Here is a 57,671-nt window from a genome sequence, read left to right as displayed (position 1 = left end):
GCCCGCTCCGCGGGTCCCAGAATTCGATGCCAGAGCCGCCCACGGCAAGCCAGGTGCTGTCCGGACCGGCCATCAGGAATTCCGCCTCACCCCAGGTGGTGAGCTGGTGGAGAACCTCTCCGCTCGTCCGATCCCAGACCAGCAGCGTGCCGAAGTCGGCGGCCGCGATCCAGGAACCGTCCGGGGCGATGACAACCTTCGCGCCAATGCCAAGAAGGTTCTCGTCGCTGCTCAGCCGGCCGTGGGTGCGGTCTGCGAGATTCCAGAAAAGCACGTCACCGGCATCCGTGGCGGCCGCGACCCAGCCGGTCGGTGCCACCGCCAGAGGCGAAAACGACGTGGAGAATTCCGGATCGCGGTGTTGGTAGTCGACAAGGTCCGGGTTCCACAACCGGATGGTTCCGTCGTCCGCGGCCGTTGCCAGCCACGTGCCGCCTGGATCGGTGTGGAGGGTGTGCACCTTCTCGGTGTGGCCGACGAGGTGGGCGCGTCGATCCCATCGGTCGGTCGCCCAGAGAACCACTACCTCGCCCTGCTGGGCGACGGCGGCTAGCCAGGTGCCGTCGGGTGCGGCGAGCAGAAGGTGCACATCGTGTTCGCCGCGGTTGAGGAGAAGGGGGTCTGCCCAGGTGACGGTGTTCCAGACGGCGACCATGCCATCCCGACCCGCGACGGCGAGCCAGCCGCCGTCCGGAGCCACGGCCGCGGCCTTGTGAATCTTGAAGTTCAGCTCGGCGGTTTCGGTCCAGGTGGTGGTATCCCACACGCGCATTCCATCAATCGCACCTTCGGTGGCGAGCCACCGGCCTCCGGGGTCGGCGGCGATCGCCCGGAACTCGCCCGGCATCCGACTCAGCTGGCGGCCTGTCACCGGATCCCAGACGTATATGCCGCCGGTGACCGTCGAGGTCGCCAGCCATCGTCCGTCCGGAGCCACCGTCAGGTTCCTCGACCTGACGTCGGTGGCCAGGGTGCGCAGGTATTCACCGCTTCGGGGATCCCAGAGCCGGACGGTCGCGTCTTCTGACGCCGCCGCCAGCCAGCTGCCGTCCGGTGCTACCACGAGTCTGCGGACGGTGGCTGATCCAGCGTCGAGCACCCGCAGCGGAACACCGGTAAGTGGATCCCAGAGCCGGATGGTGCCGTATCCGACGCTCGCGGCCAGCCATGATCCGTCGGGCGCGACCACCAGTTCGCCGGTGGGGTGGCTGGAGTTTTGCAGCGTGTACCGCAACGCTCCACTCCGTGGGTCGACGATGTTGATATCTGATCCGAGGGCGGCCAGCCAACTGCCGTTCGGAGCGACGCACATCGTGAGCAGGTACTCGTCGGTCGCGATGACACGGATCAGGGCGGGATCAGCCAGGTCGGACAGCGGGATTACCGGCCGCAGGTAGGGCCCGTCGACCGTGCTGAGCAGGTCGTCGCACTCGGCGGAGAACCCGAGGTTCGGCGGGATTCGCGAGGCCAGGACGGCAGCGAGCGACCCGGGCGGGTCGAGCGGCCCGAGCAGGTGGGCGTTCTGCCGCACGACGGCCGCCAGTTGGTCGCGTTCGCCGAGCAGCAGGTCGGCCTCCAGCGCGGCCGGCCCGAGCCGCTCCAGCTTGCCGACCAGCCAATATGGGTCGTTGAGCAGATCGTCGAGCTCGTCTTCCAGGTCGGCGCCCCACAGGTGGGCCGGTAGCCACGTCCACAGGTAGCTCTGGTCGGCCGGGAGCGAGGACCAACCGTCCGGGGCCAGCTCCCGATGCGCGTCGACGATCGCCCGGTCGAGGTCCGCGCGCCGGTCGGCGGTTCGGTGTCGTAGGTAGGCGCGCACCACGTCGTGCAGTTGGGCCTCGTCCGGGTCTCGCCGATAGCCGGCCAGCAACCCCTGCCCATACAGCCGCGCGCAGAACCGCCGGCTTCGGAACGCCGACCACCCACCGGTGTGCGCCCACAATCGGCTCACCACCGAACCCGGAATCGTCACGTCCTCGCCGAACACGGCCAGTTCGAGATAGCGGTCGCGCTCGTCCGCGGCAAGACGGCGCAGGCTCGCGTCGATGGTTCGGGCTACCGCCGTGGTCCGCGACCCGGCGTCCCCGACGTCGAGGACCGTGATGCCGTCCGCGCGCAGCGCGTCCAGCACCTCGCGCATCTCGGAGACCGGGTCGCCGCCGTGCGTGATCCCGTCGCGAACAGCACCGTCGACCAGGGCGAGCAGCACCGGCCAGCGCCCGGTGGCGTCGAGGGCCTCCTCGACCAGCCCGGCCGGTACCCCCGCACCGATCATGAGCCGGGCTTCGGCGGGGGTCATCTGGTCGACCGGGACGGCGGCGGTCGACGACGGCAGGATGTCGCGCTGGCGGGTGGTGAACAGCCGCACCCCGTCGCCGCCGAGGCGGAACGGCTCGACCTGTTCGGTGGTCCAGACGTCGTCGACGATCAGCAGCGCGCGCCGGCCGGCCAGCGCGCGGTCGAGGATCGCCCCGGCCGCCAGGGGATCGGTGACCTCGGGGGCGGACGGGTCGAACAGCCGGGCCGCCGACGTGATCGACGCGGCCAGCTCCGGACCGTGCGCGTCCTCGCCCACTGTCACCCACGCGGTGCCGTCCGGGAAGGCAGCCCGCACCGCCGGGTCGTGCGCCACCATCCGGGCCAGCGTGGTCTTGCCGAAACCGCCCGCGCCGACCAGGCCGGTGGTCACGCCGACCAGGGCGGCGTCGGGCGCCAGCACCGCCTCGATCAGCGCCGCGGTCAGCGCCGGCCGGGCCACCTCGGTGCCGCGCAGCGGCGGCACCGACCAGACCGGTGGGGCGGCGGCCAGTTCGATCAGGGCCTGGAACAGCATCGTTTCCAGCCGGGCGGGGGAGCCGGCCATCCCGAGGGTCAGCCCGCTGTCGGCCGCCCGGGTGTGGAACTCGCGCTGGCGGGGTTCGAGCTCGCCGGCGTCGGTGACCCGGAACGCCAACCGGGGCATCCCCTTCTCCCCGGCGACCCGGAACTCCAGCTCGGTGTAGGACTCGGACGGGTTGTCGCGAACCGAGGAGCCGTAGCGGGAGCCGGCCAGTAGGACGTACACGTCGGCTTTGAGCACGGCGTCGCGGCAGACTTCGGCTGGAAGGGAATCGCGGGCCGTGAAGTACTTCATGTCGGTCACCGCGTGGCCGGCGCGCAGCACGGCCGCCTCGGCGGCCTCCACATAGGAGGCCAGATCCGAGGTGTGTGACAGGAAGACTCGCCAGGGCGGGCTGGGCATGCGCTACAGCATGCCAGCGCCGGTCACAGGTCGAGGATCAGCCGCGCGCAGGAGGCCCGGGAGACGCAGACCATCATCGTGTTGCCGGTGGCTCGTTCGGCCGGGGTGAGCAGGTCGTCTCGGTGGTCGACGGTGCCGGACAGCACCTTGGTCTCGCACGTTCCGCAGAAGCCCATCTCGCACGACGACGGCACGTCGGCCCCGGCCGCCCGCACCGCCGACAGGATCGTCTCGTCGGCGCCGACCGGCACGATGACGCCGGTGCGGGCCAGCTCGACCTCGAAGGAGCCGTCGCCGCCGGCCACAAAAGGCGCAAAACGTTCCATGTGCAGGTCGGCCCGCATTGCGGAGAGCGCGTCCAGCATCGGCGCCGGACCGCACGCGTAGATCTCGGCGTCCGAAGAGGACGCGACGATGGCCGGGAGATCGAGCAGGCCGTCGACAAACGTCACCGGGCCGGACAACTCCGCGGCGAAGGCGGTGTGCCGGGCGCCGTAGAACAACGACCAGGGGATGCCCAGGGCCGAGGCCTGCCGGATCATCGGGAGCAGCGGGGTGATCCCGATGCCGCCCGCCACGAACACGTAGCGGGACGCCGGCACCAGCGGAAACGTCTGCCGGGGCGGGCTGATCGAGACCGTCGCCCCGACGTGCAGGGCCCGATGTGCCTCCATCGATCCGCCGCGCCCGGACGGCTGCGCCAGCACTGCGATCCGATAAGCCGATAAATCAGAAAAATCGGAGCAGAGCGAGTACTGCCGAACCAGGCCCGAGGGAAGGTGCAGGTCGATGTGGGCGCCCGGCTCCCAGGCCGGCAACGACGGACCGGACAGCGTGTAGGAAACGATGTCCGGCGCCTCCCACCGCGCCGCGACGACCCGCACGCTAAGCAACCTGGGTCCGCCGCATCAGGTCCAGGAAACACCGCCGGTAGTTCAGCGTGAACATGTCGGCCGGCACTGAGAACTCCTCGACCTCGTTGTCCCATGGGATCTCGCGGGGGTCGAGGTTCTCGACGATCGGCACGTCCTCGAGGTAGACCATCTCCTCGATCCGCAGGTTCTCCGCCAGCGAGAGCCCGGAATACGACGACGAATTCGCCACCCCCCAGAAGATCTTCACGTGTTCGTAGGAGATCGGCGACGGGAAGCCGGCCACCACCCGCACCCCGAGCTTCTCGTAGTCGTAGGTGATCGATGCCAGCCCGGGCGCGACGCAGTGGTAGCGCATCATGCAGTCGCCGTCGTTGGCCCACTCGCCGCTGCCCGCGTCCAACGGCCGGAACATCCAAACATCAAGACCATCCCGGCGTACGTCGAGAGCCTCCACAACCTCAGGCGTCGGCCCCATCGAAACCTTGTGTACGAACGGGAAGTGCGCCACATCGCGGAAGTTCTCGATGGTCACCCCGACCCCCACCGGCGAGTCGATCGGATCGGCCGCGAGCCACTCCAGGTCGGCGTCCTGCCACTCTTCCGGGTCGTACATCTCGGTGATCGGGTCCTTTAAAACGGTCCACACGTGACCGAACCGCTCGACGGCGGGATAGGTGGCGATCCGCGCTTTCGGCGGGATCTTCGACTGGTCCGGCAGCGATGGCACCCGCACGCACGCGCCGTCGGCACTGCCGAACTCCCAGCCGTGGTACGGGCAGGCGATCGACGCCTCCCGCACCTCGCCGATCGACAGGTCACCGCCGCGGTGCGGGCAGCGCCGCGACTGCACGACCACCCGCCCGGCCGCGTCCCGGTAGACCACGAGCTTGACCCCGAGCAGCGTCGCCGGGACGGGCTTGCCCAGGTCGACCGAGCGGGCGACCGGGAACCAGGAGTGCCGCATGGCCTCTTCGGCCTGTGCGCGCTTGGAAGTCATGGCAGTACCTCTCAGATTCCGACGATGAGGGCGCCGCCGTTGGCGGCGATGGTCTGCCCGGTGACGAAGGACGCGGCGTCCGAGGCGAGGAAGGCCACCACGTCGGCGATCTCCTCGGGCCGGCCGAGCCGCCCGAGCGGCACGGCCGCGACCTCTTCCTCGTACCGGTCGTCCGGGACCATCCGGGTGGCGACCGCACCGGGCGCGACCGCGTTGACCAGCACGCCGTCCGCGACGAACTCCTTGGCCAGCGCTTTCATCAGGCCGAGCTGCCCGGCCTTGGAAACCATGTAGCCGTACGAGTGGCCGTCCGGCACCTGCCCCCACTGCGAGGAGATGAAGATGACCCGGCCCGCTTTGCTCTGCCGAAGCAGGGGAGCGGCGGCGCGGGTGAGCGCGAACGGCGCGGTGACGTTGACCGCGAGGTAGCGGTCGAGCGACTCCGGCGGGGTTTCGGCCAGGGTCCGCCAGTCGTGCATGAGGCCGGCGTTGTGCACCAGGATGTCCAGCCCGCCGAGGGCCGAGGCGAACGCCACCAGGTCGTCGGCGGCCGTCGGTGCGGTGATGTCGGCGATCACGTGCACGGCGCCGGACAGCGACGCGGCGACATCGGCGACCGACGAGTCCAGGTCGACCAGGATGGTTCGGCAGCCCAGCGCGGACAGCGCGGCCGCGTGCGCGGCGCCCATCCCGCGGCCCGCACCGGTGATCAGCGCGACCCGCCCGGTCAGATCGGGGACGCTCATGCGGTCGGGGCCGGGTGCGGCTCGGTGATGTAGAGCATGTTGCCGTCCGGGTCGAAGAACGGCCGGTAGCGGTACCAGGTCCCGTTCGGGTGCTTCCACTCGATCCGCTGGTCGACCCACTCGACCCGGCCGTCCAGCGCGGCCTCGGCCTCGTCCAGGTCGTCCACCTCGAACGCCATCGAGTCGTAGCCGGGCGCGTTGTCCGGGTTGACCGCGGTCCGGCGCGGCGCGTGCTCACCCACCTCGGACTTGAAGATGTACAGCGTCAGGTTCCCGAGGTCGATCGCCGCCCACTCCTCCTCGGCCGCGTACGGCAGGTGGAACGGCAGCCCGAGCAGCCCGTGGTAGAAGTCCACGAGCCGCCCGACGTCCTTGGTGAGGATGTCCATGTTGTCGATCCGCTTGAGCACGAGCGGCATGTCGATCTCCTTGGTGACAGAGCAGGGTCCACCGGGAAAGGCGGTGAGCGTTCCGCCGGCCACGTCGAGGACGACGGTGGCGAGCGTGCGGAAACGGGCCGAGGGCGGCAGGGTCTCGTCCGGGTGGCAGCAGAGCCCACCCCCGCCGAGCAGGTGACTGTCCATGGCCGACCGAACCGCGCCGACGGATGGATCGGATGTGCCGGCCAGGCGCCGGCGCAGCAGGTCGAGCCGGACGACGGTGTCCGGCCCGGTGATCAGCTCGGTGTCGCCGGCCGAGGCGGGCGACGACAGAAAGTGATTGGTGTGGGTGAGCAGCCCACCGGCATCGGGCAGGGCGTAGCCGATCTTCGCTGGATTGAGTTCGACGCTGACCGCCGCCGATTCGCCGTCCCGCGCCGCGACCAGCGTCAGCGACGACGAGGCCGAGACCGGGGCGCCGGCCAGCAGGACGAGGGCCTGGTTGAGGTCGGTGCAGCCGTCCAGCACGGCTCGGGACAGCACGTGTACGGGCGCGCCGATCGAATCGCCGTCGTCGATGTGGTGCAGGATGTTGAACAGCACGCCGAGGCCGGACGAGTTCACGCCGATCTTGCCGACGATGCCGAACTCGGTCAGCGTCGTGGTCAGCGAGCCGTCCGGGTGCGGGATCTCCCAGACGAACCACGAGTCGGCGAGCGCCTCGTACCAGTCCCAGGCCTGCACGGCCACCGGCCGCCCGTCGCCCAGGTGCACCACTGTGGAGCACTCACCGCGTACCCGCCGCTGTTGATGTGCCAGGATCTCGGTGCGTGCGTTGATCGCCGCGATCTCCCCGGCGGACCGGCCGGAGCCGGCGGCGATGCCGGCGACCTCGTCGGCGAGCGCCGGCGAGACCGCGGCTATCGCCGCGAGAGCGAGCCCGCCGAGCGGTTCCAGATCTTCCAAACCGAAGAGCTGCCGGTACGCGTCGACGCACCGGCCGATCTCCGACGCGAAGGTACGGCCGAGTTCCTCGCCCCGTTCATGCGGCGGAAGGACGCTGGATCTGAAGGTGACAGTCATGGGATCAGCTTGGGCCGGACGTGCGCGGCCACCTGGTCGAGGCGGGCGAACCAGACGTCGTCGCGGGCGGTCATCTCCGCCAGCAGCGCCTCCACCTCGGCCAGCCGGTACGGCCGGCCGATCACCTCGGGGTGCATGGTGTAGGTGGTGTGCCGCTGCTCGGCCAGCGCCGACGTGAACTCGGCCGACCAGCATTTTCGCAGCTCGGCGGGGTCGGCCACGTTGCCGCCCCCGTCGATGTTCCAGCCGAACCGCGGCCAGTCGTCAAGCGACCAGTGCACCGGCAGTTCGAGGATGCGGCGCCCGCCCCATTCCTCCAGGTACGGCCGGTCGTCGCCCATGCAGCTCGAGTCGTAGCCGAAGCCCCGGTCGAGCAGCAGGTCGAACGTCTCCGGCGTCAGTTCCCACGAGGTCGACCGGTAGCCGGTGACGTCGGTGGCGCCGGCCTTCGCGAGAGCGTCGAGCCCGCGGTCGATCTCCGCTTCCTGATCGGACGGCGTCGCCTTGTCGCTGCGCAGGTGCAGGTAGCCGTGGTGGGCCACCTCGTGCCCGTGCTCGAGCAGCGCCGGCACCAGCCCGGGGTGCTGCTCGGCGGTGTAACCGGGGACGAAGAACGTGCAGGGGATGCCGTACCGCTCGAACAGGGCGAGGATGCGCGGCGTCCCGCGGACCACCCCGTACCGTCCCTCGGAGAGGATGGTGAGCCGCCGGGCGTAGGAATCCCCCTCGCCGAGCCACCCTGCCTCGGCGTCGACATCGAAGGTGAACGAGACGGCGACCTTCTTACCGTCCGGCCAGTCCCAGCTCATTCCGCGACCTCGGCCAGAACCTTCTCGCGCCAGACGAAGCGCTCGCCGTCCTGGACGATCCGGCGGTACAGGTAGAGCAGCACCGACACCGACAGCACCAGGACCCCGATGATCAGTTCCTTGGTCCCGCCGTACCCGGTGATCTGCGCGGAGAGTGCCCCGACGACCAGCAGGACCGTGTCGAAGAGCGCGAGCACCGCGGCCACCGCGACCCACTGCTTGCCGAGCTTGATCGGACGCTCGGCGTCCGGCTGGTCGCGGCGCAGGTTGAGGAAGCCGGTCAGCGACAGGATGTGGCAGAGGATGTAACCGAGGATGCCGGCCACGATCACCGCCAGCGCCTCGCCGACGAACAGGATCAGGATCACGTTGACCACCAGGTCGAGCGACATCGCCCGGCCCGGCACCTTGAACCGGTTGAGCTCGCCCAGCTGCTTGACGGTGAGGCCCTCCAGGGCGCTGCCGTGCAGCACCCGGCCGCCGTCGGCGGTGGTCATCACCATCAGCAGCATCAGGCCGGCGATCAGGCAGATCGTCATGATCACGTCGCCGCCGGGGAACAGGCTCTGGAACGCGCCGAGGTAGAACGAGACCGGCTCCTCGGCCACCTTGGCCTGGTCGACCATGCCGCCGACGCCGAACGGGACGAGCAGGTAGACGGCGATCACGAAGACGCCGGCCAGCCGCAGCGCGATCCGCGAGTCGCGCACGGTGTCCCGGAACTCCGGCACGAAGCTGGCCACCGCCTCGATCCCGTAGACGCTCCAGGCCAGTACGAACATCCAGGCGATGGCGGTGCGCCAGCCGGGGAAGCCGGAGGCGGCGATGTCCCAGTGCAGGTTGCTCAGCGACCAGCTGTCGGCGAAGAGCGGAGCAAAGGCGAAGACCAAAATCGGGATCAGGACGAGTACGCCGGTGGCGTACATGATCCACATGGCCGGCCGCATGCCGAGCACGTTGAGCAGCCAGCCCAGCACCAGAACGCCGAGCGCGACCATGTGCGGGAAGCCGACCGTGGCCAGCCCGGTGGAGAACGTCCAGGTCTGCCCGGGGAACCACTCGGCCTGCACCAGGGTGCCGATCTGCAGGCCGTAGATGGCCAGCGAGCTGGACCAGGCGAACCAGTAACCGTAGGTGGCGATCGGCCCGACCAGCGTGGAGCGGGTGCGCCAGCCCTGGTTGGCGTACATCGAGATGCCGCCGACCTTGTCCTTGAACATGCCGGCGAGCTCGGAGTAGATGAAGTTCTGGAGGCAGGCGACGACGGCGACGATGCCGAGCAGGAACAGGGCGGTCCACGCGCCGATGTAACCGATCGCGTAGCCCATGCCGACGAACAGCGCGGCCGGGATGGACAGGCTGATGGTGAAGCCGTCCCACCAGCGCAGGGTCTTCTCGTAGGCGTGGTCAGTGGGTATCTCAGGCATGGCGGGACCTCCAGGTCGCTGCACGCTAGATCACTTAGGTTGCAGACACGCATTGCGCAGTTTTTGACGTTCGGGTCCGCGCTTTTCGTTGGATCGAGACGCTAACACCACGCAATGCGCGTCCGGAAGGGGTTCGGCTGCGCAAAGCGCAAGAGGCGAAGGGATTTACCGCGCGGAAACGCGGATCACTAGTCTTTGGCCATGGCCGAGCACACCCTTGACGAGCTGGACCGGGCGATCGTCCACGAGCTGGAGGAGGACGGCCGGCGGGCGCTGCGCGAGATCGCCCGCAACATCGGCTCGTCCGAGGCGACCGTGCGGGCCCGGGTCAAGCGCCTGCAGGACGCCAACATCCTGCGGATCGTCGCCTTCACCGACCCCGAGCAGCTCGGCAACACGCACCTCTCGCTGGTCTTCCTGACCGTCGACCCGGCGCGGCACTCCGCCGTGGTGGCCGCGCTGGTGGAGCTGCCGGAGATCACCTACATCTCCACCGTGCTCGGCCGCTTCGACCTCTGCGTCGAGGTGCTGACCACCGACAACGCCGCCCTGTGGGCCTTCCTCAACGAGAAGGTCGCCCGGATCGAGGGCGTCCGCAGCACCGAGACCACCCCGATCCTCAAGGTGCACAAGCTGCGCTACGCGACCCCGTCCTGATCCGGGAACCGGGTGAGCGCCGTGATCCGGTCGCCGCGGCCGCATCATGCACGGCCGCTTCCTGTTCGATCGGCTCCCGTTCCACCTGGCCCGCACGGCCTAGATCAACGCCTCCCGGGCGGTGGTCAGCGCCCGGCGCAGCTCGGCCGGATCCAGGTCGCGGATCATGCGGGCCTCCAGCTCGCGCACCGGCTCCGCGCACGCCGCCAGCAGTTCGCGGCCGGCCGCGGTGAGGTGCAGGAGCAGCTCGCGGCGGTTGGCCGGGTTGCGCCGGCGTTCGATCAGGCCGCGGGTTTCCAGCGCGCGGACCATGTCGGCCATCGACTGCGCGGTGACGAACGAGCCGCGGGCGAGCTGGGCGGCCGAGATTCCGTCGTGGCGTTCCAGCACGGTCAGCGCGGTGTACTGCAGGGCGGTGATGCCGGTTGGGCGGACCAGTTCCTCGAGGCGGGCGCGGACCGCGAGCTCCACCTGTTTGACGAGGTAGAGCAGGGACGGACCGGCATCGATCATGCCGTGAGGTTAGCCCATTGACAGGAAACCTGATGAACGACACAGTGTGATCATGTCCCGTGCGACGCTGCGCGACCGCCTGGTATCCCGCTTTCTCAAACTGCCCGGCGAGCCGGGGCCGTTCGGGGTCGACCGCGGGGTCCGCATCCCACTGAGCGACGGGGTGGTGCTCGCCGCCCACCACTACCGCCCGGCCGGAAGTCCGGTCGGTACGATCCTGGTCCGTGGCCCGTACGGCCTCGGCTTCCCGTTCGCCGAGCTGTACGCCCGGCCGTACGCGGCTCGCGGCTACCACGTGCTGTTCGTGTCGTGCCGCGGGACCGCGGGGTCGGGCGGCGACTTCGACCCGATGCGCACCGAGAAGGCCGACGGCCGCGAGGTGGTCGCCTGGCTGGTCGCGCAGCCCTGGTTCACCGGCACGTTCGCCACGATCGGGCCGTCCTACCTCGGCTATACCCAGTGGGCGCTGCTCGACGACCCGCCCGCCGAGCTGGCCGCCGCGGTGATCACCGTCGGACCGCACGACTTCGCCCGGCACGCCTGGGGCAACGGGGCGATGAACCTCGACCTCGTCGGGTGGAGCGACATGATGAACCGGCAGCCGCACACCGATGAGCAGCCTGGCCTGCTGCGCGGCCAGCTCGGGCAGATCCTTTCCGGTCCGGCCCGCAAACGCGCGCTGCAGTCGGTCTTCACCGATCTGCCGCTGGCCGACGCGGGGGAGCGGCACTACGCGGGCGGGGCACGCTGGTTCCGCGACCGGGTCACCCGGCCGGACATCGACGGCGACCCGTACTGGGCGCCGATGCGGCACGTGCCCGCCCTGGACGCGGTGCGGATCCCGATCCTGCTGCACTCCGGCTGGCAGGACCTGTTCCTCGCGCAGACCTACGACCAATACCGCCACCTGCGTGAACGTGGCCTCGACGTGGCGTTGACGGTCGGGCCGTGGACGCACCAGGAGGTGATCGGCAAGGCCGCGCCGATCCTCATCCCGGAGGCACTGGACTGGCTGGCCGCGAAACTCAACAAGCAAACCTTGGCCCGGCGTACGCCCGTACGCCTGCAAGTCACCGGGACCAGCGAATGGCGTGAGTTGGCCGCCTGGCCGCCACCCACCACCGACCTCGCTCTTCATCCGGCGCCCGGCGGCGGCCTCGGCGCTTCGGCGAAGGCCGGCGAGGCCGGCTTCACCTTCGACCCGGCCGATCCCACCCCGGCCGTCGGTGGGCCGCTGCTCGACAACGGCGGCGTGGTCGACGACGGCGCGCTGGCCGCCCGCGCCGACGTGCTCGCCTTCACCGGCGAGGCTCTGCCGGCCGCCATCGAGGTGCACGGCACGCCGGTGATCGAGCTCGCGCACCACACCGACAACCCGCACGCCGACCTGTTCGTCCGGGTCAGCGAGGTGGACGCGAACGGCCGCTCGCACAACGTCACCGAAGGCTATCGGCGCCTCGACCCGGCCCGCGACCAGGACGAACCGGTCCGGCTGACGTTGTTGCCGGTGGCCCACCGGTTCGCCGCCGGCTCCCGCATCCGGCTGCTGATCGCGGGCGGTTGCTATCCGCAGTTCACCCGCAACCTGGGCACCGACGAGAACCCCGGCACCGGCACGAAGCTCGTCCCGTCCCGGCACCGGATCACCCTGGGCCCGTCCCGCCTGCTGCTGCCGATCGGGGAGACCGTATGACCCTGGCCCTCGCATTCGTCGGCGACCTGCGGCCCCCGGCACGCCCCGGCGCCGCCGTCATCGAGATCTTCCGGGTGACGGCGGGCTGAGGTCGTCGCTCAGGCCTTCGCCTGCATGGTGGAGCGGGCCGGGTTGGCCTGCTTGGCGGCCTTCGGGTCCTTCTCGTTCTGCTTGGCCCGGACGCCGGCCTCGACCGCGGCGCCCAGGTCCTTGTCGACGTTGCTCCAGTACGCGAAGGCGCGCTGCAGGATCGGCTCGCTCACGCCGTTGAGCAGGTGGCCGACGATGTTGTCGGTCAGCCGGGAGCGGGCCGCGTCGTCGAGCACCTCGCGGACCATCGTGCCGGCCTGACCCCAGTCGTCGTCCTCGGCGTGCGGGGTGGCCGCGGAGCGCACCATGTCGCCGTCGGAATACCAGGTGCCGCCGTCGTCGGTCAGTGACGGGTCGGCCTTCGGGCCGCCGTAGGAGTTGGGCGCGTACACCGGGTCGGTGACATTTTTGACCCGCATCGCGCCGTCCTTCGAGTACGAATTGACCTCGACCTTCGGCGAGTTCACCGGGATCTGCCGGTAGTTGACGCCGAGCCGGGCCCGGTGCGCGTCCGAGTAACTGAACCCGCGGGCCAGCAGCATCTTGTCCGGCGACAGCCCGGTGCCGGGCACCGTGTTGTTCGGCTCGAACGCGGCCTGCTCCATCTCGGTGTGGTAATCGGTGACGTTCCGGTCCAGGACCAGCTTGCCGACCTCACGCAGCGGGTAGTCGGCGTGCGGCCACACCTTGGTCAGGTCGAACGGGTTGAAGCGGTAGGTTTTCGCTTCTTCGAACGGCATGATCTGCACGTGCAGCGTCCAGCTGGGTAGCTCACCGGCGGTGATGTGCTCGAACAGGTCCCGCTGGTGGTAATCGGTGTCGGCCGAGGCCATCTGGTCACCCTCGTCCTGGGTGAAGAACTCGATGCCCTGATCGGTCTTGAAGTGGTACTTCACCCAGAACCGCTCGCCGGCCGCGTTGATCCACATGTAGGTGTGGCTGCCGTACCCGTTCATGTGCCGCCACGTGCGCGGGATGCCCCGGTCGCCCATCAGCCAGGTCACCTGGTGCGCCGACTCGGGCGACAGGGTCCAGAAGTCCCACTGCATGTCGTGGTCGCGCAGGTTGTTGTCGGACCGGCGCTTCTGGGAGCGGATGAAGTGCTGGAACTTCATCGGGTCCTTGATGAAGAAGACCGGGGTGTTGTTGCCGACGATGTCCAGGTTGCCGTCGGCGGTGTACAGCTTCACGGCGAAGCCGCGCGGGTCCCGCCAGGTGTCCGGGCTGCCCCGCTCCCCGGCGACGGTGGAGAAACGTACCAGCGAATCGGTCTTGGTCCCGGTCTGGAAGACGGCGGCCCGGGTGTACGCGCTGACGTCCTGGGTCGCCTGGAAGTAGCCGAACGCGCCGCCGCCCTTGGCGTGCGGCTGCCGCTCGGGGATGCGTTCGCGGTTGAAGTTGGCCATCTGCTCGATCAGGTAGTGGTCCTGAAGGAGAATCGGGCCGTCCGGCCCGACCGTCAGCGAATGCTCGTCGCTGGCGATCGGAATCCCGGCGTCCGTGGTGGTGGGCCTGGTCACTTCGGCTCCTGACGCTCGGTAATGGTTAGCGGTCGTTCACCGGGTACCCGCGTTTCCTGGACTCACTCAAATTCCCGACAGGTGTCTTGCCCTGGGGATCAATGTCCGGTTCGGTAACGGTCATGCCGCCGTGGGCGTATCACGCCTTCATCTCCTACAGCCACGCCCGCGACCTACCTGTAGCCGCCGCCCTGCAACGAGACCTGCGCCGGTTCGCCGTTCCGTGGTTCCGGCATCGCACCGCCCCGCTCACCGACCGGCCCGGCCCGCCGCACCGCCCGCTGCGGATCTTCCGGGACGTCACCGACCTGTCCGCCGCGCCCGAGCTGTGGCCGACGATCGAGGCCGCGCTCGCCTCGGCCCGCTGGTTCGTGCTGATCGCCTCGCCCGGGTCGGCCGCCTCGGTCTGGGTGCGGCGCGAGATCGAGTGGTGGCTGGCCAACCGCGGCCCGGACCGGATGCTGATCGCGGTCACCGGCGGCCAGGTGGTCTGGGGTGACGGCGACTTCGACTGGGCGGCCACCGACGCGCTGCCACGGGAACCGCTGGCCGGCGTGTTCGAGCACGAGCCGCACTGGATCGACCTGCGCACCCTCCGCGAGGAGCTGGGTGACGCGGTGGCCGACTTCGCCGCCCCGATCCGCGGCGTCGCCAAGGACACCATCGTCGGCGACCACCTGCGGCAGCGCACCCGGGCCCGGTGGACGCTGCGCGGTGCGGTCGCCCTGCTCACCGCGGCGGTGCTGGCCACCACCACGGCCGCGGTGATCGCCACCCGGCAGCGGGCGATCGCCGTCGACCAGCGCAACACCGCGGTCGCCAACCAGCTGGTCGGCGAGTCCCAGGCGGTCCAGGACAGCCAGCCCGGCCTGGCCCGGCAGCTGCTCGCCGCCGCCTACCGGTTGAAGGCGACCCCGCAGGTGACCGGGGCTCTCGCGGCTGGGGCGGCGATCCCGCAGGAACTGCGGGTGGCCGCGGATCGGTTCGCCTTCCGGGCCGACGGGCGGGTGCTCGCCACCGTGGGTGCCACGCTGCGCCTGTACGACCCGGCCACCCTCGAACTGCTCGCCGAGAAACCGCTCGACGGCAAGCAGGTGAGCGCCGCCGTCTTCGGCCCGGCGCCCGGTCACCTGCTGGCCGTCGCCGACGGCACCGACGTGCTGCTCCTCGACGTCCGCGACCCGCGCGCCCCGATCGAGGCGGGCCGTCTGGTCGGCGGCGACGAGCTGATGCTGGCCGCCGCCTTCACCCCGGACGGGAAGCGGATCACCACGGCCGACCGCGGCGGCAACATCCAGGAGTGGAACATCGCCGACCCGGCCCTGCCGGTGTCGCTCGGCACCATGCCGTTCCGCAAGCGCTTCGCTCGCTACCAGCTCCAGCACCAGCCGGGCGGCAAGGTCGCCGCGATGGCTCCGATCCTGCTGCGGAAACCCACCCCGCCGATCAACGACGAGCTGGCCGCCAACATCTCGGTCAACCCGACCTTGCTGGTGCTGCTCGATGAGCGTGACCCGAGCCGGGTGCTGCCGTCGGCCGTGAAGGAGACCGACGCGATCTACACCTTCGCCTACGCCCCGGACGGTCGGCACCTGGTCACCGCGGGTCGGGGCGCGGTCCGGCTATGGACCGCGAGCGCCGGCGGCGCGCTGAGCGCGCCGGTGACCCTGCCGGTGGCCGATCCGGCGATCAGGGTGCGCCACATCGCCTACGGCCCGGGCGGCCGGATCGCCGCGGTCGGCGATGACGGCACGGTCTCGTGCTGGGACGTCTCCGGCAGCCAGCCCGTGCTCACCGCCCAGTTCCGGGCGACTCCCGCGGATGGGAAGTACGTCCTGGCCGATGAGCTGCCCAACGACGGGCCCGACGAAGACTGGTCCGCCGCGGAGGTGGAAAGCCCGTGGAATCCGCTCGACCTCGGCTTCAGCCCGGACGGCAGCCGCTTTGCCCTGCTCACGCCCGGCGGTAACGCCGAAGCGGAGACCGTGGCGCCGCCGAACACCCTGCGGATCTACAGCACGCTGGACACCCGGCAGCTCGGTGCCCGGTCGGTGCTGCCCGGCCGGGCGGTGGCCGGCCCGGACGGGACCCGGACCGTCACCGCCGACGAGAAGACCATCCGGCTGTGGGACACCACCGATCCGCTCAATCCGCGCGAACTCGGGTCCGTTGCCGCTCCGGACACCGTTCAGGGCGTCGCGTTCGCTCCCGACGGCCGAAGTCTCGCCGCCTACTTCGAGCAGGAGGTGTGGGCTTTCAGCGTGGATCCGGCCGGCCCGATGCGCGAGGTGGCTCGATGGCAGCTTGTCGACGGTCAGAAGAGCTGCCCGATGCCCGGCTACGAGAAGCTGGGGTGCCTGATCCAAGCCAGCGCGGTCACCTTCCTCGACCGCGGCACCGTCGCGGTCGGCGACCTGACCGGCCAGGTGTCGATCTTCGCGCTGGACCATCCGGACGGGGCTCTCGCCACCGTTCCGGTCACCGTCGGCTCGCTGAGCCACCTCGCACCGCTCGCGGCCGGCAACAGCCGGCTGCTGCTGGTCGCCGGCCAAGGCGGGCTCGTCGAGATCTGGGACTTCACCGATCCCGCCCACGCCGGTGAGCGAGGCCGGCTGCCCGGCGGCGACAGCCCGACCTGGGATGCGGCGGTCAGTCCGGACGGCCGCACGGTGGCCGTGGTCCGGCGGGACGGCACGGCGACCGTCTGGCGGGTCACCGGTGGCGGCACCAACATGCACCGGATCGCCGACCTCACCGACACCGGCTCCCTGACCGCGGTCGCCCTCACCCCGGCCGGCGATCGGGTCGCCGTGCTCGGCCGGGACCGCACCCTCGCCGTCTACCGGCTCGGCGACGACACCGCGACCGTCGAGCTGCTCCTGCCGGTCGATGCGTCCGCCGAGGCGACCGCGTCACTGTCCTTCGCCGGCGGTGTGCTGTCGCTGGCCACCGCTCATGGCACGACCGTCGTCTGGCAGCTGAATCCGGCGGCGAACGCCCGCGCGCTGTGCGTGGGCGCGGGACCGCCGATGACCGCGACGCAGTGGGCCCGGGTCGCCCCGGGCCTGCCGTTCCATCCACCGTGCACCTGACCCTGGGGAGGTCGTCATGCGCAGGACCGCCATCCTGTTCACCTTTGTTGTGCTGCTCGCCGGCTGTGGCAGTTCGGACAAGAAGGAGGAGAGCCGGGACACGCCGATCGGCGCGGCCGTCGCGTCCAGCGCGCCGCCGCTGCCGGTGATCACGACCAGCCCGCCGCCGGCCGACTTCACACCCAAGGTCTCGGACGCCGCGCTGCGGAACACGGCGATCGCCCCCGCCTCGGCGCTCGGCACCGACTGGAAGGGCCCGGCCCAGCTCAGCCAGGGCTTCCCGCGGATCGACAACTTCGTGCAGAACTGCAGCCAGGCGAGCGGGCTCAAGAAACGGCACGAGAGCCTGAAGCCGCGCAACGGCGCGTACGGCTTCTACAACAACGTGAGCCAGGACGTGTCGCTCAGCCAGCTCAGCACCGGGACCGGGGCCGACACGACCGCTCGCGCCACCGCGTTCCTGGCCTTCCTGCGGACGCTGCCGCAGGCCTGCCCGTCCGGGAAGGCACTCGGCAAGTACCCGTACAAACTGGCCGCCAAGGACGGTACGAACGGCGACGAGGAACTGCGGCTGCGGATGACGATCGCCCTCCCCGAGCCGTACGAGCCGCTGGTGATCGACCAGGGCTACGTGCGGCAGGGCGGCCTCGTGGTCACCTTCTACGGCGAATACACCCAGGTCGACGAATACCTGCCGGAGACCTTCAAATTCGCCGAGACCGCCCTGGCCGGCAAGGTCCCCGGCGTCTGAACACCTTTCAGAATCAGGGTCGCAAGAAACAAAACCTGTTTTGGTACGGGCGACACCGCAGACAACCGCAATTCCCCCCGACCGCCGCCACCGCGCGACCGGCGTGCAACACCGGCACGTGCCGCGTCTCTCGCGCAACCAGACACCCACCCCGAGGGCCTTGCTCTGCTTACCAATACGCGCTGAACAGCAGCGCGTATAGGTGAGCAGAGCAAACTGTCGAACGGGCTGGTGTTTGTCCTGGTCGGCGGCCCGGGGCGGGTCGGCGCCTGCCGGCGGGTCGGGTGGGGGTTGAGGTCTTGGGTCGGGACCGCCCGTGGCGGGCGCGCGGAGGGTGAGTTGCACCTACCGGGACTGAGTGGCACGGGAGCGGACCGGCGCGTACGGAAAGGGGATCTGTTCTTTTCCGGGCAGAAGCTGCCAGTTCTCCGGAAGCCGGCCCCTTGCGGGAGAGGGCAGTTTCCTGGGAAACAGGCGCGCGTCGATCGGTACGGCGAATGCGGAACGGCAGACCTCGAGCGCGAAAGGCGACTAGGCGGTGTAGCCGCCGGTGAGGCGCGTCTTCTTGCCGGCGGTGGCGGTCACCTCGTAGGAGTCGGCGGCCATCGACCGGGTGCCGGCCGAATGGTTGTACTGCGTCGCGAACGTGTAACTGCCCGGGGCGAGGGTCGCCCCGGCCTTCAGCGTGAACCGGTAGACGAAGGCGGACCCGGTGGTGCTCACCGACGAGGTGATCAGCTCGTTGGGCACCGACGTCCAGTGCCCGGTGTCGAGCAGGCCGGGGGTCCGGGCGATCCGCACGGTGACGTCGAGCTTCGTGATGGTGCCGGTGGTGTCGACCACGAGGTCGCTCTGTCCCCAGTTGTCGATCGAGTAGCGGTTGAGCGAGCCGGTCGCGGTGAGCAGGCGCGGCTTCTTCGGCGGTGCGGACGACGATGCCGACGCGGACGGTGCTGACGACGAGGGCGCCGGCGAGTAGGGCGCCGGCGAGGTGGGGACGGGCGGCGGCGACGCGGCTGCCTGCGGAGCCGGCGGCGGCACCGTCTGCTGCCCGGCCAGGTTTATCCCGGTCACGCCGGCGACCAGCAGCCCGGCCACGGCGACCGCGGCCGCCACCGGCCGCGCCACGTTCAGGATGCGCCGGGGACCCGGCTCGACCGGCCGAAAGAGGGACATCAGGCGGTTCGGCGCCGAACCGCGTCGTTGGTTGATCCGGTCGAGCATCGCGCCCCGATCGGGGGAGTGCCGGTCGGCCTCGTCATGCAGCACGCTGCGGAGGTCGCGGTCATCGGGCACGTGTTCCACCTCCTGTCGCTACCGGTAGGTCCTGCAGATATTCGCTGAGCTGGGCGGCACCCCGGGAGGTCTGGCTCTTGACCGCCCCCACCGAGATGCCGAGGATGTCGGCCACTTCCCGTTCCGGCACGTCGAACGCGTACCGCAGCACCACGCACTCGCGGCGCCGCTGCGGGAGCTGCCGCAGCGCCGCTCGCACGTCGAGCACCGCGTTGGTGTCGGTCTCGCCGGCCCGGCGCAGCAGGGTCAGGCCGCGCAGCCCGAGCCGCTCCCGGCTCTGCCTCTTGATCCAGTGCCGGGCCAGGTTGGCCAGGATGCCCCGGGCGTAGGCGAGTGGGCTGTCCGCCGCGGACACTCGCGGCCAGTGCCGCCACACCTCGACGAACGCGTCGGCGGCGAGATCGTCGGCGGCGCCGGTCTCGCCGGTCAAAAGATAGGCAAGCCGTGACAAATCCGCGTGATGAAGTTCGAAGAACCGCCGGAACGCGCTTTCCGATTCGCTCACGCGGTGCTTCCCATCTGCTTTCGATCAACCCTCTTTCGGTACGGGGTTCAGCTGCGCAAAGTTCGACCGGGGTGCCGCCTGGCCGGTCAGCTCGTGGGAAACCGGCCGGCCAGGCGGAGTCCATCTATCGGGGGACGACAGGACTCAGCCGTACAGTGGCCGCCGCGCCGGGAAAGGTTGCTCGCTCCTCGCGGAATTTTCCGGCCGGATAGCATTCTCAACGGCCCGCTTCCAATCTAAGGAGAACCACCGTGTCCGCCGCTCCTCTTGTCGTCCCGGCCGGGACCACGGCCTCCGACGCGGTGGCCAAGGCCGGCCTCCCCACGTCCGGCCCCAAGGCCGTCGTGGTGGTGCGCGACGCCGCCGGCCGCCTGCGTGACCTCGACTGGGCGCCGGAGCTGGACACCGACGTCTCGCCGGTGGCGATCGACGAGCCGGACGGCCTCAACGTCCTCCGGCACTCCGCCGCCCACGTGCTGGCCCAGGCCGTGCAGGACGTCTTCCCCGAGGCGAAACTGGGCATCGGCCCGCCGATCGAGAACGGTTTCTACTACGACTTCGACGTCGAGAAGCCGTTCCAGCCGGAAGACCTGACCAAGCTCGAGAAGCGCATGCAGGAGATCGTGAAGGCGGGCCAGACGTTCCGCCGCCGCGAATACAAGTCGCTCGACGAGGCCAAGGTCGAGCTGGCGAGCGAGCCCTTCAAGCTGGAGCTGGTCGACCTCAAGGGCGACGTGGACGCCAACGAGGTGATGGAGGTCGGCCACGGCGAGCTGACCCATTACGACAACATCGACAAGGACGGCAAGCGCGTCTGGGGCGACCTGTGCCGCGGCCCGCACCTCCCGTCGACCCGCTTCATCCCGGCGTTCAAGCTGATGCGCTCGGCCGCCGCCTACTGGCGTGGCAGCGAGAAGAACCCGCAGCTCCAGCGCATCTACGGGACGGCGTGGCCGTCCCGGGACGACCTGAAGGCGTACCTCAACCGGCTGGCCGAGGCCGAGCGCCGCGACCACCGCAAGCTCGGCGCCGAGCTCGACCTGTTCTCCTTCCCGGACGAGATCGGGTCGGGTCTCGTGGTCTTCCACCCGAAGGGTGGAGTGATCAAGCGGGAGATGGAGGACTACGTCCGGGCCCGGCACATCGAAGAGGGCTTCCAGTACGTCGGTTCGCCGCACATCACCAAGGAGGGGCTGTTCCACACCTCCGGGCACCTGCCGTACTACAAGGACACCATGTTCCCCCCGATGCAGCTGGAGGGGGCGGATTACTACCTCAAGGCCATGAACTGCCCGATGCACAACCTGATCTTCAAGGCGCGTGGGCGGTCCTACCGTGAGCTGCCGCTGCGGTTCTTCGAGTTCGGCTCGGTCTACCGCTACGAGAAGTCCGGCGTGGTGCACGGCCTCACCCGGGTGCGCGGCCTGACCCAGGACGACTCGCACTCCTACGTCACCGCCGACCAGGCGGCCGACGAGATCAAGCACCTGCTCAACTTCGTGCGTTCGCTGCTGGACGACTTCGGCCTGGACGACTACTACCTCGAGCTTTCCACCCGAGACCCCAAGAGCGACAAATTCATCGGTACGGACGAGCAGTGGGCGGTCGCGACAAAGGTGCTGGAGGACGCCTGCATCGAGTCCGGCCTGCAGCTGGTGCCCGATCCCGGTGGCGCGGCGTTCTACGGCCCGAAGGTGTCGGTGCAGGTCAAGGACGCGATCGGCCGCACCTGGCAGATGTCGACCATTCAGTACGACTTCAACCAGCCGGCCCGCTTCGGCCTCGAGTACCAGGCTTCCGACGGCACCCGCCAGGAACCGGTGATGATCCACTCGGCGAAGTTCGGCTCGATCGAGCGCTTCTTCGGCGTGCTTGTCGAGCACTACGCGGGCGCGTTCCCGGCCTGGCTGGCGCCCATCCAGGTGGTCGGCATCCCGATCCGCGACGACCACGCTTCGTATTTGGAAGAGTTCGTCGGCAAGCTGCGCAAGGAAGGCATCCGGGCCGAGGTCGACTTCTCCGACGACCGCATGCAGAAGAAGATCCGCACCGCCCAGCAGCAGAAGATCCCGTTCATGGCCATCGCCGGCGACGACGACGTGGCGGCCGGCACGGTCTCCTTCCGCTACCGCGACGGTTCCCAGCGCAACGGCGTCTCGATCGACGAGGCCGTGGCCCACGTGGTCGAGGTGGTCCGCTCCCGTATCAATGTGGGGCCGTCCGCCGCCTGATATATGGACGTCGATGCCCGGCGGTGGCAGGGTGATCAATATGCGCAGATTGATCGCCATCGCTGCCGCCGGCCTCGTCCTGTTCAGCGGAGGCCCAGCGTTCGCCGCTCCGCCGGCTGAGTTCGGCTCCGACTGGGACGACCCGCGCACGGCCGCGCCACCGATCGCGGTGCCGCCCGGAAAATCCTGCTCGACGACCATCGTCGACCACGCGTTCGCCGGCTACGACACGTACGTCAGCGACTTCACCCCGCCGGCCGCCTGCCGCGGCCCCTGGGCCAAGGTGGTCCTGCGCCTGGACGGCAACGTCAAGGGCCGCCAGTACGACCGGCTGGGCTGGCTGACCATCGGCGGGGTCATGATCTTCAAGACCTCGACCCCCGAGCCGTCCCCGGACGGCATAGCGTGGTCGGTGGAGAAGGACGTCACGCAGTACGCCGCGCTGCTGCGCGCACCGCACCCGGTGAACATGTACCTGGGCAACACGGTCGACGACACGTACACCGGCGTGCTGAACGTCAAGGTCTCGCTCACGTTCTATGCCGGCTCCGCGACCGGCCCGGACGACGTGCTCCCGCTGGCCGACCAGGGCCGTGACGGCCCCGACCTGACCGGCACGGTCCGGGTGGCCCCGAACACGTCCAAACTGCTGGCCGAGGTCTACGCGACCGGTTCCGGCGGCGGTTGCGAGGAATTCTGGTACCTGACCGCACCCACCTCGACCGGCTATTCGTGCCCGGCCGATCCCGGCCCGTACCGCGAGGTGCAGGTGCTGCTGGACGGCCGGGTGGCCGGCATCGCCGCGCCGTTCCCGCACGTCTACACCGGCGGCTGGTCGAACCCCTTCCTCTGGTACGTCGTCCCGGCCCCGAGAGCCTTCGACATCCGCCCGATCAGCTACGACCTGACTCCGTACCTGGGCCGGCTGACCGACGGCGCCGCCCACCGGGTGTCGGTGCGGGTGGTCGGCGTGCCGGCCGGGCAGTCGGGCTGGGACACCCCGGTCAACTTCCTCGGCTGGCGTGACCGCGGTGTCGCCCGGGTCACCGGCGGACTTCTCCATGACCACCTCGGGGCTCTCGCCGACGAGGTGACCGCCACGACCGGGCGGGTCGACACCCACGGCGGCCACACCTTCACCGCGACCGGCTATCTGCGCACCTCGCACGGTGTGGTGACGTCGACCGTCACCCAGCGCGTCGGCAACGACAGCACGCACACGTGGGGCGAGGGCGAGAACCCGGACGCGCTGAACGCGACCTGGACCGACGAGGCGACCAGCGTGACCGGCGGCAAGGTCACCCGGCTGGCCCAGCGGTTCACCCTCGACGGGGCGGTCACCATCGACGCGAACGACCGGCTCGCCACCACGATGCGGATGACCGACGCCCGGGGCCCGGTGACCGACACTTTCACCGGCGAGGCGAGCTGGCTGCTGAACGTGCCGCGCGACCAGCGTCACGCGACCGCCACCACGCAGGAGCGCTACCGGATCGCCGGCCGCTACGACCGGACGATCCGCACCGTCAACGGCACGGTGCTCTAGGCGGGCACGGCCGCCGGTTCGCCGGCGGCCGGCCGCCGCTCGACCCGGGAGATGCGCAGCCACACCACGAAGCCCCAGATCACGAACGCGGCGTAGACGGCGTAGAGGATCGCCGACGGGTAGTAACCGAAGTGCAGCAACTCGGGCACCCCGACCAGGTCGACGGCGATCCAGGCCAGCCAGAACTCCACCCAGCCGCGGGCCATCGCGTAGGTCGCCAGCATCGAGCCCACGAAGATCCACGAGTCGGCCAGGTAGTACCACCACGGCACCGGGAAGCCGGCGCCGACGGCGCGGAAGACGAAGAAGCAGACCACCACGGCGACCAGGGCCAGCGGGATGAAAAACGCCCGCTGCCGGGGCGTGGCCCAGTGCGGCGAAACGGCGACCCCATGGGTACGCGCCCGATTGCGCCGCCAGGCCCACCACCCGTACACGCTGGTGATGATGAAGAACACCTGCCGCGACGCCTGCCCGTACAGCGGGGTGCCCTGATCGTTTCCGATCGCCTGACCCATGAAGACGGTGAACAGCAGCACGTTCCCGACGATGCCGACCGGCCAGGCCCACGCGTTGCGGCGCAGCCCGAACAACGCCGACCCCAGCCCGAACGCGTTGCCGACGATCTCCCGGTAGTAGATCGCCTGATCCGCGGTCACCTGCCACTTGGCGTTGTAGAACGAGGTCAGCAGATGATCGATCCAGGTCACGGCCCATCGTATGGCGATCGCCCTGGTGGGGCATAGTGTGACGGTGAACGCGCCGTCCTGCCCCACCGACACCCGGCTCTACGCCAAGGGCCGTCTGGTAGCCGAGGGCTTCCCCGCCGACCAGGCCCCGGGCCTGCTGACCGAGCACCCCGACGCGGTCCTGTGGCTGGACCTCTATCGCCCCGGCCCGGAAGACCTGGCGGTGGTCGCGGAGGAATTCCACCTGCACCCCCTCGCCGTCGAGGACGCCACCCAGGAGCACGAGCGCCCCAAGCTCGATCGCTACCCCGAGCACCTGTTCCTCAACGTCTACGGGGTGGACGTCTCCACCAAGCCGGAAACCCCGCCGTTCGGCAAGACCGAGATCAGCGCCTTCGTCACCGAACGAGCATTGATCACCGTGCGCAAGGGCCCGTCCGACACCCAGAAGTTCGTCGACCGCTGGGACTCGGACGCCGAGCTGGCCGACTCCGGCGGCGTCTCCTTCCTGCTCTACGGCCTGCTCGACGTCGTCGTGGACGGGCACGTCGACGCCGCCCAGCAACTCGACGAGGCGATGGACAAGGTCGAGGACGCCCTGCTGGAGGAGGGCGGCGCGCCCCGGGCGGTGCGGATGCACGGGATGCGGCTGCGTAAGACGGTGGCGGCGCTGCGCCGGGCGGTCACCCCGATGCCGGAGGTGATCGCCGAGGCGATGCGCAAGGACCTCGGCCTGGTCGACGAGAAGTTGCAGCCCTACTTCCGGGACGTCGAGGACCACGCCCGGCACGCCGGCGACCAGATCGAGCACCTGCGCGACCGGATCGAGGGGCTGCTCCAGGCCGACCTGGCCGAGCAGGGCAACGTGCTCAACGACATCACCCGCAAGCTGGCCGCCTGGGCCGCGGTCATCACCGTGCCGACCGCCCTCACCGGCTATTTCGGACAGAACCTGCCCTATCCCGGGTATCAGCAGACCTGGGGTTACATCCAGAGCATGATCCTGCTGGTCGTGGTGGCCGGCGGCCTTTACTGGTACCTGAAGCGGCGAGGCTGGCTGTAACCTGCGCGGGTGTTCACGGTCATCTGGGGTGCGGTGCGAACCCGCACTGCCCAGGTGCTGACCGTCCTGATCCTCACCGCGCTGGCCGCCTCGGTCGCCGCCGCCGCGCCCTGGTTCGCGCTGGTCGCCACCGACCGGTCGGCCGCGGCTGACGTCGCTGCCGCCCCGGCCGAGCAGCGCACGCTCTCCATCCGGCAGCGGGCCGAGACCAACGGCGACCCGGGCACCTCGCTCCGGCAGTTCGCGTCGACCGTGCGCGACCAGCTCCCGCTGCCCGCCGCCGACCCGGTCACCGGCCTGGTCCAGCCGCTCAACGCCACCCACGGCACCGGCATCCCGGCCATCCAGGTGGCCTACCGCGACGACTTCTGCGCCCACCTGCGCCTGGAGGGCCCGTGCCCGGCCGCGCCGTACGAGGCGGCGATCAGCCGCAACGCCGCCCAGCAGCTGGGCGTCTCGGCCGGGCAGACCATCGAGCTGCGCAACACCGTGCTGGCCGAGCCGGTGCGGCTCAAGGTGGTCGCGCTCTACGAGCTGGCCGAGCCGGGCAGTCCGTACTGGAGCAATCCGCTGTTCCGGAAGGACACCGGCCTGGATCCGACGTTCACGCCGCTGGACACCTTCCAGAACCGTCAGCTCTGGCAACCCACCCTGGCGTACGACGTACAGATCCCGGAAAGCCTGCTCCGCGGCGACCACGGTTACCGCCTCGGCCCGGTGCTGCGGGCCGCCGCCGTGCGTCTCGACCAGGCCGACCTGCGACTGGTCAACCTGAGCGGCCCGCTGCTCGACACCATCGGCCGCGATCGGGACGCGATCGAGCGCGGCGTGCTCGTCGCGATGGTGCAGATCCTGATCCTGGCCTGGTTCGCGATCGGCCTGGCCGGCCGGTACACCGGCCGGGACCGCCGGGGCGACGCCGCCCTGCTCAAGCTGCGCGGCAGCACCCGCTGGTCGATGCTGCGCCTGGCTCTCGGCCAGCACCTGGTGCCGCTGGCGCTGGGCGCGCTGGCCGGTCTTCCGCTCGGCTACCTGCTCGCCCGGGTGCTGGCCGGCCCGGTCACCCGGCCCGAAGCGCAACGAACCGCCCTGCTGCTGTCGGTGGCCGCGGCGGCCGCGGTGCTGGCCGGCGGCCTGCTCGTGCTGGCCGTGATCGAGGGTGTGGTGCTCCGCCGACCGGTGGCCGACCTGCTGCGCAACGTCGGCGGCGGCCGGGGTGACTGGCGGTCCGGCCTGGCCGACCTGCTGCTCCTGGCGATCGCGGTCGCCGCCGTCTACCAGGCCCGGTCCGGGGTCGCCGGGGCCGGCCTGGCGCTGGCGGCACCGGCCCTGGTCGCGCTGGCCGTCGCGCTGCTGCTGGCCCGGCTGCTCGGCCGGGCGGCCGACCGGGGCGGCGGTGCGGCCGTGCGCACCGGCCGGCTCCGGCTCGGCCTGACCGCGGTGCAGGTGTCCCGGCAGCCCGGCAGCGATCGGGTGTTCGCGCTGGTGGTGGTGGCCGTCGCGGTCTTCGGCACGGCGCTCGGCGGCTGGTGGGGCGAGCGCACCGCCCGGATCGAGCGCAGTGCCTCGGAGCTGGGCGCCGCCCGGGTGCTCACCGTGCAGGCCCCCAGCCGGACCGCGCTGCTGCGGGCGGTCCGCGCGGCCGACCCGGCCGGGGACCGGGCGATGGCCGTGGTCGTCGACCGGACCAGCACGCTGCCGGTCCTGGCGGTGGACAGCACCCGGCTGGCCGCGGTCGCCCGCTGGCGACCCGAGTACGGCCCGCGCCCGGTGCTGGCCACCGCGCCCGCGCCGGTGTCGGCCCCGATCACCGGGACCGGGCTCAGCCTGCGGCTGCGCTACGACAGCAAGGTCCCGGCCGCGCTGAACCTGGTGCTGCAGAACGAGAGCACCGGCGCGCCGGTCCGGGTCCGCTTCGGCGTGCCCGCGCAAGGGGAGCAGACGCTTGCCGCGCCGGTCGACGGCTGCGCGACCGGCGGCTGCCGCATCCTGCGCTGGGAACTGACCAGTCCGCCGCAGCCCGACGGCCGGATGTCCCCACCCCCGGCCGGTGCCGCCGCGACCGTGCAGGGCCTCACCCAGCAGGGCCCGGACGCCGTCGTGCTGGACGCGACGAACCTCGGCGACATCGCCCGCTGGCGGCCCGGCACCCTCGGCGCGGCCCTCGACGTGACCGCCACCGGCGGCACCCTGCGGCTGAGCGTGGACGCCAACCCGGCCGGCCTGCCGCAGATCGGCGACGCGGTGTACGCGGTGGACACCACCCTGCCGCTGCCGATCGTGAAGGCCGGCCCGCCGCTGCCGGACTGGCAGTTCACCGAGCCGGCCCTGTTCGCGATCGACGGGCCCGGCGTGCCGGTGCGGATCGCCGGCACCGCCCGCGCGCTGCCGGTGGTGGGCCGCACCGGGGTGCTTGTCGACCTGGACGCGAGCCGCCGGATCCTCGGCGACACCGACGCTCCCGGCGACTATCAGGTGTGGCTCTCGGCCGAAGCCGGGGCGGGGACGGTCCGGGCGCTGACCGCGGCCGGCCTGACCGTCACTCAGGATGCCTCGATCGGTGGCCGGGCCGCCGTGCTGGCCGATCAGGCGCCCGCGGTGACCAGCCGGTTCGCCCTGGTGGCCGGGGTGGTCGCGCTGCTGCTCGCGGCGGCCGCGATCGGGGTGGCCGGTGCGGTCGACCGGCGCACCCGGCTCGAACAACTCCGGGCGCTGCGGGTGCAGGGCCTGGCCGGGCGGGTCGCGGTCGCCGTCGCGTACGCCGGAACCGCCGGCCTGATCGGCGCGGGCGTGCTCGCCGGGATCGGCGCGGCCGTGCTGGCCCGGCCCCTCGCCCGGGTGACCGTGCCCGCCTTCACCGACGGCTGGGACGTGCTGCCGCTGCCCAGCGCCCTCGGCGGGGTGACGGTGGCGATCGCGCTGCCGGCCGCGCTGGTCGTGCTCGGCCTGACCGGCCTGCTCGCCGTGCTGCCGCTGATCCGCCGGCTGCGAGCGGAGGACACCGCGTGATCGGCCTCGTCCTCGCCATGCTCTGGACCCGCCGCGGCCAGTCGGTGACGCTCGGGCTGCTCGCCCTGTTCGCGGTGGCCGCCGCGGTCGCCTCGCCGGCCTACCTGATCGCCACCGACCGGGCCGTCGCGGCCGGCCAGATCGCCACCGCCACCCCGGCCGAGCGGGGCGTCGTGATCACCGCGAACCAGGACGACCGCACCGTCGATCCGGGCACCCCCGACTTCAGCAACGTCGGCGCGGCCCTGCTCAACCTGCCCGGGTTCGGTTACACCTACGCCGCCGAGTTCCCGGCCATCGGCATCGAGAAGGACAACCTGCACCCGTCCCGGTTCACCTTCCGGCAGGGCGTCTGCGCGCACCTGCGGATCGTCGCCGGCCGCTGCCTGGCCGGCGAGGGCGAGGTGCTGCTCGGCCAGGCCACCGCGGCCCGGCTGCACCTGACCGCGGGCTCGGCGATCACGCTGACCTACGGCAAGTTCGTCGACGATCCGCGAGACCCGTACTACACCGAGGACGGCGAGCCCAAGCGGCTCGACGTGGCCGGCATCTACGAGGTGCCGGAACCGGGCGACATCTTCTGGGGCACGCACGGCTACTGGACGGCGGTGCCCAATAGGGGGCCGGGCGAGCCGGTCTTCGCCGGCGCGACCACGCTGAAGGCGTTCGACCACGGCCGCACCGAGATGTCGATCGACGGCACCGCCGGCCCCCGCGCACTCGACATCGACCACCTCGACGAGCTGCGGGCCGGGCTGGCCAAGCTCAACGCGTCGGCGGCCCAGCTCGGCCCGACCATCCAGATCGACACGAGCATGCCGTACCTTCTGGACCGGATCGAGGCCGGCCGGTCCGCGGCGCGCGTGCTGATACCGGTCCTCGGCGTACCCCTGGTGTTGCTTGCCTGCTTCAGCATTTTCCTGGCCGTCAGTTACGGCAGCCAGGGCCGGCAGCCGGAGTTGGCCCTGGTGGCGCTGCGCGGCACCCGCTGGTGGACGCGCTGGTGGCTGGCCACCGGGGAAAGCCTGATCGCCATCCTGCTCGGCGCGGTCGCCGGCTGCCTGGCCGGCCAGCTGCTTGTCGACGCGGTGACCGCGGCCCGGTTCGGCGGCATCGGCTCCGGCGCGGACTGGTCGTCGCTGCGCTACGCCCCGATCGCGGCCCTGGCCGCGCTGGCCGCCGCGGTCCTGGCCCAGCGCCGCCAGCTGCTCAGCCCGGTCGCCACGCTGCTGCGCCGCAACCCGGTCGCGGCCAACGGCCCGCGCGCGGTCGCGGTCGAAGCGGTGATCGTGCTGCTGGCCGTGATCAGCGGCGTCCAGCTGGCGCTGAGCGACGGCGAGCTGACCGGCATCGGCCGGCTCGCCCCGGCGTTCATCGTCCTGGCCGTGGCCCTGCTCGCCGCCCGCGCGCTGCTGCCGCTGATCACCGGATACGCCACCCGTGCGCTGCGCGGCGGCCGGCTCGGCGCGGCCCTGGCCGCCTTCCAGCTGTCCCGCCGGCCCGGCGCGCAGCGGCTGTTCGCGCTGCTGGTGGCCACGGTCGCGGTGGCCGGTTACGGCGTCTGCGCGGTCGATGCGGCCACCCGCGGCCGGGAGATGCAGGCCGGCCTGGGCGTCGGCGCCGACCGGGTGCTCACCGTCGAACCGCTGTTCCGCAGCCAGCTCCGGAACGCCGTCGAGCAGATCGACCCGCACGGCGAGTTCGCCATGGCGGTGGCCCGGATGCCCAGCTCCACGGCCGGTGAACCGGCCGCGCTCGCCGTCGACGCGACCCGGCTCGCCGCCGTCGCCACGTGGCCGGGTGGCGCCGCCCCGGCCGCCGAGGTCGGCACGCGGCTGCGCCCGCCCACCGCCGCACCGATCCTGCTGCAGGGCGAGGACCTGAGCCTGACCGCGACAGGCTCCGGCATGCTGCCCGGCCGGCCGCTGGTGGTCGCCCTGTCGGTGACCTCGCTGACCGGACTCGGCGACGCGGTCGTGCAGCTCGGTGAGCTGCACGTCGGCCGGTGGACCTACCAGCAGCGGGCGCCGGTCTGCGCGCAGGGCTGCCGGCTCAACGGCATCCAGCTGAACACCACCGCCACCATCGTCGGGGTGACCGCGAAGATGGTGGTCAGCGCGATCGGCACGGTCGACCCGGCCCTCCTGGACCCGGCCGGCTGGCTGGCCCCGGCGGTGGCGAAGATCGCCGCAGACCCCGATGGTCTGCTGATCGATCTGGACGCTGCCAGCGGCCTGCCGACCGGCGCGTGGATCCGCCCGGCCGACACCCCGTCGCCGCTGCCCGCCGCCTACGCGGGGGAGGCGCCGATCGGCAACACGCTCACCGACATGGACGGCGCCCTGATGCCGGTCGAGCTCACCGACCGCCTCCCGGCCGTGCCCCGGCTCGGGCAGCGTGGTGCGCTCGTCGACCTTGAGTACGCCGACCGGACCGCCGCCACCGCCGCGGTCGCGCTGGAGCCGCAGGTGTGGCTGAACGACCGGGCCCCGGCCGACATCCTCGACCGGCTGGGCGCGGCCGGCCTGACCGTGACCGGCGACAACAGCTCCGCCGCGGTGCGCCGCCAGCTGGACGAACAGGGCCCGGCGCTGGCGCTCTGGTTCTATCTCCTGGCCGGCGCGCTGTCGGTGCTGCTGGGCGCGGGCGCGCTGGTGCTGGCCGCCGCGGTCGACCGGGCCCGCCGGGTGGAGGATCTCGCCGCCCTGCGCACCCAGGGCCTGCGCCGCCGGACCGCCGCCCGGGCGACACTGTGGACCTATCCGGTGCTTGTCGCGTTCGCGTCGCTGGTGGGCGTGCTCACCGGGCTGGCCACCTGGGCGATGACCGGCTGGGCGCTGCCGCTGGCCGGGCTGAATCCGCCCAGCCTGCCGCTGCCCGGCTGGCCCGGTGTCCGGTCCGTGGCCGTAACCACACTGCTGGTGCTTATCCTGCTGACGATCGTCGCCGCCGGTACCGGCGGCGACCTGCACCGCCGGATCGACCGGGGAACGGGGAACTGAAGTGACGACTCTGACGATCGACGGCGCCGACCTGGCCTGGGACGGCGACCGGGCGGTGCTGACCGGGGTCACGGTCACCGCCCGCCCCGGCGAGATCCTGGCGGTGACCGGCACCTCCGGGGCCGGCAAGACGACGCTGCTCAGCGCGATGGCCGGGCTGCTGCGGCCGGCCGCCGGGAAGGTTCTCGTCGAGGACGAGGCTCTGACCGACCGGGACCACGCGGTGAAGCTCGGTGTGGTGCTGATCCCGCAGGACAACGGCCTGGCCGCGATCCTCACCGCCGCCGAGAACATCTCGGTCGCGGTCATCGCGACCGGCGGCACCCCGGCCGAGGCCCGCCGCCGCACCGCCGAGGCGTTGGAGCCGCTCGGGCTCTCCGGGCAGGCCAACCAGCTGATCGAGGAGCTGTCCGGCGGCCAGCAGCAGCGCACCGCGATCGCCCGCGGCCTGGCCCTGCGCGGCGACGTCCTGCTGGCCGACGAGATCACCAGCGAGCTGGACGCCGCCAACCGTCAGCGCGTCATCGAACTGCTGCGGGCCGAGGCCACCCGAGGTGCCGCCGTCGTCTTCGCCACCCACGACCCGGAGGCCGCCGCGGCCTGCGACCGCGAACTGCACCTGGCCGACGGCGAAGCGATCTGGGCCCGCCCCTAGGCGACGTGTTCGGTTCCGCCCGGGACCAGGGTCACCTCGCCGTCGACGTGCTGGACGGTGAACAGGGTGCCGGGCGGATAGCTGCCCAGCACCTCCGGCGGCAGCTGCACGGTGCCGTCGCCGGCCACCACCGCGAAGTCCTGGCCGTCGCGGCCCTCGGCGCCGACCCGGCCGTCCCGGATCGTCACCGCGCGGCCCAGCCGGGCGCCGACCTCGTTGTCGTGGGTCACCACCACGATCGTGGTCTGGCGCTCGGCGTTCACCGTCTCCATCGCGGCCAGCACCTCGTCGCGGCCGGCCGTGTCGAGCCGGCTGGTGGGCTCGTCGACAAGCAGCAGGCCGGGCCCGGTGGCGATGCCCACCGCCAGGGCGGCGCGCTGCCGGCCGCCCGGGGTCAGGTCGGACAGCCGCTGGCGGCCCTGGCCGGGCAGGCCGACCAGGTCGAGGATGCGGTCCGGGTCGTCGAGCTTGATGCCACGGGTGTGCGCGGCCCGGCGCTGGGCCAGCCAGATGTTGCGGTGCAGTGACGCGTACGGCAGAAGGTTTCGCGAAGCGCCCTGCAGGACCACGCCGATCTCGGTGCCGCGCAGCCGCGAGATCTCGCCGTCGGAGAGCTTGCCCATGTCGTAGGTGCCGATGTTGATGCGCCCGGCCGACGGCCGCATCAGTCCGGCCAGCAGCGCGATCAGCGTCGACTTGCCCGAACCGGACGGCCCGACCAGGGCGATCGTCTCGCCCGGCGCGATGGAGAGATCGACGCCGGCCAGGGCGACCACGTCACCGGCCTCGGCGCGATAGATGTGCACCACCCGGCGGCAGGCCACGGCAAGTCCGTTCATGGGGTCACGCTAGCGCCTCGGGGGAACCAAAGGTCGCTCGTAAGTGTTCGGTGGGATGCTTTTAGGGTGTTACTCGTGCGTGACATCGCCGTATTCTCCGGATCCGCCCACCCCGAACTCGCCGCCGAGATCTGTCTGCATCTGGGCGTGCCGCTGATGCCGACCAAGACCTCCCGGTTCGCCAACGACTGCATCGAGGTTCAGCTGCAGGGCAACTGCCGGGAGAAGGACGTCTTCCTGATCCAGCCGCTGGTGCCGCCCACCCAGGAGAACCTGGTCGAGCTGCTCTTCATGCTCAACGCCGCGCGTGGTGCGAGCGCCGGCCGGATCACCGTGGTGCTGCCGCACTACGCGTACGCCCGCAGCGACAAGAAGGACGCACCGCGCATCTCCATCGGTGGCCGCCTGGTCGCCGACCTGCTCACCACGGCCGGTGCCGACCGGGTGCTGGCGATGACCCTGCACTCGCCGCAGGTGCACGGCTTCTTCAACATTCCGGTCGACCATCTGCACGCGCTGCGCGAGCTGGCCGCGCACTTCCGCGGTTACGACCTGAGCAACACCGTGGTGGTCTCGCCGGACCTGGGCAACGCGAAGGAGGCGGCGGCCTTCGCCCGCCTGCTCGACGTCGATGTCGCGGCCGGCGCGAAGCAGCGCTTCGCCGACGACAAGGTCGTTATCAGTACGGTGATCGGCGACGTCACCGATCGGGACGTGATCGTGCTGGACGACGAGATCGCCAAGGGCAGCACGGTGTTCGAGCTGCTCGCCCGGCTGCGCGAGCGGAACGTGCGCAGCGTGCGGGTGGCCTGCACGCACGGGTTGTTCTCGAACGACGCGATCAAGCGGCTCTCCGAGGAGAAGGAGATCGAGGAGATCGTCTGCACCAACACGGTGCCGATCCCGGCGGAGAACCACACGGAGAAACTGACCGTTCTGTCGGTGGCGCCGGCGCTCGCCGAGGCGATGCGTCGCATCCACAACGGTGAGTCGGTCAGCGCGCTGTTCGCCTGATGCGTTTGGGTTTCGCTTGAGGCATTTGGGTGAGCGGGGGTTGGGGAGGGCGTCCCGACCCCCGCTCCAGTCCATGTGGACGGATTGGTGTCTTACGGAACCGGTGTCACGCGAGGTTGCTGGGTGGGTCTCCCTTCATTCGTGAGGGTCAATGCTGGGAGCGCTCCCAAAGGACTCTAGCTGGCGGCCGGGGCGTTGAGAAGAGCTGCCTCAGGTCGTCGCGGTACAGGTGACCGTCGGGGTGCTCGCCGTGCCCGAGCCGAGGAACCCGTAGGTGGTGCTGCCGCCGGCGCTCAGTGCGCCGTTGTAGCTGGCATTCGTTGACGTCACCACGTTCCCGCTCACCGTCGAGGTGGCGTTCCAGGTCTGCTGGATGGTCGGCGCGCTCGCGTAGGTGAGGCGTACCGTCCAGCTCTTGATCGCCGAAGAACCGGCGGTGACCTTGACCTCGCCCTGGTAGCCGCCGGACCACGTGCTGGTCGTGGCGTAGGTCGCCGCGCAGGCGCCGGTGGTCGGCGTCGTGGTGGGCGTCGTGGTCGGCGGGGTCGTCGTCGGAGCCGTGGTGGGCGCCGTCGTCGGGGTCGTGGTGGGCGCCGTCGTGGGCGCCGTCGTCGGCGTCGTGCCGCCGCCACCGAAGTCGATGTCGCTGCACCAGTAGTAGGACTGGTCCAGGTGGCTGGCCTGCCAGATCGTGTAGACCATGGCCCGCCCGGTCCGGCCGGTCAGCGACACCGGGATGTTGAGCTGCACGCCACCGGTCACCGCGGTCCACTGCGACGCCGGCGTGTTGCCGACCACCGCGACCCGGGTGAGGTCCGACCACTTCAGGGCGGTCGTCACCGGGTTGTAGCCCGGGTTCGTGACGTACACCCACAGGTAGTCGGCGCCGTGCAGCGCCTGGTCGAAGACCTGGACGTTGAAGCTGTTACCGACCGTGGTGGCCTTCCAGTCGCCGACGGTGTCCATCGCCTTGTACCGGCCGCTCTGCGTCTGGCCGGCGCTGCACAACTGACCGTCCGGGATGACGCCCTGGTGGTTGCCGGCGACACCCTCGCGATAGAGGCCGTTCCAGTTCCACATCGCCTGGACATCGGTCTGCCAGGCCTGGTAACACATCGGATCGGCGGTGGCCATGGTCGGATCCTGGAACTTGTCGCCCCATCGCAGCCAGCAGCCGTAGTTGCGGGAGGCGGGGCTGAGAACGTTGCCGTGCGCGGATGCCGGACCGACCGGGATGGCGACGGCGAAGGCGGCGATCAGCACGCCGGCGAGAACGCTGACGAGAAGGCGCATGCGTTTTCTGGACATGAGGGCTCAGTGCTCCGCGGGGATATCTGGCCCCGGTGGACGAGGCCATGGGGTCATGGGGGAAGGTTGCGGAGGCTGCCCTCGCCCTCCGCGGCGTGACCCGGCGAGTGACGCCTACCATCCCGGCTGAATTGACAGTTGTCAATAATGAACGGCTCGTTTCGTACACCGCCGGGGGACAGGGGGACGCGCGAGTGTGCGACTGTGCGACACAATGCCCGCGGTACGGCCGCTGGGGCGAGGAGGGTCAAGCACATGCCGGAACGTGACGCCGCGGGCCTGCTCCGCGACGCCAAGCGGGTCGTGGTCTTCACCGGGGCCGGGATGTCCGCCGAGAGTGGCGTGCCCACCTTCCGGGACTCGCTTACCGGACTCTGGGCGCGCTACGACGCCCAGTCGCTGGCCACCCCGGAGGCGTTCGAGGCCGATCCGGCCCTGGTCTGGGGTTGGTACGAATGGCGACGGGCCGAGGTGGAGCAGGTCGCCCCCAACGCCGGGCACCGGGCCGTGGCGGCGATCGCGGCCCGGGTCGCGAGCACCGTCGTGATCACCCAGAACATCGACGACCTGCACGAGCGGGCCGGCCTCGAAGAGGTCGTCCACCTGCACGGAAGCCTGTTCACCCCGCGCTGCTCGGGCTGCGGCGCGCCGGCCGAGCCCGGTGACGTGCCGGCCGAGGGCGGCCGGATCCCGCCGCCGGTCTGCGTCGACTGCGGTGCCGACGTGCGCCCCGGCGTCGTCTGGTTCGGCGAGCAGTTGCCGGCCGCGGCGCTGTCGGCCGCCGCCGAGGCCGCCTTCGACTGCGACCTGCTGCTGACCATCGGCACCTCCGGCCTGGTCTACCCGGCCGCCGAGATCCCCTACGTGGCCGATCGGGCCGGTGCCACGGTCATCCAGATCAACCCGGAGCCCACCGCGCTCGACTCGGTGGCCGCCGTCAACCTGCGCGGCCCGGCCGCCCAGGTCCTGCCCGATCTGGTGGCCAGAGCGTGGGGTGGTCGATGATCCGGACGCAAGGTTTCATGGCGTCGGGTTCGCGACGGAAGGCGTCTGCATGGTCATGACGTTCGCCTTCGATGCATCGGCGCCAGGTGTCGCCTATTGGACGTCGTAGCGTAGGCGCTCTTGCGCGTAGCGTCATCGCCATGGGGATATTTGCGCACGTCAGTGATGTTCATATCGACGCGGGGGAGCGCAGTCTCCAGCGCGCCGGCCGAGTCTTCCGCTATCTGGCCGAGTTGCCGACACCGCCCGACGCGGTGATCGTCACGGGCGATCTCGCCGATCACGGCGCCGAGTCGGAGTACGAACGACTACGCGAGCTGGTCGACCTGCCCGTCCCGGTGCTCTGGTGCCCGGGCAACCACGACGCCCGCGAGCCCTATCGTAAGGCTCTGCTCGGCGAGGCGCCGGACGCCCGGCCGATCAACCGGGCCTTCGAGATCAACGGCGTACTGATCCTCATGCTCGACTCCAGCATTCCCGGGCGTAACGACGGGCTGCTCGCCGACGAGACGATCGAGTGGCTGGCCGCGGCGCTGGCCAACCAGCCCGAGCTGCCGACCTTCGTGTGCTTCCACCATCCGCCGGAGCCGCTGGGCATCCCGTTCATCGACGAGATCCGCCAGTTCGGCACCGAGCGCCTGGCCGCGCTGGTCGAGCGGCACCCGCAGGTGGTGGCCCTGCTCTGTGGGCACGCGCACACCCCGGCCGCGGGCGTCTTCGCCGGGCGGCCGATGCTTGTCGCCCCGAGCATCACCTCGACGCTGATGCTGCCCTTCGAGACCGAAGAGATCTTCAACCGCGATCTGCCGCCGATGATCGCGTTTCACCTGCTCGGCGAGGACCGCCGCCTCACCACCCACTACCGGGTCATTCTCTAAGCATTGGTTGCAAACCTGGCGAATAGGCCGCACGCATCCCACCAGACACGGATCATGTCGACATGGGTGTCATGGCTTACCCCCTCCGGTACGCACTAGCCGACCTCGCCCTGGCGTTGAGCCGGGTCGCCAACGATTCCGCCGAGGTGCGATCCACCGCGGCCCGCGCGGCGGCCGACATGATCGGTGACGGCGCCGGGGTCCAACTTCTCCGAGACGACGGCCGGTACGACTCGATCATCTACCGGCACGTCGACGACGAACGATCGGCGTCGCTGGGCCGGGTCCTCGACCACGTGAGCCAGCTTCCCGACGACGACTTCTCCACCGCCCTCGCCGCGAGCCGGCGGCCGATAGTGCTGGCCGGCGACGGGGTGGAACCCCTGGCCGGCGACGAGCACCACATCCACGCGGCCGTGCTGGTCCCGGTGATCGTCGACAACACGTACTCCGGCTACCTGGTGCTGACCCGGGAGACGCCGGGCGCGTTCTACTCGACCGCCGAGGTCGAGCTGGCCCGGGACATCACCGGTGAGCTGGCCCTGGCGGTGTCCAGCGCCCGCGCGCTGGAACGGCTGCGGGCCAGCGAGGAGCGCTACCGCCGGGTGCTCGAGACCATCCCCGAGGGGGTGCTGCAGCTCGACCCGGACGGCGTCGCGACGTACGCGAACGAACCGATGGGCGTGGTCCTCGGCCTGCCCCGGCCCCAGCTGGTCGGGGTGTCGCTGCGCGGCTTCCTGGACGACCAGGGGCAGAAGGAGCTCACCCGCCGCCTCGGCGAGTGCGAGGCGGGCCGGTCCACGGTCGGCGCGACCCGGCTCATGCGAGCCGACGGCTCCCGCCGCAGCGTGCGGATGAGCATGATGCCGCTGATGGACGACCAGTCGAAGTACACCGGCGTGGTGTGCATGGTCACCGACACCACCGACCACATCGACGCTCGCGGCCTCAAACGCCAGCTCGACCACCTGCGCCGGCTGGACAGCCTCGGCCAGCTGATCGGCGGCATCTCGCACGACTTCAACAACCTGCTCACCGTCGTCGGCGGCTCGGCCGACATGATCCTCACCGAGGTCGAGGAGGGCACGCCCCAGCACCAGCTGGCCCAGGACATCCTGGAGGCGGTCGGCACCGGCCGTACCCTCACCCACCAACTGCTGGCCTTCGGCCGCAGCGAGGGCAACCGCCCGGAGATCATTCCGATCCCCGACCTGCTCACCGACGTGCAATCGCTCTTCAGCCGTACGCTCGGCGAGCACATCGGCCTGGACCTGGCGTTCGGGGCCGACGTGTGGCCGGTGCGAGCCGAGCGCGGCCCGCTCGAGCAGGCGCTGGTCAACGTGGCGGCCAACGCCCGCGACGCGATGCTGCGCGGCGGCATGCTGCGGGTGGCGGCGTCGAACGAGGTGCACGAGCAGGGCGAGCCGCCCGAGGGCGTGCCGACCGGCCGGCTGGTGCACATGGTGATCACCGATACCGGAACCGGCATGACCGAAGAGGTACGCCAGCGAGCGCTCGAGCCGTTCTTCACCACTCGGCCCACCGCGGCCGGTCTGGGCCTGGCCACCACGGCCGGCATCGTGCAGGGTATCGGCGGCCACATCGAGCTGGAGTCGCAGCCGCGCCTGGGCACCACGGTCCACCTCTACCTGCCGGCCGCCGAGGAGAAGCCGGCCAGCTCCGAGGCCCGCCAGTCCCAGGTGATCGGCAACGTGCTGATCGTCGAGGACCAGCCCGAGGTGGCCCAGCTCGTGCAGCGCCTGATCGAACCGGCCGGTTACGCCATCACGGTCGCCACCGACGCGCTGATGGCGGTCACCCAGGTCGCCGCCGGCGCCCACCCCGACCTGCTGATCACCGACGTGGTGATGCCGACCATGACCGGCCCGGAGCTGGCCGGCGCCCTGCGCACCCACCAGCCCGACCTGCCGGTTCTCTACATGTCCGGCTACACGGCGGCGTCGCTCGGCCCGCAGCTGCATTTGGACGACAACAGCATGCTGATCGAGAAGCCGTTCACCCGTTCCACCTTGCTGGGCGCCATCCGCAACCTCTGCGGCCCACAGCCCACACCGGGGGATTAGCTCAGCCCGCACTCAGTGATCCGCGCCTATGGTTCCGGCCATGGCGCGGATCCTGCTGTGGTGCGGCGTGGTGGCCGGTCCGCTGTTCGTGGCGGTGTTCCTGGTCAACGATCGGATCCGCCCGGACTACGACCCGCTGCGTGACTTCGTGAGCGAGGCCGCGATCGGGCCGGGCGGCTGGCTGCAGATCGCCAGCTTTCTGATCACCGGCGCGCTGATGGTCGCGTTCTCGGTCGCCGTGCGGCAGGTCGTGTCGCGCTGGACCGGGTGGCTGCTGGCGCTGTTCGGGGTGAGTCTGATGCTGGCCGGTGCGTTCGTCAGCGATCCGGCGCCGACCACCGTGCGGACCGGGCACGGCATCGTCCATAACCTTGTCTCGGCGGTCGTCTTCCTGGTGTCACTGCCGGCGGCGGCGTTCGTGGCGGCGCGCTGGCGTCCGACGCGGGGGTGGAGTTGGTACTGCCGCGCGGTGGGTGTCGCCGTGCCCGGGTTGTTCGTGCTGGCCGGCGGCATCGAGGCGGCCACCGGGGTCTTCCAGCGGTTGGCCATCGCGGTGGGCTGCAGCTGGATCGCCGTACTCGGTCTGCGGGCTCTTCGTTCTTGATCTGCCGAACGAATGCCGGGCGGGGCAGTGACGGGAATCCCGCTATACCTACCAAAGGTGCGAACTTGGACTCGCGGGCTTGCCATCGATCCGGACAAACAGCAGGATTCCGGGGCATCGGTGACAGTCCGGGAGGAAGTTTTCGTGACCAAGGATCGCACGAGCAGCGTCGCACGGGCGGATTCTGACGGCGCGTCGACCATGGATCTCAGTGGGCGCTGCGTCGGGAGCTCGTACGTCCTGCAGCATCCCATCGGCCAGGGTGCCACCGGCACCGTGTGGCGGGGTGTGGACCGGGCCTCCGGCGAACCCGTCGCGGTCAAGCTGCTGCACGAGAGCCTGCTGCGCCAGCCCAAGCTGGTCACCCGGTTCGTGCAGGAGCGCACCATCCTGCTGATGCTGCGGCACCGCAACGTGGTGCGGGTCCGTGATCTGTTCAGCGTGGGCGAGACCCTCGGGCTGGTGATGGACCTGGTCGACGGCGGCAGCCTGCGCGATCATCTCCGCGAACGCGGCACCGTCGCCGCGACCGAGGCCTGCCGGCTCGCGGCCCAGGTCGCGGCGGCGCTGGCCGAGGCGCACGAGCTCGGCGTGATCCACCGCGACCTCAAGCCGGACAACATCCTGCTGCGCGTGGAGGGCGGCAGGCTGGACACCCGGCTCACCGACTTCGGGGTCGCGCGGATCCTCAACACCCCCAGCATGACCACGCCCAACGCGGTCGTCGGCACCCCGCACTACATGGCCCCGGAGGCGTTCCACGGGTCGACCGCCTCCCCGGCCACCGATGTGTACGCGCTCGGCGTGCTCCTGTACGAGCTGGTCAGCGGGCGGCCGCCGTACGACAGCGACTCGATCCCGGACCTGATGCGCCGGCACATGGAGGGTCAACGGGAGCGGCGGCCGGGCATGCCGGACGCGGTCTGGGACCTGGTCGACGACTGCATGGCGAGCAAACCCCGGCTGCGGCCCAGCGCGGCCGAGATGGTGGTGGCGCTGTCCGACGCGGCCCGGGAGTGTGAGGGTGTGCCGGCCCTGCCCCGGCCGCACGGGGTCTACACCGACCCGGGCAGCGCCTACTCGGACGACTCGGCGTTCTACCCGAACGGCCTGGCCCATCCGCCCCGCGCGAGTCGGGTGCCCAGCCAGCCCGTTCGAGCCCGGCCCGCCAGTGTGAGCGAGCCGGAGGTGCGGACCGGCAACGCGGGGCCGGGCCGGGAGGGCGGGGACGACGTCGCCGAGGCGGTCAGCCTGCTGCCCTTGCCACGCAAGCCGGACCTCGGGAACGCCCCGCCCCGGTGGCGGTGGATCAAGCGGCCCGGGGTCACCATGGGGCTGATCGCGGCGGCCATGGTCGCGTCGGCGGTGGTCACCACGATCTGGAACAACGGCCGCGAGGACGGCGGGCAACCCCGGGAGACGGTCACCCCGACCAGCTCGTCGAAACCGTCCCCGGCCGCGCTGGCGAGCCGGGCGCCGGTGAAGGCGGCTGCCCACCCGGTGCGTTCGGTCACCCGTACCCGCGTACCCGCCAAAGCCTCCGCACCCAGGGTGACCAAGACGCGGTCACCGCAACCAGAGGCCAAGCCCTATGGTCCTTGGCAATGCCGGCAGAGCGTGGCCTTCGACCTGAGCAGCCGGACGCCGCTGGTGCCGGCGCCGTGTCAGATGATCGGGCGCGACATCCAGTACCAGGCGTCGCTGACCGCGCCGGGCGGTGGCACCGGCAGCATCTCGGTGACGTTGCAGGACGCGAGCAGCGGCCGCACCGTGGCCGGGCCGAAGACCTGTAACGGCCTGGCCTTCGGCGGCAACGCGGCGACGCAGGGATGCGGGCCGTCCGGGGCCAGCCCGTCGCGCGGCCGGCAGTACGCGGTGGTCATGACCTACCGCTACGAGCGGAACGGCCGGACGATCGCCAGCTCCTCCAAAGGGTCCACCTTCACCTGGTGACGAAACGTAGGAAATTAAGTCGACCGATGATCGGTTGACGCCTAACGTGATCCGCATGTTCGCGCCCGGTCTGCAGCTGCCCTCGATGGTGGCTCCCGGGCGCGTTCTTCTTGTCAGCGGCGCCGATACCCGAAGCTGACCCTTCCCCACCTGCCAGCAGAACCCCGGGGAAGGGTCGCTGGTCCCTGTGCGGGTTCTGGCGCGGTTAGCCGCGTTTCGTGACAAATCAGCCTTACCACCAGTGAGGAACCATCATGGCCAAGAGCCAGTTCATCCGTAACAAGCCGCACGTCAACATCGGGACGATGGGGCACGTCGACCACGGCAAGACCACCCTGACCGCCGCCATCACGAAGGTGCTCGCCGACCGCGACCCGGCCGCCAACCGGTACGTCGCGTTCGAGGGCATCGACAAGGCGCCGGAGGAGGCCGCCCGCGGCATCACCATCACCATCGCGCACGTCGAGTACGAGACCCCGACGCGCCACTACGCGCACGTGGACATGCCCGGCCACGCCGACTACGTGAAGAACATGATCACGGGGGCGGCGCAGGTGGACGGCGCGATCCTCGTCGTGTCGGCGCAGGACGGGTCGATGCCGCAGACCCGCGAGCACGTGCTGCTGGCCAAGCGGGTCGGCGTGCCGTACCTGGTGGTGGCGCTCAACAAGAGCGACGCCGTGGACGACCCGGAGCTGCTCGACCTGGTCGAGCTGGAGGTGCGGGAGCTGCTCAGCGAGTACGGCTTCCCGGGCGACGAGGTGCCGGTGGTGCGCGTGAGCGCGCTGAAGGCCCTCGAGGGCGACCCGCACTGGGTCGGCTCGGTCGTCGACCTGCTCGACGCGGTCGACGACTACGTCCCGGTGCCGCCGCGCGAGCTGGGCGAGCCGTTCCTGATGCCGATCGAGAACGTCCTGTCGATCAGCGGCCGGGGCACGGTCGTCACCGGCAAGGTCGAGCGCGGCACGCTGCACGTCGGCGACCCGGTCGAGGTCGTCGGCCTCGGCCCGACCGTGGCCAGCGTGGCCACCGGCCTGGAGATGTTCGGCAAGTCGCTGGAGTCGGCCCAGGCCGGCGACAACGCGGCCGTCCTGCTCCGGGGCGTGAAGCGCGAGCAGGTGCAGCGCGGCCAGGTGGTCGCGGTGCCCGGCAGCGTCACGCCGCACCAGCGGTTCCGGGCGACGATGTACGCGCTGACCTACGCCGAGGGCGGCCGGCACACGCCGTTCGAGGCCAACTACCGGCCCCAGTTCTACTTCCACACGACCGACGTGTCGGGTGGTCTGGACCTGGGCGGGCTCGACCTGGTGATGCCGGGCGACACCCTCGACGACGTCGTGGTCACGCTCGGTAAGCCGGTCGCGCTGGAGACCGGGATGGGTTTCGCCGTACGTGAGGGTAATCGCACGGTTGCCGCCGGTACCGTCACCCATCTGTTGGACTGAACCACGATTAGCGGCCCGGCTGGTGAACAGCCGGGCCGCGGCCGGGTAGCCTTCGCCCGGTGAAACACCCCCACTGGCGACGCCCGCTAGTTGCCGCCGGTGCCCTTCTTGCTGCCGCCATCGGTGGCGTCGCGTGGGCCGAGAACACCGATCCCGCGAGCGCCCCGGATCAGGCCGTCGTCGCGCCCGCCGCCACCGTCCCCGCGATCATCCATGCCCCCGACGAGGCCGCCTTCCGCCAGCAGTGGGGAGCGCCGGTGGCCGAGCAGTCGGACGAGTTCAACGGCACCGCGATCGACCTGAAGAAGTGGGGCCTGTTCGGGGCCGGCTACGACGAGACCGTCGGCTGCTCGCCCGGTTACCACGACAACGGCCAGCGCTGCGCGTCGCAGACCACCCAGAGCGGCGGCTACCTGCGGGTGACCGGTACGGCCGACGGCAAGACCGGCGGCCTGTGGGGCCGGACGAGACCCTTCCGGTACGGGCGGGTCGAGGTCCGCGAGCGCGCGCTGCCGCTGGGCAACAACGGCGGCAAGCCCTACCACGCGGTCCCGCTGCTCTGGCCGGACAACGACGCCCTCTGGTCCGAGGCCGAGATCGACTTCGCCGAACGCGACGTGGCCGCCCCCACCGTCGGCCTCTTCGTGCATTCCAAGGGCACGAAGGAATGCAAGGTGGTCCTCGATTCCACCCAGTTCCACAACTACGCCATCGATTGGCAACCAACCAAAATTTCCTGGTACGTCGATGGCGTCCTCAAATGCACCATCAACGCCTCGATCGAGGCGTTCAGCCGCTCCAACGGCGGCGCCCAGATGGACATGTTCCCGGACAACGGCGCCCTGATGCAGCCGGCCCGCCAGGACATCGACTGGGTCCGCATGTACGCCACCCCCGACACCGAATACCAGTAGGCCCCCGCGCGTGGTGCGCATCCACGCCTACGTCGTCGGGCCGTTGCGGGCCGGATCGCGGCCCAGTTCGTGTGAGCCGAGGGTGCCGCCCAGGTAGAACGGCAGCTCCTCGAACGTGCGGCCCAGCGACAGCCGGATCGCGTTCAGCAACAGCAGATGGGCCTCCGCCGCCGGGCGGGACGCCTCGGTCAGGCCCTTCTCGTCGACCGGGTTGGTGACCGGGTTGCGGGTCGACACCGCGTCCAGGAAGACGCCGACCGCGCGGCCGAAGCCGTCGATCGCGGTCGCCACGGTCAGCGGCGCGACCAGGCTGGCCGAGGTCAGCGCGACACTCCAGGCGGCCCAGTCCGCGTTGTGCGGCCGGCGGTCCAGGTGGGCGCGCCGCAGTTCCATCATGAAGCGGGCGTACTGCCCGAACAGCTCCTGGTAGGCCTGCAGCTGCTTGTCCCGCACCCAGTGCCGCTCCTGCGCACGGCGGGTGACGACGCCACCGACCAGCACACCGAGAGTCGCCGAAAGCGCACCACCGAGCGTCGTCGCCACCACCGGCAAGATGTCCATGGCATCGAAGTCTGTCAAATCTCGACGTTTCCTGGGCGTTGCGCCTTAGTTAAAGACGTCAATAAACTCGCACGGATAGCTCTTGATCTATCTGTGCGGGAGGTCTCGTGAGGCGATCGACAACCGCGGCGCTCGTGGTGGTGTTGCTGCTGGCCACAGCGCAACCCGCCGACGCCGGTGGGCACCGGGGCGCGCTGGTCAGCGGCTCCTGGTCGACCGGGGCCACGCACGCCTGGCAGGCGCTGCCGGCCGTCCGGGTCGGGGACGGGCGCGGGCAGGGCACCGACGCGACAGTGGTGGTCGACCCGAGTCAGGAGCGGCAGGCGTACAGCGGGATCGGGTTCTCACTCGACGAGACCAGCGTGTCCAACCTCTGGAAGCTGACGCCGGCCGAGCGGGAGAACGCGATCCGGCTGCTCGCCGACCCGAAGACCGGGGCCGGGCTGGACCGGTTCCGGCTCACCATCGGCAGCCCCGACCTCATCGAGCATCTGCCGTTCTGGTCCTACGACGAGCTTCCGGCCGGGGTGGCCGACGATTTCGCGCTGAAGCACTTCTCCATTCAGCGGGACATCGATCTGCACATCGTGGACACCGCCCGGCTGATTCTGAAGTACAACCCGAAGGCCACCTTCTTCGCGTCGGCGTGGAGCGCGCCGGCCTGGATGAAGACGAACAACAAGTTCCTCGGTGAGGTCGCGCTGAAGCCGGGCAGCACGTCTTCCTACTACCAGGCGGGCAAGCTGCGGGACGACTGCATCGACGTGTTCGCCCGGTACTACGTGAAGTACCTGCAGGCGTACGCGAAGCAGGGGGTTCGGGTTGATTCTTTGACGTTGCTCAATGAGCCGGGGATGGATGTGGTCTATCCGGCCATGGACATCAGCGTCGACCAGCAGCAGAAACTCGCGGTCGCGATCAAGCGGGAGACCCGTCGCGCCGGATTGCGCACCGACCTCTACGTGCACGACTTCAACTTCTGGGACTGGCGCGATCCGGCCAGCACCGAGACCAAGAACTACTACCGGATCATGAACGATCCGGCGGCCCGGAAAGCGGCCGACGCGATCGCGTTCCACCCCTATTGGGGCGATCCGACGGTGATGCGCGACGCCTATCAGGAATTCGGCAAGCCGGTGCATCTGACCGAGACCAGCGACCTGAACCCGGCAACCGTGCTCAGCTATTTCCGGCTCGACGCGAGTTCCTACATCCTCTGGGCGCAGGCCACCGACCAGGACGGCGGCACCCTGCACTGGACCGACAAACGCGACAACAACGTGGACTGGGACCAGATCGCGGCGACCACCAAATGGCCGGACCGATTGGTGAAGGTCAACACCAATTCCAAGACCTTTTCGGTACGGGATGAGCTCTACCCGCTCGGCCAGTTCGCCCGTTATCTGAAGCCGGGCGACGTCCGGGTCGAGTCGAGCGCGCCGGCCGGCGGCGTGAGCAACGTCGTCTACCGCGACGGAAACGACTTCACGGCCATCGTCGCCAACAGCAACCCCACCCCCTCGTCGGTACGTGTGGTGCTGGGCGCCGAATCCTTCGTGGTGACGGTGCCGGCCGGGGCGTACGCCACGTACCGATGGAATGCGCGACCGCCCGGCACCCACCGCAACCACGCACCGGTCTTCGCGGCGCCGGCGCCGGTGATCGCCGACCAGTACGTGACCACGACGTTCCGGCTGCAGGCCACCGACCGGGACCGCGACCGGCTCGCCTACTACGCCACCGACCTGCCGCCCGGCGTCTCACTGAACGCGACCACCGGCGAGGTGACCGTCCACCCGACCACCGCGGGTGAGCAGACCCTGACCTTCTACGTCACCGACGGTGCCGCCCGTGTGGCTACCACGGTGCACCTGACGGTGGCCCCGCACGGTGCCCCGATCGGCGAGACGGTCGAGGCGGAGGCCTATGTCGCGCAACACGGCTGGACCGAGGGGGTCAACTTCGTCGAGTCGAACCCGTCGGCCAGCGGCGGCAAGAACGTCGGCTGGACGGCACCCGGCAACTGGCTGCAATACCGCCTGGACGTGGCCGCGGCCGGAACCTACGACCTGGAACTGCGGGTAGCGAACGGCACCGGCGCGGAGGCCCCCGGCGCGATCTCGGTGCGCGACGCGTCCGGCGCCACCCTGGCCACCGTCTCGGTCCCACCCACCGGCGGCTGGGGCACCTACCAGTCGGTGCACGTGCCGGTGCCACTGCCGGCCGGCGACCAACCGCTGACGGTCTATTGCGAGACCGGTGGGTTCAACCTGGATTACCTGCGATTGAGCTGAGTGTGCGGATCTAGGGCAGGGCCGCAGGTGCCCTGCCCTATCAGGGCCTCAACGGTTCGGCCGGTCAGTCGGCAGCGGCCGGCACTCCAGAACGGTCCACCGGCCGACCGGGGGAGTGCTCACGAGTTCGAGGCCGGCTCCGGCGAACAGGCTCTGCCATGCGCCAAGCGTCCGCTCCCGGCCACCGAAGACCAGCATCATGTCGATGTCCAGGAACTTGGCGTGGTCCCAGTGGTTGGCCTCACCCATCACCTGTTCCAGGACGAACAGGCGGGCCTGCGACCGGTCGGCGATCGCGGTGCGGACCCGGCGCAGGATGGTGGCCGCCTGGTCGTCCGGCCAGTTGTGCAGGATGCCGCGGAGCACGTAGGCGTCCGCGACGGGCAGCGGATCGGTGAAGAAATCGCCGGCCGCCAGGGCGACGCGGTCGCTGACCCCGTGCTTCTCGAGGACCGGGCCGGCCGCCTCGAGGACCGGCCCACGCTCGAACAGCACGCCACGTGCGTCGGTCCGGCGTTTGAGCGCCTCGGCCAGGAAATGGCCCTGGCCGCCGCCGAGGTCGGCGATCGTGGCGAACCGCTCCGGCCGCATCGCGTCCAGGTGAGCCGGGGTGAGCCGGAGGTTCATCTGCGTCATCGTGCCGTCGAAGAACGCCTCCTCCTCCGGATGGGCGGCCAGATGGTCCCAGAGCGGCCGGCCGAACTCGTGGTCGAACGCCCGCCCGCCGCCGGTCGCGGTGTGCAGGATCGACGCGTACGAGCGCTGGATCGTCGGCGCGCAGCTGTAGAGCACCAGGGCGCGGATGCTGTCCGGGGTGTCCGATCGCAGGCCCTCGGCCAGCGGGGTCAGCATGAAACGGTCGTCGCCGTCGGCCGCGAAGATGCCGACGCCGGAGGCGGCCGTCAGCAGGCGCCGCAGGGCGTCCGGTTCGGCGCCGGACGCGGCGGCGAGATCGGCGACGAAGCGCGGCCCGTCGGCGAGGTGGTCGGCCACGCCGAGCGCGCACAGGGCGTGCACGATGCCGGACAGCCGCACCCCGCCGGCGAGCATGAGCAGGCGCTGGTTGTGGAGGTCCTGCGGTCCGGTGCTCACGCCGCGTCCTCCAGGATCGCCTTGATCCGCTCCTGTTGGATCTTGGTGTTGCGGTTCAGGTAGTCGACCATGCCCGCGTCGTCGGTGTGCGCGCCCGGTTTCATCTCGAAATCCTGGATCCAGCGCATCCGTACGCCGTCCGGCTCCTCGTGGAACTCCCAGCGCAGGTTCATGTACGAGAAGGCGCCGGTCTCCACCCGGAACGCGCGGACCGACCGGGTCTGCGGGTCGGGCGTCCGCTCGGACACCCAGCTCCACACCCGGCCCTGCTGGTCGGGGTGCATCACCAGCCGGAACCGGACGGTGTCGCCGTCCTTCTCCAGGATGGTCGCCTCGGCGTACTCGCTGAACAGCTGCGGCCAGGACTCGACGTCGTTGGTGCGGTTCCAGACCAGGTCCATCGGCGCCTTGATGACGATGCTGTTGTCGGTGTGCCCGGCCATGTCACGCCCCGGTGATTCGCGCGTTGATGTACTCCACGGCGATGCGGGGCGTCTTCATCTCGACCACCGCGTCGTCCGGAATGGCGATCTTGAACTGTCGGCCGATCCGCGCGGACACCTCGAGCAGCGCCAGCGAGTCGTAGCCCAGTTCGTAGAAGGGAAGGTCGAGCACGTCGTCGTTCCAGGCGCCGGTCTCCGGTGCCCCGGCGGCGTCCTTCAGGACGGCGCCGAGGTCTTCCATCGTGAACGTGGTCATCGTTATTCCTCTCCAGGCAGTGACAGCACGGCGGCGGCGTTGAAGCCGCCGTAGCCGCGGGCGAGAACGAGAACGGTGTGTATCGCGGCCGGCCGGGACGCGTCCGTGACCAGGTCGATGTCGAGGCGCGGATCGGCGGTCACCCCGGCCGCGGCCGGAATGATCTGATCCCGCAGGCAGAGCAGCGCGGTCGCCAGGTCGAGCGCGGCGCCACCGGCGTACAGGCGGCCGGTCATGGCCTTGGGGGCGGCGACCGGCACCGGCCGCCCGAACAGGTCGCGGATGGCGGCCGCCTCGGCCCGGTCCAGTGCCGGCGTCCCCGCGGCGTCGGCGAAGACCACGTCGACCTGGGCGGGGTCGATGCCGGCGTCGTCGAGCGCCCGGCGGGCGACCCGGCCCAGCACGGGCGGGCGCGGCGACCCCGGAGGCGGATCGAAGCCGCAGGCGTAACCGGTCAGCGCGCCGTACACCCGGGCGCCACGGGCGGCCGCCGATCCGTACGGCTCCATGACCAGCATCGCGCCGCCCTCGCCGGGCAGGAAGCCGTTCGCGTCGGCGTCGAACGGCAGGTACGCCCGGGACGGGTCGGTGCGCGTGCTCAGCAACCCGGTGCGCAGCTGGGTGATGAAACCCCACGGGCACAGCGAGGCGTCGGTGCCACCGGTCAGCACGACACCGGCCCCGTTGCGCAGCACCCGCCGGGCCTGTCCGGCCGCGTCCAGGCCGCCGGCCTGCTCGGTGGCGACCACCCCGCAGTTGCCCTTGAACCCGTGCCGGATCGACACCTGGCCGGTGTTGGCCGCGTAGAACCACGCGATCGACTGGTACGCCCCGACGTACTCGGATCCGCGCGACCACAGGTTCTCCAGCTCCCGCTGACCGAACTCGAAGCCACCGGAGGAGTTGGCGGTCACCACGGCCCGTCCGAACTCGGGCACGGTGTCCAGGTCGAGCGCCGAGTCGGTCAGTGCCCCGTCCGCGGCGGCCAGGGCGAACTGGGTCATCCGGTCGGTCTGCGGCACGAGCCGGGCCGGCACTCGCACGCTCTCGTCGAAGCCGCGCACCTCACCGGCCAGCCGTACCGGGTAGCCGGAGGCGTCGAAGCGCTCGATCGGGCGGATGCCGGCGGTGCCGGCCAGGGTGGCGCTCCAGTAGTCCTCGATGCCGATTCCGGTCGGCGCGATGATGTCCATGCCGGTGAAGACCGCGGTGTCGGTGGCGATCATGAGGTCACCCGGGACAGCACGGCGGCGCTCTGGAACCCGCCGAATCCGCTGCCGACGCAGAGCACCCCGTCCACCCGGTGGTCGCGGGCGGTCAGCGGGACGTAGTCGAGGTCGAGATCCGGGTCGGGCACGTGCAGGTTGGCGGTGGGCGGCACGACGTTGTGCTCGATGGCCAGCGCGCAGGCGACCAGTTCCAGCGAGCCGATCGCGCCGAGGGAGTGACCGATCATCGACTTGATCGAGCTGACCGGTACGTCGTACGCCCGGGCTCCGAGCGACCGCTTGAACGCGTTGGTCTCGTGGACGTCGTTCTGCTTGGTGCCCGAGCCGTGCGCGTTGATGTAGTCGATGTCGCTCGGATCCAGGCGGGCCTGATTCATCGCGACCCGGATCGCCTCAGCCATCTCGGTGCCGTCGGGACGCAGGCCGGTCATGTGGGTGGCGTTCGCCCGCCCGGCGAAACCGCGCAGCTCGGCGTAGATGTGCGCGCCGCGCGCCCTGGCCGCGTCCAGATCCTCCAGGACCATCACCGCGCTGCCCTCGCCGAGCACGAAACCGGCCCGCCGCTTGTCGAACGGCCGGGAGGCGTGCTCGGGATCGTCGTTCTCCGGCGACGTGGCCCGGATCGCGTCGAAACAGGCGACCGAGATGGGGGAGATGGGTGCGTCCGTGGCGCCGGCCACGACTACGTCGGCCGAGCCCTCCAGGATCAGTTCGCGGGCGTGACCGATCGCGTCCAGCCCCGACGTGCAGCCGGTCGACGTGACCGAGACCGGGCCTTCGGCGCCGACGTCCCATGCCACCTCGGCGGCCAGAGTGCTGGGCACGTGATAGCCGTAGATGTGCGGCATCGCGTACTCATGATCGACCGTCCACTTGCGACCGGCGTCGCTGACCACGACGTACTCGCTCTCCAGGCCCATCGTGCAGCCGCAGGCGCTGCCGATGCTGACCCCGGTGCGCCCGGGATCGCGGGCGGTGAGGTCCACGCCGGCGTCGGCGACCGCCTCCCGCGCGGCGACCACCGCCATCTGGGCGGTGCGGTCCATCCGCCGGACCTGCTGCGGGGTCAGTCCCTCGCGGGCCGGGTCGAAGTCGGCCTCGGCGGCCATGCGCGACCGGAACGGCGACGGGTCGAAGAACGAGATGGGCCGGGTGGCCGACCGCCCGGCCGTGAGCAGCTGCCAGAAGGCCTTGACGCCGGGGTCCCCCGGCGCCACCGCGCCGAGTCCGGTGATCACTACGCGCCGGGTCATCACTGGCCTCCGACCTGCGGCAGCGCTGCGGCGGGGTTCGGCACCGGCTCGGTGTCGACATGTCCCATGTCCGGGCGCGGCGCCAGCGGCGACACGTGGAAGACGGCCAGGACCGGGTCACTGCCCGGGTTGACGAACCGGTGCCGCTGACCGCGCCGCACCATGATCGCCTCGTCGGCGCTCAGCTGGATCTTGTCCCCGTCCACGGTCAGCTCGAGTGTGCCGCGGACCAGGTAGAGGAACTTGTCGGAGTACGGGTGGTACTGCTCGGCGACGTATTCGCCGGGCGCTAACGTCAACGTCCCGCCGAATCCGTCCGTCGCGTCGACCGTGCGTGGGCTGAGCAGGACCCGGATCTCGCCGCCCTGCCGGGTTGTCGGCACCACGTCGCGGGCCGCGATCTTTCGTGCGGCGGCTGTCGCCATCGATGGTCTCCTGTCGTGGGACGGAGGACGGCCGGCGAGCCCGGCCTTCCCCGACGCTGACAGTGGTGGCTAGAGCCTCGATCGACGCGAGCTGGAGACCGGCTCAGGCGTCGCTGCCGGACGCCGTCCGGTCCAGACTGGCCAGCAGCTCCTCGTGCCAGGTGAGCTCGGCCTCCAGGCGCAGCTCGGTGTGCCGGAACGAGAGAACCTCCAGCCCCCCGATGTACGGCTCGGCCGCCGCGTGCAGGCTCTTCCACGACTCGATGTTGGCCCGGATCGTCCGCAGGCGGTCCGCCACCATGGCGTGGAGCAGCTCGGCCGGCATGTCGAAGGTCGACTGGAGCGCGAGGTCGATGGGATCCGGCGTCAACCGGCAGTCGCGCAGCGCTTCGTCGCGCTGGGCCTCGAACTCGCGCCGCCCGGTGTCGGTGAGCGCGTACACGGTCCGCGCCGGGCGGCTGCCCGCCTGCTCGGTCCGCACGGTCTCGATGACCTGGTCTTTCTCCATGCGGTGCAGGGCTCCGTAGAGCGAGCCGGCCTTGATGTCGGTCCACAGGTCGGTGCGGTCGACCTGGGCCGCGAGGCGGATCTGGTGGCCGTACATCGGGCCGCCCTTGGCCAGGGCGCTGAGGATGAAGAGACGGGTGCTGTTCACCGCAACAGTGAAGCACTAGTCGCTCTTTACCCAGGCTCGAGAGCCGCCTGTCAGCGTCGTGGAGAGGCGAAACCCGATCCCGGAGGTCACCCGTGCGTTATCAGGCTTTGATGGTCCGACGCTTCGACGAGGCTGACGCGGACGCCGTCGCCGGCGTCTTCGCCGACCACGACGCGACCGGGCTGCCGGCCCGGCTCGGCGTCGCGCAGCGGACGCTGTTCCACTACCAGGGGCTCTACTTCCACCTGGTCCAGTCGGACGTCGAGTTCCTCCCGCGGCTCTACGACGCCCGCAACGACGCCCTCATCCAGGACATCGACGCGAAGCTGCGGGGCTACCTGCGGCCGTACCGGAAGAACGAACCGGCCATGGCGCAGTCCCAGGCCACCTCGTTCTACCAGTGGCACGCGTGATGACCGGCGAGGGCGGATACCGGGTACTCATCCGGATGGAGATCGAACCGGGCGCGGGGCCGCGCTTCGAGCTGGCGTGGGGAGAGATGTCGGCGATCGCGCGCCGTCATCCGGCCAGCCGGGGCCAGTCGCTGTCGCGGGTGGCCGACGAGCCGGACGTGTACTACATCGTCACCGACTGGGCCGACGAGGCCGGGTTCGCCGACTTCACGGCCAGTGCCGGGCACGCCGAGGGCGGCCGCAAGCTCAAGGAGCTCCGCCGTGGCGGATCCCGCACCCCGATGGTCGTGGTGCAACGGGTCCCCGGTCATCTGGTGCCGAGCGCGCCGTGACGGCCCCGACACTCGACGACGACCTGGACTCGCTGCTTCTCATCCGGCACTTCGAGCAGCGCCTGCTCGATCTGTTCGCGGCCGGCGAGCTCAACGGCACCACGCACACCTGCCTCGGCCAGGAGCACGTGCCCGTCGCGCTGAGCCCGCTGCTGGCCGAGGACGACTTCGTGCTGAGCAACCACCGCGGCCACGGTCACTACCTGGCCCGCTACGACGATCCGGCCGGGTTGCTGGCCGAGATCATGGGCCGGCGGGGCGGGGTGTGCGACGGGGTCGGCGGCAGCCAGCACCTGTTCCGCGACGGCTACCTGTCCACCGGTGTACAGGGCGAGAGCCTGCCGGTCGGCGTCGGCATAGCGCTGAGCCTGCGCCGCCGCAAGCCGGGCTCGGTAGTCGTCGCCTACATCGGCGACGGGACGTGGGGCGAGGGCGCGGTCTACGAGGCGCTGAACATGGCCGCGCTGTGGCGGGCTCCGATGATCGTCGTGGTCGAGCACAACGGCATCGCGCAGACCACCCCGACCGAGGCTCACCTGGCCGGCACCATCGGCGGCCGGTGTGCCGGGTTCGGCATCCGGCACCGGCTGGTCGAGGGCAACGACGTGACGGCGATCCGGGCCGCGCTCGCGCCCGCGATCTCGCTGGTGCGGACGAGCGGCGAGCCGCTGGTGGTCGAGTTCCGTACGCACCGGCTCGGCCCGCACAGCAAGGGCGACGACACGCGTTCCGAACAGGAGCTCGAGGCGGCCCGCCGGGCCGACTGGTACCCGCGCCTGGCCGCGGCCGCACCGGAGTCCTTTGCCGCGGCGGACGGGCGCCAGCGCGACCGGGTGGCGGCGGTGGTCGACGACGTACGGGCGCGACCGGCGTCAGAATGGAGGCGGCAGTGGCCGGCGAACGAGTAGTCGAGGCACTCAACCGAGGGCTGCACGACCTGTTGGGCCGCGACCCGGGCACGCTGCTGCTGGGCGAGGACGTCCTGGATCCGTACGGCGGGGCCTTCCGCGCCACCAAGGGGCTGTCCACCCGGTTCCCGGACCAGGTCCTCTCCACCCCGATCAGCGAGAACGGCATCGTCGGGGTGGCCAACGGCCTGGCGCTGGCCGGGCACCGTGTGCTGGTCGAGGTGATGTTCGGCGATTTCCTGCTGCTGGCGTTCGACCAGATCGTCAACTTCGCCGCCAAGTCGGTGTCGATGTACGGGCGCCGGGTGCCCCTGCGCACGGTCGTGCGGTGCCCGGTCGGCGGCGGACGCGGCTACGGCCCGACGCACAGCCAGAACCCGCAGAAGCACCTGATCGGCGTGCCCCATCTGGCGCTGGCCGAGATGTCGGCCTTCCACGACCCCCGGCACGTGCTCGCCGACCTGCTCGACCGCGGCGATCCGGCGGTGTTCTTCGAGGACAAGATCCTCTACACCCAGCCGGCCCGGGGCGAGGGCCGGATCGACCAGCTCTGGGCGGCCGAGCTGCCGGCCGGCCCGCTGGGTCCGGCCGTGCTGACCATGGGCCGGCCGGAGTCAACCGACTGCCTGATCATCTGCCCGGGCGGGGTGGCCGACCGGGCCATGCGGGCCGGCGCCGAGCTGCTGCTGCGCCACGAGCTGGAGACGCAGATCATCGTGCCGTCGCGGTTGTGGCCGTTCGACGCCAAGCCGGTGCTGGACGCGGCCGGGCGGGCCGCCGTGGTGTGCGTTGTGGAGGACGGGCCGGCCGGTGGCGGCTGGGGCGCGGCGGTGGCTCACGAGCTGCACACCGCGCTGTGGGGTCAGCTGAGCCGGCCGGTGGTCACGGTGGCCGCCGAACCGGAGGTCATCCCGGCCGCCCCGCACCTGGAGGAGACCGTCCGGGTCGGCCCGGCCAAGATCGTGACCGCGGTGTGGGAGGCGACGCGATGACCGACATCGTCGTACCGAAGGTCAACGCCAACGACGAGTCGTACGTCCTCACCGACTGGCTTTTCGCCGACGGTCAGGACGTGCCGGCGGACGCGGCCGTGGCCGTGCTGGAGACCTCCAAGGCCACCCACGAGATCGTCACCGAGCAGGGCGGGATCCTGCACCGGCTGGTCGCCGAGAACACCGAGTGCAAGCAGAGCGACGTGATCGGGCGGCTGTTCGCATCGGCCGCCGACCGCGACGCCTTCCTCGCCACCGAGCGGGCCGCACCCGAGGCCGCCCGCCCCGCCGCCGGCATCGTCACCGACGCGGCGCGCGCGGAGGCCGACCGGCACGGTGTCTCCGAGCAGGAGCTGCGGGCGCTGGGCGGCGTGGTCCGCCTCGGCGACGTGCGGAGGCTGGTCGCCGAGCGGGACGGCACGGCGGACCGGGTCCGCACGCTGAGCCGCCACCAGCAGGCGGTGGCCGCGGTGGTCGCCGAGGCGCACGCGACCGTGCCGGCCGCATACACCGCCGTCAAGGTGTCCGCGGAGCGGTTGCGCGAGGTGCCGCCGACCCGCCCGGCCGAGGCCGTCATCAAGGCGATCCGGCAGGCGTACGAGGAGTTCCCGCTGTTCTTCGGCCGGCTCCGCGACGGCCGGGAGGTGGTTCTGCCGGACCGCGTCGACGTCGGCGTGACCGTCGACGCCGGCCACGGGCTGTACCTGGCCACCGTGCCCGACCCCGCCCTGCTCACGCTGGCGCAGGTCGCGGACACCCTCGACGGCCACCACCGGGCGGCCCTGACCGGATCGTTCCGGGAGGCGGACCTCGACGGCAGCTGCATCGGGCTGTCGGTCAACCCGTACACCGACGTCAGCCTGGTCGTGCCGTTGATCTTCCCGCCGCACCTGGCCATGGTCTCGCTCGGTGGCCCGCAGCGGGAGCTGACGCTGGACCCGGACGGCAAACCGGTCGCGCGCACCGTGTTCACCCTGGGCGTCGCCTACGACCACCGGGTGCTGGGTGGCCGCGACGCCGTCCGCTTTCTCAAGCATCTCAAGGCGAGCGTGGAGAACCGCGAGCGCTTGCAGGCATGGACCACCCCGCCGATCGCCCAGGAGGCGTCCGCATGACCGAATCAATCTCGCCCGCCCCGCAGTACGACGGAATCTTCACCCCCTGGCTCGCGGTCACCGACATGGACCGCTCCATCGAGTGGTACCAGAGGGTGCTCGGCTTCGAGATCGAGTTCCGGGCCGACGCGAAGGTCGGCTGGTGCGAGTTCATCACGCCCACCAAGGACGTCTATCTCGGGCTCTACCGGATGCCCCAGGTCGCTCCGGGCGGCGGCGCGATGCCCACTTTCGGGGTACGCGACCTCGCGACCGAGCGCGCCCGCCTGACCGCGATGGATGTCCGGGTCCAGGGTCCGGACCAGGTCATTCCCGAGCTGATCTCGTTCTTGACCTTTCTCGACCCGGACGGGAACGCGCTGATGTTCTGCCAGGTCCTGCACGAGCCGCGACACTGACGACCGACGTATACTCATAAGCGACTAATCGCGTACGAGTTAGGGTGTCGTGACATGGGCGATCGTTCGGGCTGGGCTCACCTGCTGTGGCGGGCGCTCGAGATCGTCGGTGTCGTCAGCGCTCACCTGGTCCTGCTGGGCCGGTTCGCACGCCGTGCCGGGTCCGCCCTCCGCGATCGACTGCGTGAGTGGCGGACCCGCCCCCAGAGCGGCGCTGATCGAAGCGACGCCGACCACAGCGAGGTGAATGTCGTGGTGTTCGAACCCACTCTCGGCGAGCGGGCCGGCCGGCTGTTCAGTCGCCGGCGCGCCCTCAGCGTCGGGGTCCTGGCCGTGACCGCGGGCGCGGTGGTCCTGACCAACAAGGGCTGTGCCGATCCGCCGGGCGGGGTGCCCAGCTCCGACGCGCGCGGCCGTCGCGGCGCCGGCCCGACCGAGTGGGTGCCACCCCGCAACCCGCCCAAGGCGAGCCCGCCGGTGCAGCACTTCACGCTGCCCTTCGTGGTGCCGCCGGTGCAGCGGCCGGTCCGGGACGACGTCAGCGGCACGTACTACGCGATGACCCAGCGGGACGCCTCGATCGAGATCATCCCCGGCCTGCGAACCCCGATCATGGGGTACGAGGGGGTCTTCCCGGGTCCGACGATCATGGCCCGGTCCGGCCGGCCCACCATTGTCGACCACACCAACCGGCTCGCCGTGCCGGTCGCCGTTCACCTGCACGGCGGCAAGAACCCGCCCGCGCAGGACGGCCACCCGACCGACCTGATGGCGCCGGGCACCGCACGCCGTTACGCCTATCCGACCGACCAGCGCGGCGCCACCCTGTGGTACCACGATCACCGGCTCGACTTCACCGGCCCGCAGGTCTACCGCGGCCTGGCCGGATTCCACATCATCCGCGACGCGGTGGAGGACGCGCTGCCGCTACCGGCCGGCGACAAGGACGTCCCGCTGCTGATCACCGACCGGCTCTTCGAGGCCGACGGCACGATGTACTACCCGAGCTCCGACCCGTCGTTGCGCACGCCCGGGTTGTACCCGTGGGCCATGAACGGGCAGTACGGCGACACCGCCCTGGTCAACGGCGTGCCCTGGCCGCGCATGGAGGTCAGCGCGACGAAATACCGATTCCGCGTCCTCAACGCCTCGAACGCCCGGCACTGGGACATCACGCTCGACCCGCCCCCGCCGTCGGGCGATCCGTTCGTCCAGGTCGGCAGCGACGGCGGACTGTTGTCCTCGCCGGTCGGGCTACGCAACATCGTGATGTCTCCCGCCGAGCGCTTCGACGTGGTCATCGATTTCGCCCGCTACCCGGTCGGCACCCGCGTGGTGCTCGTCAACAACGACCGGACGATCCCGGTGGTCACCGAGTTGATGTGCTTCGA

The 57,671-nt window shown here is 70.8% G+C and carries 48 protein-coding genes (2 of these 48 cut by a window edge); 26 read left to right on the top strand and 22 right to left on the bottom strand.

All coding sequences use genetic code 11. The features are described from left to right. The 7 genes in view from Ate02nite_RS02795 to Ate02nite_RS02765 are tightly spaced (at most 23 nt apart) and all read right to left on the bottom strand, a layout consistent with a single transcriptional unit that may run on beyond the window. Nucleotides 1-3,241 carry the 5' portion of a DUF4062 domain-containing protein gene (locus Ate02nite_RS02795; protein WP_203798318.1) on the bottom strand. 623 nt of this gene lie to the left of the window's left edge, so the window shows 3,241 of its 3,864 coding nt (coding positions 1-3,241); the start codon lies at nt 3,239-3,241; its stop codon lies off the left edge, out of view. 23 nt (nt 3,242-3,264) lie between these two features. Then, nucleotides 3,265-4,125 carry a PDR/VanB family oxidoreductase gene (locus Ate02nite_RS02790; protein ID WP_239147070.1) on the bottom strand — a complete coding sequence of 287 codons (861 nt, stop codon included), beginning with the start codon at nt 4,123-4,125 and terminating at the stop codon, nt 3,265-3,267. A 1-nt stretch (nt 4,126) separates the two neighbouring features. Continuing rightward, nucleotides 4,127-5,113: a Rieske 2Fe-2S domain-containing protein gene (locus Ate02nite_RS02785; RefSeq protein ID WP_203798313.1), complete on the bottom strand. Its 987-nt coding sequence runs from the start codon at nt 5,111-5,113 to the stop codon at nt 4,127-4,129. Nucleotides 5,114-5,124: 11 nt separating this feature from the next. Continuing rightward, a complete protein-coding gene (locus Ate02nite_RS02780) occupies nt 5,125-5,859 on the bottom strand; it encodes an SDR family NAD(P)-dependent oxidoreductase (RefSeq protein ID WP_203798304.1) in 735 nt (244 codons plus the stop codon). Then, a complete protein-coding gene (locus tag Ate02nite_RS02775) occupies nt 5,856-7,322 on the bottom strand; it encodes a C45 family autoproteolytic acyltransferase/hydrolase (protein WP_203798302.1) in 1,467 nt (488 codons plus the stop codon). Before Ate02nite_RS02775 ends, Ate02nite_RS02780 begins: the two co-directional genes overlap by 4 nt. Continuing rightward, nucleotides 7,319-8,131, bottom strand: coding sequence for a polysaccharide deacetylase family protein (locus Ate02nite_RS02770; protein ID WP_203798300.1), 813 nt, complete (start codon nt 8,129-8,131; stop codon nt 7,319-7,321). Before Ate02nite_RS02770 ends, Ate02nite_RS02775 begins: the two co-directional genes overlap by 4 nt. After that, nucleotides 8,128-9,558 carry an APC family permease gene (locus Ate02nite_RS02765; RefSeq protein WP_203798299.1) on the bottom strand — a complete coding sequence of 477 codons (1,431 nt, stop codon included), beginning with the start codon at nt 9,556-9,558 and terminating at the stop codon, nt 8,128-8,130. The genes Ate02nite_RS02770 and Ate02nite_RS02765 overlap by 4 nt, the downstream gene beginning before the upstream one ends. Before the next feature lie 201 nt (nt 9,559-9,759). Between Ate02nite_RS02765 and Ate02nite_RS02760 the strand changes: the two genes are divergently transcribed. Next, entirely contained in the window at nt 9,760-10,215 is a 456-nt protein-coding gene (locus Ate02nite_RS02760; RefSeq protein ID WP_203798297.1) for an Lrp/AsnC family transcriptional regulator, read from the top strand. Nucleotides 10,216-10,314: 99 nt separating this feature from the next. Here Ate02nite_RS02760 and Ate02nite_RS02755 read toward each other — a convergent pair whose 3' ends face one another. After that, the gene (locus Ate02nite_RS02755; protein ID WP_203798295.1) at nt 10,315-10,728 is read right to left on the bottom strand and encodes a MarR family winged helix-turn-helix transcriptional regulator; all 414 of its coding nucleotides are present in this window, start codon (nt 10,726-10,728) and stop codon (nt 10,315-10,317) included. A gap of 52 nt (nt 10,729-10,780) precedes the next feature. Between Ate02nite_RS02755 and Ate02nite_RS02750 the strand changes: the two genes are divergently transcribed. Then, nucleotides 10,781-12,421 (top strand): CocE/NonD family hydrolase, encoded by a 1,641-nt coding sequence (locus Ate02nite_RS02750; protein WP_203798293.1) that lies wholly within the window; start codon nt 10,781-10,783, stop codon nt 12,419-12,421. Nucleotides 12,422-12,519: 98 nt separating this feature from the next. Here Ate02nite_RS02750 and Ate02nite_RS02745 read toward each other — a convergent pair whose 3' ends face one another. Beyond that, a complete protein-coding gene (locus tag Ate02nite_RS02745; protein ID WP_203798291.1) occupies nt 12,520-14,031 on the bottom strand; it encodes a catalase in 1,512 nt (503 codons plus the stop codon). Between the two features lie 122 nt (nt 14,032-14,153). Here Ate02nite_RS02745 and Ate02nite_RS02740 point away from each other — a divergent pair, with 122 nt between their 5' ends. Together Ate02nite_RS02740 and Ate02nite_RS02735 are read left to right on the top strand one after the other, a co-directional pair. Then, on the top strand, nt 14,154-17,123 hold the full coding sequence (locus Ate02nite_RS02740) for a toll/interleukin-1 receptor domain-containing protein (RefSeq protein ID WP_203798289.1): 2,970 nt from the start codon (nt 14,154-14,156) through the stop codon (nt 17,121-17,123). 16 nt (nt 17,124-17,139) lie between these two features. Then, a complete protein-coding gene (locus Ate02nite_RS02735; protein ID WP_203798287.1) occupies nt 17,140-17,874 on the top strand; it encodes a hypothetical protein in 735 nt (244 codons plus the stop codon). A 531-nt stretch (nt 17,875-18,405) separates the two neighbouring features. On the opposite strand, the gene Ate02nite_RS02730 is transcribed toward Ate02nite_RS02735, so the two are convergent. Both Ate02nite_RS02730 and Ate02nite_RS02725 read right to left on the bottom strand, forming a co-directional pair. Continuing rightward, nucleotides 18,406-19,170, bottom strand: coding sequence for a hypothetical protein (locus Ate02nite_RS02730; protein WP_203798285.1), 765 nt, complete (start codon nt 19,168-19,170; stop codon nt 18,406-18,408). Beyond that, nucleotides 19,160-19,675: a SigE family RNA polymerase sigma factor gene (locus Ate02nite_RS02725; RefSeq protein ID WP_203798283.1), complete on the bottom strand. Its 516-nt coding sequence runs from the start codon at nt 19,673-19,675 to the stop codon at nt 19,160-19,162. The genes Ate02nite_RS02730 and Ate02nite_RS02725 overlap by 11 nt, the downstream gene beginning before the upstream one ends. A gap of 251 nt (nt 19,676-19,926) precedes the next feature. Between Ate02nite_RS02725 and thrS the strand changes: the two genes are divergently transcribed. Next, complete coding sequence (gene thrS, locus Ate02nite_RS02720; RefSeq protein ID WP_203798281.1) at nt 19,927-21,906, top strand: threonine--tRNA ligase; 1,980 nt, start codon at nt 19,927-19,929, stop codon at nt 21,904-21,906. A gap of 40 nt (nt 21,907-21,946) precedes the next feature. Beyond that, entirely contained in the window at nt 21,947-23,452 is a 1,506-nt protein-coding gene (locus Ate02nite_RS02715; protein WP_203798279.1) for a peptide-N4-asparagine amidase, read from the top strand. Here Ate02nite_RS02715 and Ate02nite_RS02710 read toward each other — a convergent pair. Next, nucleotides 23,449-24,162 carry a nicotinamide mononucleotide transporter family protein gene (locus Ate02nite_RS02710; protein WP_203798277.1) on the bottom strand — a complete coding sequence of 238 codons (714 nt, stop codon included), beginning with the start codon at nt 24,160-24,162 and terminating at the stop codon, nt 23,449-23,451. The two genes, Ate02nite_RS02715 and Ate02nite_RS02710, sit on opposite strands and share 4 nt — an antisense overlap. A gap of 43 nt (nt 24,163-24,205) precedes the next feature. Here Ate02nite_RS02710 and Ate02nite_RS02705 point away from each other — a divergent pair, with 43 nt between their 5' ends. From Ate02nite_RS02705 to Ate02nite_RS02690, 4 genes are read left to right on the top strand one after another with little or no spacing between them, the layout of a single operon-like run. Continuing rightward, complete coding sequence (locus Ate02nite_RS02705; protein ID WP_239147069.1) at nt 24,206-25,204, top strand: magnesium transporter CorA family protein; 999 nt, start codon at nt 24,206-24,208, stop codon at nt 25,202-25,204. A gap of 9 nt (nt 25,205-25,213) precedes the next feature. Then, nucleotides 25,214-28,213 carry an FtsX-like permease family protein gene (locus Ate02nite_RS02700; RefSeq protein ID WP_203798274.1) on the top strand — a complete coding sequence of 1,000 codons (3,000 nt, stop codon included), beginning with the start codon at nt 25,214-25,216 and terminating at the stop codon, nt 28,211-28,213. Next, entirely contained in the window at nt 28,210-31,215 is a 3,006-nt protein-coding gene (locus tag Ate02nite_RS02695; protein ID WP_203798272.1) for a hypothetical protein, read from the top strand. Before Ate02nite_RS02700 ends, Ate02nite_RS02695 begins: the two co-directional genes overlap by 4 nt. 1 nt (nt 31,216) lies before the next feature. Further along, on the top strand, nt 31,217-31,870 hold the full coding sequence (locus Ate02nite_RS02690; protein WP_203798270.1) for an ABC transporter ATP-binding protein: 654 nt from the start codon (nt 31,217-31,219) through the stop codon (nt 31,868-31,870). On the opposite strand, the gene Ate02nite_RS02685 is transcribed toward Ate02nite_RS02690, so the two are convergent. After that, on the bottom strand, nt 31,867-32,709 hold the full coding sequence (locus Ate02nite_RS02685) for an ABC transporter ATP-binding protein (RefSeq protein ID WP_203798267.1): 843 nt from the start codon (nt 32,707-32,709) through the stop codon (nt 31,867-31,869). The two genes, Ate02nite_RS02690 and Ate02nite_RS02685, sit on opposite strands and share 4 nt — an antisense overlap. Before the next feature lie 75 nt (nt 32,710-32,784). On the opposite strand from Ate02nite_RS02685, the gene Ate02nite_RS02680 reads away from it, so the two are divergent. Next, nucleotides 32,785-33,723, top strand: coding sequence for a ribose-phosphate diphosphokinase (locus tag Ate02nite_RS02680; RefSeq protein ID WP_203798263.1), 939 nt, complete (start codon nt 32,785-32,787; stop codon nt 33,721-33,723). A gap of 210 nt (nt 33,724-33,933) precedes the next feature. Here Ate02nite_RS02680 and Ate02nite_RS02675 read toward each other — a convergent pair whose 3' ends face one another. Further along, nucleotides 33,934-35,031, bottom strand: a complete 1,098-nt coding sequence (locus Ate02nite_RS02675) for a lytic polysaccharide monooxygenase auxiliary activity family 9 protein (RefSeq protein WP_203798262.1) — start codon at nt 35,029-35,031, stop codon at nt 33,934-33,936. A 255-nt stretch (nt 35,032-35,286) separates the two neighbouring features. On the opposite strand from Ate02nite_RS02675, the gene Ate02nite_RS02670 reads away from it, so the two are divergent. From Ate02nite_RS02670 to Ate02nite_RS02640, 7 genes are all read left to right on the top strand, one after another. Then, complete coding sequence (locus Ate02nite_RS02670) at nt 35,287-36,036, top strand: SIR2 family NAD-dependent protein deacylase (protein ID WP_203798260.1); 750 nt, start codon at nt 35,287-35,289, stop codon at nt 36,034-36,036. Between the two features lie 140 nt (nt 36,037-36,176). Further along, a complete protein-coding gene (locus Ate02nite_RS02665) occupies nt 36,177-36,914 on the top strand; it encodes a phosphodiesterase (protein WP_203798258.1) in 738 nt (245 codons plus the stop codon). Nucleotides 36,915-36,985: 71 nt separating this feature from the next. Continuing rightward, nucleotides 36,986-38,998 (top strand): response regulator, encoded by a 2,013-nt coding sequence (locus Ate02nite_RS02660; protein WP_239147068.1) that lies wholly within the window; start codon nt 36,986-36,988, stop codon nt 38,996-38,998. Nucleotides 38,999-39,038: 40 nt separating this feature from the next. Then, nucleotides 39,039-39,602: a DUF998 domain-containing protein gene (locus tag Ate02nite_RS02655; protein WP_203798253.1), complete on the top strand. Its 564-nt coding sequence runs from the start codon at nt 39,039-39,041 to the stop codon at nt 39,600-39,602. A gap of 144 nt (nt 39,603-39,746) precedes the next feature. Continuing rightward, nucleotides 39,747-41,555: a serine/threonine protein kinase gene (locus Ate02nite_RS02650; protein WP_239147067.1), complete on the top strand. Its 1,809-nt coding sequence runs from the start codon at nt 39,747-39,749 to the stop codon at nt 41,553-41,555. Between the two features lie 254 nt (nt 41,556-41,809). Further along, a complete protein-coding gene (gene tuf / locus Ate02nite_RS02645) occupies nt 41,810-43,000 on the top strand; it encodes an elongation factor Tu (protein ID WP_203798251.1) in 1,191 nt (396 codons plus the stop codon). 59 nt (nt 43,001-43,059) lie between these two features. Then, on the top strand, nt 43,060-43,914 hold the full coding sequence (locus Ate02nite_RS02640) for a glycoside hydrolase family 16 protein (protein ID WP_203798249.1): 855 nt from the start codon (nt 43,060-43,062) through the stop codon (nt 43,912-43,914). A gap of 27 nt (nt 43,915-43,941) precedes the next feature. On the opposite strand, the gene Ate02nite_RS02635 is transcribed toward Ate02nite_RS02640, so the two are convergent. Then, complete coding sequence (locus Ate02nite_RS02635; protein WP_203798247.1) at nt 43,942-44,475, bottom strand: hypothetical protein; 534 nt, start codon at nt 44,473-44,475, stop codon at nt 43,942-43,944. 107 nt (nt 44,476-44,582) lie between these two features. Here Ate02nite_RS02635 and Ate02nite_RS02630 point away from each other — a divergent pair, with 107 nt between their 5' ends. After that, nucleotides 44,583-46,769, top strand: a complete 2,187-nt coding sequence (locus Ate02nite_RS02630; RefSeq protein WP_203798245.1) for a carbohydrate-binding protein — start codon at nt 44,583-44,585, stop codon at nt 46,767-46,769. A gap of 48 nt (nt 46,770-46,817) precedes the next feature. On the opposite strand, the gene Ate02nite_RS02625 is transcribed toward Ate02nite_RS02630, so the two are convergent. From Ate02nite_RS02625 to Ate02nite_RS02595, 7 genes are all read right to left on the bottom strand, one after another. Further along, nucleotides 46,818-47,861 (bottom strand): methyltransferase, encoded by a 1,044-nt coding sequence (locus Ate02nite_RS02625; protein WP_203798243.1) that lies wholly within the window; start codon nt 47,859-47,861, stop codon nt 46,818-46,820. Next, on the bottom strand, nt 47,858-48,304 hold the full coding sequence (locus Ate02nite_RS02620; RefSeq protein ID WP_203798241.1) for an SRPBCC family protein: 447 nt from the start codon (nt 48,302-48,304) through the stop codon (nt 47,858-47,860). The genes Ate02nite_RS02625 and Ate02nite_RS02620 overlap by 4 nt, the downstream gene beginning before the upstream one ends. A gap of 1 nt (nt 48,305) precedes the next feature. Beyond that, nucleotides 48,306-48,560: an acyl carrier protein gene (locus Ate02nite_RS02615; RefSeq protein ID WP_203798239.1), complete on the bottom strand. Its 255-nt coding sequence runs from the start codon at nt 48,558-48,560 to the stop codon at nt 48,306-48,308. 2 nt (nt 48,561-48,562) lie between these two features. Next, nucleotides 48,563-49,786, bottom strand: a complete 1,224-nt coding sequence (locus Ate02nite_RS02610; protein ID WP_203798237.1) for a ketosynthase chain-length factor — start codon at nt 49,784-49,786, stop codon at nt 48,563-48,565. After that, the gene (locus Ate02nite_RS02605) at nt 49,783-51,042 is read right to left on the bottom strand and encodes a beta-ketoacyl-[acyl-carrier-protein] synthase family protein (protein WP_203798235.1); all 1,260 of its coding nucleotides are present in this window, start codon (nt 51,040-51,042) and stop codon (nt 49,783-49,785) included. Before Ate02nite_RS02605 ends, Ate02nite_RS02610 begins: the two co-directional genes overlap by 4 nt. Next, nucleotides 51,042-51,467: a cupin domain-containing protein gene (locus Ate02nite_RS02600; RefSeq protein WP_203798233.1), complete on the bottom strand. Its 426-nt coding sequence runs from the start codon at nt 51,465-51,467 to the stop codon at nt 51,042-51,044. Before Ate02nite_RS02600 ends, Ate02nite_RS02605 begins: the two co-directional genes overlap by 1 nt. Nucleotides 51,468-51,570: 103 nt before the next feature. Beyond that, the gene (locus tag Ate02nite_RS02595) at nt 51,571-52,122 is read right to left on the bottom strand and encodes a PadR family transcriptional regulator (RefSeq protein ID WP_203798231.1); all 552 of its coding nucleotides are present in this window, start codon (nt 52,120-52,122) and stop codon (nt 51,571-51,573) included. 110 nt (nt 52,123-52,232) lie between these two features. On the opposite strand from Ate02nite_RS02595, the gene Ate02nite_RS02590 reads away from it, so the two are divergent. The 7 genes in view from Ate02nite_RS02590 to Ate02nite_RS02560 are tightly spaced (at most 54 nt apart) and all read left to right on the top strand, a layout consistent with a single transcriptional unit that may run on beyond the window. Next, a complete protein-coding gene (locus tag Ate02nite_RS02590; RefSeq protein ID WP_203798229.1) occupies nt 52,233-52,535 on the top strand; it encodes a TcmI family type II polyketide cyclase in 303 nt (100 codons plus the stop codon). Beyond that, nucleotides 52,523-52,867 carry an antibiotic biosynthesis monooxygenase family protein gene (locus Ate02nite_RS02585; RefSeq protein WP_203798227.1) on the top strand — a complete coding sequence of 115 codons (345 nt, stop codon included), beginning with the start codon at nt 52,523-52,525 and terminating at the stop codon, nt 52,865-52,867. Before Ate02nite_RS02590 ends, Ate02nite_RS02585 begins: the two co-directional genes overlap by 13 nt. Next, nucleotides 52,864-53,775, top strand: coding sequence for a thiamine pyrophosphate-dependent dehydrogenase E1 component subunit alpha (locus Ate02nite_RS02580; RefSeq protein WP_203798225.1), 912 nt, complete (start codon nt 52,864-52,866; stop codon nt 53,773-53,775). The genes Ate02nite_RS02585 and Ate02nite_RS02580 overlap by 4 nt, the downstream gene beginning before the upstream one ends. Next, nucleotides 53,757-54,767 carry an alpha-ketoacid dehydrogenase subunit beta gene (locus tag Ate02nite_RS02575; RefSeq protein WP_239147066.1) on the top strand — a complete coding sequence of 337 codons (1,011 nt, stop codon included), beginning with the start codon at nt 53,757-53,759 and terminating at the stop codon, nt 54,765-54,767. Before Ate02nite_RS02580 ends, Ate02nite_RS02575 begins: the two co-directional genes overlap by 19 nt. Further along, complete coding sequence (locus Ate02nite_RS02570; RefSeq protein ID WP_203798221.1) at nt 54,764-55,882, top strand: 2-oxo acid dehydrogenase subunit E2; 1,119 nt, start codon at nt 54,764-54,766, stop codon at nt 55,880-55,882. Before Ate02nite_RS02575 ends, Ate02nite_RS02570 begins: the two co-directional genes overlap by 4 nt. Next, nucleotides 55,879-56,280: a VOC family protein gene (locus Ate02nite_RS02565; RefSeq protein ID WP_203798219.1), complete on the top strand. Its 402-nt coding sequence runs from the start codon at nt 55,879-55,881 to the stop codon at nt 56,278-56,280. Before Ate02nite_RS02570 ends, Ate02nite_RS02565 begins: the two co-directional genes overlap by 4 nt. A gap of 54 nt (nt 56,281-56,334) precedes the next feature. Next, nucleotides 56,335-57,671 carry the 5' portion of a multicopper oxidase family protein gene (locus Ate02nite_RS02560; protein WP_203798217.1) on the top strand. The gene runs 448 nt beyond the window's last position, so only the first 1,337 of its 1,785 coding nucleotides appear in the window; it begins with the start codon at nt 56,335-56,337; the stop codon falls past the right edge of the window.

This window comes from Paractinoplanes tereljensis, assembly GCF_016862435.1.
GTDB classification, from domain to species: domain Bacteria; phylum Actinomycetota; class Actinomycetes; order Mycobacteriales; family Micromonosporaceae; genus Actinoplanes; species Actinoplanes tereljensis.
This window is presented reverse-complemented; position numbering and strand designations above follow the sequence as displayed.

Coding starts and splice junctions, on each gene's coding strand:
- Ate02nite_RS02715 (WP_203798279.1), top strand. CDS start 21,947: ATGCGCAGATTGATCGCCATCGCTGCCGCCGGCCTCGTCCTGTTCAGC.
- Ate02nite_RS02785 (WP_203798313.1), bottom strand. CDS start 5,113: ATGACTTCCAAGCGCGCACAGGCCGAAGAGGCCATGCGGCACTCCTGG.
- tuf (WP_203798251.1), top strand. CDS start 41,810: ATGGCCAAGAGCCAGTTCATCCGTAACAAGCCGCACGTCAACATCGGG.
- Ate02nite_RS02675 (WP_203798262.1), bottom strand. CDS start 35,031: ATGTCCAGAAAACGCATGCGCCTTCTCGTCAGCGTTCTCGCCGGCGTG.
- Ate02nite_RS02570 (WP_203798221.1), top strand. CDS start 54,764: ATGACCGACATCGTCGTACCGAAGGTCAACGCCAACGACGAGTCGTAC.
- Ate02nite_RS02770 (WP_203798300.1), bottom strand. CDS start 8,131: ATGAGCTGGGACTGGCCGGACGGTAAGAAGGTCGCCGTCTCGTTCACC.
- Ate02nite_RS02600 (WP_203798233.1), bottom strand. CDS start 51,467: ATGGCGACAGCCGCCGCACGAAAGATCGCGGCCCGCGACGTGGTGCCG.
- Ate02nite_RS02660 (WP_239147068.1), top strand. CDS start 36,986: ATGGCTTACCCCCTCCGGTACGCACTAGCCGACCTCGCCCTGGCGTTG.
- Ate02nite_RS02685 (WP_203798267.1), bottom strand. CDS start 32,709: ATGAACGGACTTGCCGTGGCCTGCCGCCGGGTGGTGCACATCTATCGC.
- Ate02nite_RS02610 (WP_203798237.1), bottom strand. CDS start 49,786: ATGATCGCCACCGACACCGCGGTCTTCACCGGCATGGACATCATCGCG.
- Ate02nite_RS02665 (WP_203798258.1), top strand. CDS start 36,177: ATGGGGATATTTGCGCACGTCAGTGATGTTCATATCGACGCGGGGGAG.
- Ate02nite_RS02765 (WP_203798299.1), bottom strand. CDS start 9,558: ATGCCTGAGATACCCACTGACCACGCCTACGAGAAGACCCTGCGCTGG.
- Ate02nite_RS02590 (WP_203798229.1), top strand. CDS start 52,233: ATGGTCCGACGCTTCGACGAGGCTGACGCGGACGCCGTCGCCGGCGTC.
- Ate02nite_RS02565 (WP_203798219.1), top strand. CDS start 55,879: ATGACCGAATCAATCTCGCCCGCCCCGCAGTACGACGGAATCTTCACC.
- Ate02nite_RS02755 (WP_203798295.1), bottom strand. CDS start 10,728: ATGATCGATGCCGGTCCGTCCCTGCTCTACCTCGTCAAACAGGTGGAG.
- Ate02nite_RS02780 (WP_203798304.1), bottom strand. CDS start 5,859: ATGAGCGTCCCCGATCTGACCGGGCGGGTCGCGCTGATCACCGGTGCG.
- Ate02nite_RS02605 (WP_203798235.1), bottom strand. CDS start 51,042: ATGACCCGGCGCGTAGTGATCACCGGACTCGGCGCGGTGGCGCCGGGG.
- Ate02nite_RS02635 (WP_203798247.1), bottom strand. CDS start 44,475: ATGGACATCTTGCCGGTGGTGGCGACGACGCTCGGTGGTGCGCTTTCG.
- Ate02nite_RS02735 (WP_203798287.1), top strand. CDS start 17,140: ATGCGCAGGACCGCCATCCTGTTCACCTTTGTTGTGCTGCTCGCCGGC.
- Ate02nite_RS02670 (WP_203798260.1), top strand. CDS start 35,287: ATGCCGGAACGTGACGCCGCGGGCCTGCTCCGCGACGCCAAGCGGGTC.
- Ate02nite_RS02760 (WP_203798297.1), top strand. CDS start 9,760: ATGGCCGAGCACACCCTTGACGAGCTGGACCGGGCGATCGTCCACGAG.
- Ate02nite_RS02615 (WP_203798239.1), bottom strand. CDS start 48,560: ATGACCACGTTCACGATGGAAGACCTCGGCGCCGTCCTGAAGGACGCC.
- Ate02nite_RS02620 (WP_203798241.1), bottom strand. CDS start 48,304: ATGGCCGGGCACACCGACAACAGCATCGTCATCAAGGCGCCGATGGAC.
- Ate02nite_RS02750 (WP_203798293.1), top strand. CDS start 10,781: ATGTCCCGTGCGACGCTGCGCGACCGCCTGGTATCCCGCTTTCTCAAA.
- Ate02nite_RS02655 (WP_203798253.1), top strand. CDS start 39,039: ATGGCGCGGATCCTGCTGTGGTGCGGCGTGGTGGCCGGTCCGCTGTTC.
- Ate02nite_RS02740 (WP_203798289.1), top strand. CDS start 14,154: ATGCCGCCGTGGGCGTATCACGCCTTCATCTCCTACAGCCACGCCCGC.
- Ate02nite_RS02775 (WP_203798302.1), bottom strand. CDS start 7,322: ATGACTGTCACCTTCAGATCCAGCGTCCTTCCGCCGCATGAACGGGGC.